At 63.3% G+C, this 57,671-nt stretch carries 50 protein-coding genes and 2 pseudogenes (1 of these 52 only partly in view); 22 read left to right on the top strand and 30 right to left on the bottom strand.

Annotation, left to right across the window (positions count from 1 at the left end; translation table 11 throughout):
- Positions 1-174: the beginning of a class I SAM-dependent methyltransferase gene (locus RE4_RS07390; protein WP_003945692.1), read on the bottom strand. It extends 597 nt beyond the left edge of the window; 174 of the gene's 771 nt are visible here — the first part of the coding sequence; it begins with the start codon at positions 172-174; its stop codon lies beyond the left edge, outside the window.
- Between the two features lie 173 nt (positions 175-347).
- Between RE4_RS07390 and RE4_RS07385 the strand changes: the two genes are divergently transcribed.
- Positions 348-1,562, top strand: a complete 1,215-nt coding sequence (locus tag RE4_RS07385) for a glycosyltransferase family 4 protein (protein ID WP_019747129.1) — start codon at positions 348-350, stop codon at positions 1,560-1,562.
- Here the strand turns inward: RE4_RS07385 and RE4_RS07380 are convergent.
- Positions 1,509-3,248 carry an MmpA family trehalose lipid delivery protein gene (locus RE4_RS07380; RefSeq protein WP_060938339.1) on the bottom strand — a complete coding sequence of 580 codons (1,740 nt, stop codon included), beginning with the start codon at positions 3,246-3,248 and terminating at the stop codon, positions 1,509-1,511. The two genes, RE4_RS07385 and RE4_RS07380, sit on opposite strands and share 54 nt — an antisense overlap.
- A gap of 33 nt (positions 3,249-3,281) precedes the next feature.
- Between RE4_RS07380 and RE4_RS07375 the strand changes: the two genes are divergently transcribed.
- Positions 3,282-4,508, top strand: a complete 1,227-nt coding sequence (locus tag RE4_RS07375) for a lipopolysaccharide biosynthesis protein (protein WP_031331334.1) — start codon at positions 3,282-3,284, stop codon at positions 4,506-4,508.
- Here the strand turns inward: RE4_RS07375 and RE4_RS07370 are convergent.
- The gene (locus RE4_RS07370) at positions 4,489-5,445 is read right to left on the bottom strand and encodes an ABC transporter substrate-binding protein (protein WP_060938338.1); all 957 of its coding nucleotides are present in this window, start codon (positions 5,443-5,445) and stop codon (positions 4,489-4,491) included. The genes RE4_RS07375 and RE4_RS07370 overlap by 20 nt on opposite strands.
- A 169-nt stretch (positions 5,446-5,614) precedes the next feature.
- Entirely contained in the window at positions 5,615-6,748 is a 1,134-nt protein-coding gene (gene pgfA, locus RE4_RS07365; protein WP_019747133.1) for a cell envelope lipid trafficking protein PgfA, read from the bottom strand.
- Between the two features lie 216 nt (positions 6,749-6,964).
- Between pgfA and RE4_RS30625 the strand changes: the two are divergent.
- A pseudogene (locus RE4_RS30625) lies at positions 6,965-8,014 on the top strand (acyltransferase family protein); the annotation flags it as partial.
- Between the two features lie 23 nt (positions 8,015-8,037).
- Here RE4_RS30625 and RE4_RS31800 read toward each other — a convergent pair.
- From RE4_RS31800 to RE4_RS07340, 4 genes are all read right to left on the bottom strand, one after another.
- Positions 8,038-12,372 carry an alpha-(1->3)-arabinofuranosyltransferase gene (locus RE4_RS31800; RefSeq protein WP_060938336.1) on the bottom strand — a complete coding sequence of 1,445 codons (4,335 nt, stop codon included), beginning with the start codon at positions 12,370-12,372 and terminating at the stop codon, positions 8,038-8,040.
- A 43-nt stretch (positions 12,373-12,415) separates the two neighbouring features.
- Positions 12,416-12,589, bottom strand: a complete 174-nt coding sequence (locus RE4_RS30620; RefSeq protein ID WP_003945488.1) for a DUF2613 domain-containing protein — start codon at positions 12,587-12,589, stop codon at positions 12,416-12,418.
- A 129-nt stretch (positions 12,590-12,718) separates the two neighbouring features.
- A complete protein-coding gene (locus RE4_RS07345; RefSeq protein ID WP_060938335.1) occupies positions 12,719-13,807 on the bottom strand; it encodes an isochorismate synthase in 1,089 nt (362 codons plus the stop codon).
- A 45-nt stretch (positions 13,808-13,852) separates the two neighbouring features.
- Positions 13,853-14,320: a universal stress protein gene (locus RE4_RS07340; RefSeq protein WP_003945900.1), complete on the bottom strand. Its 468-nt coding sequence runs from the start codon at positions 14,318-14,320 to the stop codon at positions 13,853-13,855.
- 101 nt (positions 14,321-14,421) lie between these two features.
- Here RE4_RS07340 and RE4_RS07335 point away from each other — a divergent pair, with 101 nt between their 5' ends.
- Positions 14,422-15,600 carry a glycoside hydrolase family 3 N-terminal domain-containing protein gene (locus RE4_RS07335; RefSeq protein WP_019747138.1) on the top strand — a complete coding sequence of 393 codons (1,179 nt, stop codon included), beginning with the start codon at positions 14,422-14,424 and terminating at the stop codon, positions 15,598-15,600.
- Positions 15,601-15,672: 72 nt separating this feature from the next.
- Positions 15,673-16,272 (top strand): TetR/AcrR family transcriptional regulator, encoded by a 600-nt coding sequence (locus RE4_RS07330; protein ID WP_003945885.1) that lies wholly within the window; start codon positions 15,673-15,675, stop codon positions 16,270-16,272.
- 101 nt (positions 16,273-16,373) lie between these two features.
- Here the strand turns inward: RE4_RS07330 and RE4_RS07325 are convergent, their stop codons facing one another.
- Complete coding sequence (locus RE4_RS07325) at positions 16,374-17,237, bottom strand: MaoC/PaaZ C-terminal domain-containing protein (protein WP_060938334.1); 864 nt, start codon at positions 17,235-17,237, stop codon at positions 16,374-16,376.
- Positions 17,237-18,583 carry a 3-oxoacyl-ACP reductase gene (locus tag RE4_RS07320; protein ID WP_003945596.1) on the bottom strand — a complete coding sequence of 449 codons (1,347 nt, stop codon included), beginning with the start codon at positions 18,581-18,583 and terminating at the stop codon, positions 17,237-17,239. The genes RE4_RS07325 and RE4_RS07320 overlap by 1 nt, the downstream gene beginning before the upstream one ends.
- A 130-nt stretch (positions 18,584-18,713) precedes the next feature.
- Between RE4_RS07320 and RE4_RS07315 the strand changes: the two genes are divergently transcribed.
- Positions 18,714-20,069: an acetyl-CoA C-acetyltransferase gene (locus RE4_RS07315; RefSeq protein ID WP_021343064.1), complete on the top strand. Its 1,356-nt coding sequence runs from the start codon at positions 18,714-18,716 to the stop codon at positions 20,067-20,069.
- A gap of 294 nt (positions 20,070-20,363) precedes the next feature.
- Entirely contained in the window at positions 20,364-22,646 is a 2,283-nt protein-coding gene (locus tag RE4_RS07310) for a VanW family protein (RefSeq protein WP_060938368.1), read from the top strand.
- 4 nt (positions 22,647-22,650) lie between these two features.
- Here the strand turns inward: RE4_RS07310 and RE4_RS07305 are convergent, their stop codons facing one another.
- From RE4_RS07305 to RE4_RS07295, 3 genes are all read right to left on the bottom strand, one after another.
- Positions 22,651-23,634 carry an LLM class F420-dependent oxidoreductase gene (locus RE4_RS07305; protein ID WP_030534635.1) on the bottom strand — a complete coding sequence of 328 codons (984 nt, stop codon included), beginning with the start codon at positions 23,632-23,634 and terminating at the stop codon, positions 22,651-22,653.
- Positions 23,635-23,719: 85 nt separating this feature from the next.
- Positions 23,720-24,208, bottom strand: a complete 489-nt coding sequence (locus RE4_RS07300) for a hypothetical protein (RefSeq protein ID WP_019747143.1) — start codon at positions 24,206-24,208, stop codon at positions 23,720-23,722.
- Complete coding sequence (locus RE4_RS07295) at positions 24,205-24,450, bottom strand: helix-turn-helix transcriptional regulator (protein ID WP_019747144.1); 246 nt, start codon at positions 24,448-24,450, stop codon at positions 24,205-24,207. The genes RE4_RS07300 and RE4_RS07295 overlap by 4 nt, the downstream gene beginning before the upstream one ends.
- 65 nt (positions 24,451-24,515) lie before the next feature.
- On the opposite strand from RE4_RS07295, the gene RE4_RS07290 reads away from it, so the two are divergent.
- On the top strand, positions 24,516-25,094 hold the full coding sequence (locus tag RE4_RS07290; RefSeq protein WP_060938333.1) for a nucleotidyltransferase family protein: 579 nt from the start codon (positions 24,516-24,518) through the stop codon (positions 25,092-25,094).
- Here the strand turns inward: RE4_RS07290 and RE4_RS07285 are convergent.
- The gene (locus RE4_RS07285; protein WP_060938332.1) at positions 25,091-27,103 is read right to left on the bottom strand and encodes a YhgE/Pip domain-containing protein; all 2,013 of its coding nucleotides are present in this window, start codon (positions 27,101-27,103) and stop codon (positions 25,091-25,093) included. The genes RE4_RS07290 and RE4_RS07285 overlap by 4 nt on opposite strands.
- Positions 27,104-27,108: 5 nt before the next feature.
- Positions 27,109-27,831, bottom strand: a complete 723-nt coding sequence (locus RE4_RS07280; protein WP_060938331.1) for an ATP-binding cassette domain-containing protein — start codon at positions 27,829-27,831, stop codon at positions 27,109-27,111.
- Between the two features lie 179 nt (positions 27,832-28,010).
- On the opposite strand from RE4_RS07280, the gene RE4_RS07275 reads away from it, so the two are divergent.
- Positions 28,011-28,640 (top strand): hypothetical protein, encoded by a 630-nt coding sequence (locus tag RE4_RS07275; protein WP_223257928.1) that lies wholly within the window; start codon positions 28,011-28,013, stop codon positions 28,638-28,640.
- A gap of 85 nt (positions 28,641-28,725) precedes the next feature.
- On the opposite strand, the gene RE4_RS07270 is transcribed toward RE4_RS07275, so the two are convergent.
- The 4 genes from RE4_RS07270 to RE4_RS07255 form a co-directional block, all read right to left on the bottom strand.
- Positions 28,726-30,561, bottom strand: a complete 1,836-nt coding sequence (locus RE4_RS07270; protein WP_020906438.1) for an acyl-CoA dehydrogenase — start codon at positions 30,559-30,561, stop codon at positions 28,726-28,728.
- Positions 30,562-30,650: 89 nt separating this feature from the next.
- Positions 30,651-31,283 carry a class I SAM-dependent methyltransferase gene (locus RE4_RS07265; protein ID WP_019747150.1) on the bottom strand — a complete coding sequence of 211 codons (633 nt, stop codon included), beginning with the start codon at positions 31,281-31,283 and terminating at the stop codon, positions 30,651-30,653.
- A gap of 21 nt (positions 31,284-31,304) precedes the next feature.
- Positions 31,305-33,788 (bottom strand): FtsX-like permease family protein, encoded by a 2,484-nt coding sequence (locus tag RE4_RS07260; protein ID WP_060938330.1) that lies wholly within the window; start codon positions 33,786-33,788, stop codon positions 31,305-31,307.
- Positions 33,788-34,570: an ABC transporter ATP-binding protein gene (locus RE4_RS07255; RefSeq protein WP_019747152.1), complete on the bottom strand. Its 783-nt coding sequence runs from the start codon at positions 34,568-34,570 to the stop codon at positions 33,788-33,790. The genes RE4_RS07260 and RE4_RS07255 overlap by 1 nt, the downstream gene beginning before the upstream one ends.
- 109 nt (positions 34,571-34,679) lie before the next feature.
- Between RE4_RS07255 and RE4_RS07250 the strand changes: the two genes are divergently transcribed.
- The 4 genes from RE4_RS07250 to murJ all read left to right on the top strand — a co-directional run bounded on the left by RE4_RS07250 (position 34,680) and on the right by murJ (position 39,451).
- Complete coding sequence (locus RE4_RS07250; RefSeq protein ID WP_238077072.1) at positions 34,680-35,918, top strand: sensor histidine kinase; 1,239 nt, start codon at positions 34,680-34,682, stop codon at positions 35,916-35,918.
- Complete coding sequence (locus RE4_RS07245; RefSeq protein ID WP_003945784.1) at positions 35,906-36,547, top strand: response regulator transcription factor; 642 nt, start codon at positions 35,906-35,908, stop codon at positions 36,545-36,547. The genes RE4_RS07250 and RE4_RS07245 overlap by 13 nt, the downstream gene beginning before the upstream one ends.
- Before the next feature lie 161 nt (positions 36,548-36,708).
- Positions 36,709-37,737 carry a beta-ketoacyl-ACP synthase III gene (locus RE4_RS07240; protein ID WP_003945837.1) on the top strand — a complete coding sequence of 343 codons (1,029 nt, stop codon included), beginning with the start codon at positions 36,709-36,711 and terminating at the stop codon, positions 37,735-37,737.
- A 97-nt stretch (positions 37,738-37,834) separates the two neighbouring features.
- On the top strand, positions 37,835-39,451 hold the full coding sequence (murJ, locus tag RE4_RS07235; protein ID WP_238077070.1) for a murein biosynthesis integral membrane protein MurJ: 1,617 nt from the start codon (positions 37,835-37,837) through the stop codon (positions 39,449-39,451).
- Here the strand turns inward: murJ and RE4_RS07230 are convergent.
- From RE4_RS07230 to RE4_RS07220, 3 genes are all read right to left on the bottom strand, one after another.
- Positions 39,437-40,591 carry an alkaline phosphatase family protein gene (locus tag RE4_RS07230; RefSeq protein ID WP_060938329.1) on the bottom strand — a complete coding sequence of 385 codons (1,155 nt, stop codon included), beginning with the start codon at positions 40,589-40,591 and terminating at the stop codon, positions 39,437-39,439. The two genes, murJ and RE4_RS07230, sit on opposite strands and share 15 nt — an antisense overlap.
- Before the next feature lie 135 nt (positions 40,592-40,726).
- A complete protein-coding gene (locus tag RE4_RS07225; RefSeq protein ID WP_019747156.1) occupies positions 40,727-41,500 on the bottom strand; it encodes a VOC family protein in 774 nt (257 codons plus the stop codon).
- A 261-nt stretch (positions 41,501-41,761) separates the two neighbouring features.
- Positions 41,762-42,706 carry an alpha/beta fold hydrolase gene (locus tag RE4_RS07220; RefSeq protein WP_060938328.1) on the bottom strand — a complete coding sequence of 315 codons (945 nt, stop codon included), beginning with the start codon at positions 42,704-42,706 and terminating at the stop codon, positions 41,762-41,764.
- 219 nt (positions 42,707-42,925) lie between these two features.
- Here RE4_RS07220 and RE4_RS31180 point away from each other — a divergent pair, with 219 nt between their 5' ends.
- Positions 42,926-43,063 (top strand): hypothetical protein, encoded by a 138-nt coding sequence (locus tag RE4_RS31180; RefSeq protein ID WP_003945592.1) that lies wholly within the window; start codon positions 42,926-42,928, stop codon positions 43,061-43,063.
- Here RE4_RS31180 and RE4_RS07215 read toward each other — a convergent pair.
- Complete coding sequence (locus tag RE4_RS07215) at positions 43,045-43,806, bottom strand: SDR family NAD(P)-dependent oxidoreductase (RefSeq protein ID WP_060938327.1); 762 nt, start codon at positions 43,804-43,806, stop codon at positions 43,045-43,047. The genes RE4_RS31180 and RE4_RS07215 overlap by 19 nt on opposite strands.
- A gap of 205 nt (positions 43,807-44,011) precedes the next feature.
- Between RE4_RS07215 and RE4_RS30995 the strand changes: the two genes are divergently transcribed.
- Positions 44,012-44,170: a hypothetical protein gene (locus RE4_RS30995; RefSeq protein ID WP_019747160.1), complete on the top strand. Its 159-nt coding sequence runs from the start codon at positions 44,012-44,014 to the stop codon at positions 44,168-44,170.
- 113 nt (positions 44,171-44,283) lie between these two features.
- Here the strand turns inward: RE4_RS30995 and RE4_RS07210 are convergent, their stop codons facing one another.
- The gene (locus RE4_RS07210) at positions 44,284-45,129 is read right to left on the bottom strand and encodes a glycosyltransferase family 92 protein (RefSeq protein WP_060938326.1); all 846 of its coding nucleotides are present in this window, start codon (positions 45,127-45,129) and stop codon (positions 44,284-44,286) included.
- Between the two features lie 107 nt (positions 45,130-45,236).
- Here RE4_RS07210 and RE4_RS07205 point away from each other — a divergent pair, with 107 nt between their 5' ends.
- The 3 genes from RE4_RS07205 to RE4_RS07195 all read left to right on the top strand — a co-directional run bounded on the left by RE4_RS07205 (position 45,237) and on the right by RE4_RS07195 (position 49,045).
- Positions 45,237-46,472, top strand: a complete 1,236-nt coding sequence (locus RE4_RS07205; protein WP_060938325.1) for a cytochrome P450 — start codon at positions 45,237-45,239, stop codon at positions 46,470-46,472.
- On the top strand, positions 46,469-47,032 hold the full coding sequence (locus tag RE4_RS07200) for a TetR/AcrR family transcriptional regulator (protein ID WP_060938324.1): 564 nt from the start codon (positions 46,469-46,471) through the stop codon (positions 47,030-47,032). The genes RE4_RS07205 and RE4_RS07200 overlap by 4 nt, the downstream gene beginning before the upstream one ends.
- 99 nt (positions 47,033-47,131) lie before the next feature.
- Positions 47,132-49,045, top strand: coding sequence for an alkyl/aryl-sulfatase (locus RE4_RS07195; protein ID WP_029254603.1), 1,914 nt, complete (start codon positions 47,132-47,134; stop codon positions 49,043-49,045).
- A gap of 36 nt (positions 49,046-49,081) precedes the next feature.
- Here the strand turns inward: RE4_RS07195 and RE4_RS07190 are convergent, their stop codons facing one another.
- The 3 genes from RE4_RS07190 to RE4_RS07180 are packed head-to-tail and all read right to left on the bottom strand — an operon-like array spanning position 49,082 to position 51,689.
- Positions 49,082-49,702, bottom strand: coding sequence for an L-threonylcarbamoyladenylate synthase (locus RE4_RS07190; RefSeq protein ID WP_029254604.1), 621 nt, complete (start codon positions 49,700-49,702; stop codon positions 49,082-49,084).
- A 26-nt stretch (positions 49,703-49,728) separates the two neighbouring features.
- Positions 49,729-50,154 carry a MerR family transcriptional regulator gene (locus RE4_RS07185; RefSeq protein ID WP_019747166.1) on the bottom strand — a complete coding sequence of 142 codons (426 nt, stop codon included), beginning with the start codon at positions 50,152-50,154 and terminating at the stop codon, positions 49,729-49,731.
- A gap of 35 nt (positions 50,155-50,189) precedes the next feature.
- A complete protein-coding gene (locus RE4_RS07180; RefSeq protein WP_174531761.1) occupies positions 50,190-51,689 on the bottom strand; it encodes a SulP family inorganic anion transporter in 1,500 nt (499 codons plus the stop codon).
- A 297-nt stretch (positions 51,690-51,986) separates the two neighbouring features.
- Between RE4_RS07180 and RE4_RS07175 the strand changes: the two genes are divergently transcribed.
- From RE4_RS07175 to RE4_RS31255, 4 genes are all read left to right on the top strand, one after another.
- Positions 51,987-53,201 (top strand): Ig-like domain-containing protein, encoded by a 1,215-nt coding sequence (locus RE4_RS07175; protein WP_060938322.1) that lies wholly within the window; start codon positions 51,987-51,989, stop codon positions 53,199-53,201.
- A gap of 55 nt (positions 53,202-53,256) precedes the next feature.
- Positions 53,257-54,375 (top strand): Ig-like domain-containing protein, encoded by a 1,119-nt coding sequence (locus tag RE4_RS07170; RefSeq protein ID WP_060938321.1) that lies wholly within the window; start codon positions 53,257-53,259, stop codon positions 54,373-54,375.
- Positions 54,376-54,663: 288 nt separating this feature from the next.
- Positions 54,664-55,032: an Rv1352/Rv1906c domain-containing protein gene (locus tag RE4_RS07165; protein WP_238077067.1), complete on the top strand. Its 369-nt coding sequence runs from the start codon at positions 54,664-54,666 to the stop codon at positions 55,030-55,032.
- Positions 55,033-55,386: 354 nt separating this feature from the next.
- Positions 55,387-55,557 (top strand): hypothetical protein, encoded by a 171-nt coding sequence (locus RE4_RS31255; RefSeq protein WP_020906453.1) that lies wholly within the window; start codon positions 55,387-55,389, stop codon positions 55,555-55,557.
- A gap of 72 nt (positions 55,558-55,629) precedes the next feature.
- On the opposite strand, the pseudogene RE4_RS07160 reads toward RE4_RS31255, so the two are convergent.
- From RE4_RS07160 to RE4_RS31550, 3 genes and pseudogenes are all read right to left on the bottom strand, one after another.
- Positions 55,630-56,373 (bottom strand): annotated as a pseudogene (locus tag RE4_RS07160) (HNH endonuclease family protein); the annotation flags it as partial.
- A 78-nt stretch (positions 56,374-56,451) separates the two neighbouring features.
- Positions 56,452-56,907: a pyridoxamine 5'-phosphate oxidase family protein gene (locus RE4_RS07155; protein WP_081098319.1), complete on the bottom strand. Its 456-nt coding sequence runs from the start codon at positions 56,905-56,907 to the stop codon at positions 56,452-56,454.
- 23 nt (positions 56,908-56,930) lie between these two features.
- Positions 56,931-57,299 (bottom strand): roadblock/LC7 domain-containing protein, encoded by a 369-nt coding sequence (locus RE4_RS31550; protein ID WP_020906454.1) that lies wholly within the window; start codon positions 57,297-57,299, stop codon positions 56,931-56,933.
- Positions 57,300-57,671 lie beyond the last annotated feature (372 nt).

Raw genomic sequence — 57,671 nt, 5'->3', positions numbered from 1 at the left:
TCGTCCGGTGTGACCTTCGTGCAGGTCCGAGATCAATTCGACGGAGTCGCGCGCGAGCGCGCCGTAGAAGATGTCGGGCGCGGACTGCTCGTGGCGGAAGTCGCTGAGCAGGCCGAACGAGCGTTTCAGGGTTGCCCGTCGGCCGAAAATGCGGGTCACTGCGGGCTTGGTCACGGGTAGCAACTTTAGCCACTGGGTCGCACGGTCCACGAACACCGTCAGGAGCGCGGCAATACGGACGCTCGAACAGTTAGGGTGTTCGGCAGGGTTACCGGCCGGTCAGGCGGGGCATCCCGCAGGATCGCCCGAACCGGGGTGGCCACCGACCAACTCAGGGAGTAACGCACGTGCGCGAGGTTCTGTTGCTCTGCTGGCGCGATACCGGGCATCCCCAGGGCGGTGGAAGCGAGCGTTACCTCGAGCAGGTCGGATCCCAGTTGGCCGAGCGCGGTATCAAGGTGACGCTGCGGACGGCGTCGTATCCCGGGGCGCCCGCGTCGGAGGTTCGAGACGGCATCACGATCAGCCGGGCCGGTGGACGTTTCAGCGTGTACCCCCGCGCTCTGGCCGCCATTGCCGCCGGACGTCTGGGTTTCGGATCGCTCAAGGGCATTCGCCCCGACGCGGTGATCGACACCCAGAACGGCATCCCCTTCTTCTCGAAGACCGTGGCGGGTGCGCCGGTCACGCTTCTGGTCCATCACTGCCATCGTGAACAATGGCCGGTGGCAGGCAAGCTCGTCGGCCGGATCGGCTGGTGGGTCGAATCGCGATTGTCACCGCGCACCCATCGACGTAGTCAGTATCTGACGGTGTCGCTTCCTTCGGCCGAAGAATTGGTGGACCTCGGTGTCGAGCGCGAACGAATTGCCGTGGTGCGCAACGGTGCCGATCGGCTCCCCGTCGGCGTCGACGCGGGTGGATCGATCACCAGGGCCGAGCGTCCCACCATCTCGGTTCTCTCACGACTGGTGCCGCACAAGCAGATCGAGGACGCACTCGAGGCCGTCGCAGCCCTGCGTCCGACGCTTCCGGACATCCATCTCGACGTCATCGGTGGTGGTTGGTGGGAGCAGAACCTGCGAGATCGCGCCGCCGAGTTGGGAATCGGTGACGCCGTCTCGTTCTACGGTCACGTCGACGAGGCTCGTAAACATGAACTCCTTGCGCAGTCGTGGATTCACCTCATGCCTTCGCGGAAGGAAGGGTGGGGCCTGGCGGTCATCGAGGCTGCGCAGCACGGTGTTCCGACGATCGGTTACCGCAGTTCCAAGGGCTTGACCGATTCGATCGTCGACGGAGTGACCGGGCTGTTGGTCGGCGGTGAGCACGCCGGCGACGGCGACATCGCTGATCTGACGCAGGCGGCAGGCACCCTGCTCCGCGACCACGAACTCCGCACGGTGCTCGGTGAGAAAGCTCGGGTGTGGTCGGGCGAGTTCTCCTGGGAGCAGACCGGCACCGGAGTGCTCGAGGTGCTGACCGCGCACAAGGACGGTCGGTGGGTCTCAGGACTGGCCGCGCCTCGCGAGTCGAATTCGGTTCTGGTTCAGTCCGACTGAGATCAGCGCGATCACGCCCATCAGTATCCAGGCGAGATGCGCAACTATGACGGCCGTTCGGGCACCGGTCGACGCTTCCTGCGCGGCAACATCTCCCGGTACCCGGTAGAGCTCGAGATCGTTGTCGGCAAAGACCTGTTCCAACCCGTCGAGTGTCGCTGCCGCCTTGCCGAGCTGGCCTGGTGTCTCACGCTCGATCAGTACCCATCCGACTCCGAGATCGGCCAACTGCGTAGGACTCCCGCCGGCAAGCAGCACATCCTCGACCTGGGTGGCACGGGTTCCTTCACCGCCGACAGCACCACCGGCAACCACCAGTTGGCCGGTCTGCAGCACGTCGAGGGGTAGGAAGCGTGGTGCTGGATCGAGTACCGGCGCATCACCGCTGTAGGGGAAGGCGCGGAACATCCCAGCGGGAAGCACTGCAACGTCACCGGTTTCGTCTCGTAGTTGCTCGGCCACCACGGTCCAGGACCCGGGATAGTGCACGGGTTTCAACGCGCCGCCGACACCCCACACCAGATCCGGTAGTGCCACGATCGTCACCACGACGGCGGCGATCGAGAATGTCGGGCGGGGAAGGGAGAACCGATTGCCCGCCCACATCACCGCGGCGGCGGCAGCGAGTGCGTAGAACGGTACGGCCAGCGCGACCCACTTCTGGGCGTCACGCAGTAGACCGGCGCCGGTGAACACCTCGACCGACCATCGGCCGACGTCGAGCCCCCACGGAGTAGCGCCCAGGGTCGGAGCGAGCACCGCGAACAGGGCCAGCGCGCCGAGTCCACTGACAACGGGGTTCCGGCGTCGGCGCCATAGAGCGGGCACACCGGCAAACACCACGACAAGCAGAAGAACTGTTTCGACCAACGCGAAGAGTGTTGTGCGCGTGGATGGTACCGCTGCCGAGTTCCAGATACCGCCGAGCCCGGCGAGGCTGCCGAGCGTCGCGAGTCCGGGTTCTGCTCGGGCGGCAAAGGCGGCGACTCCCGCCGGATCGGAACCGTCGCCTGCTGCTCCGGATACGAAGGTGGCGACCAACCACGGCGAGGCGGCGACGAGGAACAGCCCGAAAGCGCCGCAGACACGCCGCATGGCCGAGGTTCGGCCTCCGGGGGTGGCTACCACCACCAGCGCGGCCGTCAGAGCGAGTAGAGCGCCGGTAGGTGTCAGGCCCGCGAATGCCAGTGACGCGGCCAACGCCCACCAGGACCCGGGCGTGGCTCGGCGAACTCCGATTCCGGCACCCACGATCCACGGCAGTGCGGCATATCCGGTCAGCAGGCTCCAATGTCCTTGCAACAGGCGCTCGGCCACGTAGGGGTTCCAGAGCATCACCGTCGACGCGACCAGTTGTGGACCGAGACCGGCCGTCGGCAGCAGGACGGCGACCATGCGCGCCGCACCCCAACCGGCGAGCCAGAGCGCCACCAGCAGGATGAACTTGACCACCAGTCCGCCGTCGATCACGGTGCTCAACGCTGCGATCAGCGCGTCCTGGGGAACGGCGCGGGCTGCGGCGTCGGTGAGTCCGAGGGCGGAGTCGGTCAGGTACGAGCGCGGCGTGCTGACGGCGTCGCGCAGCAGGAGGTAGCCGGGGCCGAGCAGCGGTCCGAGGATCAACAGTGCCAGCGCCAGGCTGTACGCCGCAGGCAGGTAACGGCGGTATCCGGCTTGCACTGTCATGACGCGCACGATACGTGGTGCATCATTACTGCCATGCCTCGCCAACCACTCGATCGCGCCGCCGCGGCCGGGGTCGGCATGGTTTTGGTGGGATCGATGACGGCCAATGTCGCGTCGTACCTGTTGGCATGGTTGGCCAGCCGATGGTTGGGTCCGGTCGGCTACGGAGAGTTCGCGAGTCTGCTTGCCGCCCAGTTGGTACTTGCAGTTCCGGCTTTGGCGTTGCAGACGGTGGTCGCCCGCGAGGCGGTGCGTGGCAAGAGCACAGATGCGTTGCGGTCGTTGGGGTATCGATGCACCGCGATCGTCGCCGTCCTCGCGGTTGCGCTCGCTCCGGCGATGGCGTGGCTGCTCGACACCGGAATCGTGGCGTCGTTCTCGGCATTGGTGACCGCGCCCATGTTGGTTCTACTGGCAACGGAGCAGGGGTTGTTGCAGGGTCACGGTCGATTCGGCACTCTCAGCGCCGTGCTGGCCGGAGCCGGGGTGATGAAAGTCCTTCCGGCAGTGATCGTTCTGGCTTTCGGTGGCGGGGCAGGCGCGGCATTGGTCGCGGGCGCGGCCGGAACTGCGTTGCTGGTGGCGATAGTTCGAGTGGTCGACCGAACCGTCTCGGTGAGCGAGGACCGTGCGGTGCGTATCGGCGTCGTCTCCGTGCTCGCGGCGTCACAGGTCCAGCTCGCGCTGATCGCGTTGTCTTCGCTGGACCTGCTGATCGTCCGCGTCGTCCTCAGTGAGTACGACGCCGGTGTCTACGCACTCGGCGCCGTCGCGACGAAGGTGGCGTTCTGGCTGCCACAGGCAGTGGGCGTCGTGCTGTACCCGAAGATGGCGAATCCGGCGCACTCGGCGCAAGCGGTTCGCTCGGCGTTGGCGGTGCTCGTCGGTATCGGCGCCGTGTTGGTTCTGGGGGCGGCGGTTGCCGGCCCGCTGGTGCCGATGCTCGTGGGCGACGCGTACGCCGCCGTGGCTCCGATGCTGTGGGCCTTCGCCCTGCACGGTGCAGCGCTGGCGGTACTCCAGGGTGCCTTGCTGTCCGCAATCGCGTCAGAACGCACGCGAGTGGCCCTTCTTGCGTGGGCGGGACTGGTTGTGGAGGCGACGGTCATGCTGGTGTGGGCGAAGACGCCGGGAGAGTTGATCGGCGTCGCCGTGGTGGTTGCGTCGACGACGGCCTTGGCGGTGTCCGTCGCCGCAGTGCGAAGTGCCGACCGCGCCCGGCCGGCACCTCACAGCGACGTCAGTTCTCCAGACGCGTGAACAAATCGTCGAAGTAGTCGAGCGTACGCATCGCGGTGTAGACGGATCCGTAGTTGATGTTCCCGCCCGTGTAGACGACGTTGTTGCCTTGTACTGCGCGGATACGGTTCCACATCGCGCGGTCGTCGGTGACGGGATCCACGCCGGGCGCGGTGGTGACGATCATTCCGTCGGCCGAGTCGAGGGAAGTCACCAGATTTTCGGTGGAGATCTCCTTCTGTCCCTCGACGGGCCACTGGAGCTGGACGCCGAGGTCTTCGGCCACCTGCGTGGAGATGCCCTTTCGGTTGACGCCGTTGACCTTCTGATTCACGTAGTTCAGCAGCACGATCTGCTTGCTCGCCAAACTCCGGGCGTGGCGTTCCTTCAATCCGGCTGCCTTGTCCTCGTACGCTCCGATGACCTGACGGACTTCGGGGTTCTCGGTGCGATCCAGCCAACTTGCCAACTGGTCGATGTTCTCGCGCCACGGACGGGTGAAGTCCATCGGAAGCACAGGAGCCGTCTGGCTCAACTGCTGCAGCGGCCACATGTCGGAGGCCTCACCGATGTCGGTGCAGATGATCAGGTCCGGTTCCAGCGCGAGAATTGCCTCGACGTTGACCGGTGCCTCGAACACCTGCGCCGTGGGATCGGCTGGAACCCACGGCTCGGCGGCGTCGAAGCTGTACGCGATGACCGGCAGGCCCATCGCAACGGCTGGTTCGAGGTCGAGTCGGGAGTCGATGGCGACGACGCGCTTCGGTGCCACCGGAATGTCGTAGGTTCCGAGCGAGGTCGTGACCGTGCGCATCCCGGACGCATCGCCCTCGGTACCGGCGGACCTTGCGCAACCGGCGGCGAACAGCCCGGAGAATGCAGCACTGCCGACAACAAATCTCCGACGTGTCAGATCGCTGACACGGATGTGCGAACCCAGAACTGTTGATGCGGGCATGTGGCTCCTCGTGTTCGGGGTGGTCTGGACTTCCAGAAAACGCTAAGCCCGCGACCACGCGGAGGGAACGACCCGTTGCGCCAATCCGTACGCCGATCCGGCAACAAAGTCCCGAAATGCAGCAGAGCGCCCCTTCCGTGTGGAAGGGGCGCTCTGCTAACTGCCTGAATCAGTCCTTGCGCAGATCCGGACGCGGGATCACCTGAGTGTCGTCCGAGGTCCAGTCGTGCTCACCCGGAGCCGGCTCGGGCGAACCCTGGCCGCTGGGATTTTGGTTCGTTCCGCCGTGTGCGGCGCGGGCCGGAGTTCCGCCCTTGCCGCCGCGAAGGCCGAGGAAGATACCGGCGATCAGCGCGATGACTCCGAGGACACCTGCCACGATCGGGACGGTGCGGCCGAACAGCGAGAGCTTGTCCATGCCGTCACGCGCCTGCTGGACCTGGTACTCGATGGTCGCCTCGTCGAAGGGCAGCGTGACCTTGAGAACCTCGACGTCGACGGCATCCTTGTTGCGGCCGTAGTACTGGTGCAACTGCTCCTGGCCCTTGACGACGACACCGGTCTTGGGCTCGACCCACAGGTCACGGACGTTGGTGTACCAACGCGTCATCGTGATCGGGGTTGCGCCGCCGGGAACGCCCCAGGTGTCAGCGGGAAGGCTCAGCTTGTTGGTGGGGGAGTTGACGACCTTCGACAGGTCGACGGGATCGATCGTCTGCTGGAAGTGGTACACCTTCAGACCGTTGATCTCGGTCTCTTCGACGAAGTCGATGTCCTTCGTGGCGCGAGCGTTCAGGTCGAAGTAGGGGTAGCTCTTCTGTTCCGTGTTGAACGGGAACTTGTACTGCAGACCGTCGCGGGAAACTTCTTCGGCGGGCTGGTCGCTGGACGTCTGGACGGTTCCGACCGGATCGTTGGTCGGCATCGAGCTGACGCGATCGAGCGTGACGCGGTCCAGGGTTGCGGTCAGCAGTCCGGTGTCGCCCTGCTTGTCGGTACGACGGACGGTCTGGCCGGCTTCGACGGTGATGATGTCGGCGTCGGACGGGTCCTGCGTGGTGACGTAGCGCTGAGCGACGATCGGCACGTTGGTGTCGACCTGTGCCTTTCCGCCGAGGAGGGCCGCCGAGTTGAGGACGCTACCGGTGCCTGTGGCGACGGTGGTCACCTCGAGGTCGAGTGGCGTCTTCTCCAGCTTGCCTACCGTGTAGGTAGGAATGAGGATGGCGATGGCCAAAAGGAAGGCACCGAGGCCCACCAGAATGCAAGGAAGTATCCGGCTCGGCCCTGAGCGTTCCGCCATGCTGTGACTCCTAACCCGTTAAGTCTTTCGAGGTTCCCCAACCGGCACAATATGAGCTGCGCAGATCGCATGGGGCCCCCGATGGACACCATGTGTGGCAGAACACTAACAGTCCACCGGCCCGGTTTGTCGCATGAGGGCATGAATTGGCCAGGCATTTTGTTGTGAGTCCCTGGTGGTTTCCCTCAATCGGCCTGGGGTGCACACTTATCCGTGATGATCAGTTCCACGAATTCCTCTCAGACGGTCCCGCCACAGGCTCGGGGCTTCGTTCCGGCTTTGGACGGTATGCGTGGATTGGCCGCGCTCGGCGTCCTCGTCACCCATGTCGCGTTCCAGACCGGTGAAGCGCAGTCCGGTGCGATCGGGCGCGCGTTCGGTCGACTCGATCTCGCCGTAGCGGTGTTCTTCGCCTTGTCCGGATTTCTCCTGTGGCGCCCCCACGCGGCAAAGGCTCGCGGAATCGGGCAGCCGCAGTCGACCGTCCGGTACTGGATCTCCCGCGCGACGCGCATTCTGCCGGCGTACTGGGTGGCAGTGGTCCTGATCCTGCTGTTCCTGCCCGGTGCCGGCGGGGGCTACCAAGTGTGGTTGGCGAATCTCGGGTTGGCGCAGGTCTTCGTGCCGTTGACACTCACCGAGGGCCTCACGCAGATGTGGAGCCTGTCGGTCGAGGTGGCGTTCTATGTTCTGCTGCCGCTTTTCGCGTATCTGATGGTCCGACTACGAGGAAACTCGGTCCGGTTCCGGCTGCCGCTTCTGCTCGGGGTGTCGGTCTTGGCCTTGACGTGGGCATTCATTCCGATTCCGACGCCGGACGCTATCCACCACGACAACTGGTTGCCGGGCTACCTGCCGTGGTTCGGCGCCGGCATGGTGCTGGCCGAGCTGGCAGTGGGCCCGTCGACATGGGTGCATCGCCTCGCGCACCGTCGGGTACTCCTGACCCTCATTGCCTTTATCGCCTTCGTTCTCTCGTGCACTGATCTGGCCGGGCCCGAAGGTCTGGTGCGGCCTGAGCCGTGGCAGTACGCGATCAAGATTGCACTCGGTGCGATCATCAGCTTCTCGTTGATCGCGCCACTGGTTCTGCGCGATCAATCGCAGCATCGGTTCCTGGCCAGTCCTTTGGCGCTGGCAATCGGACGCTGGTCCTACGGCCTGTTCATCTGGCACCTGGCCGTACTGAACGCTGTGTTCCCCGTATTCGGCATAGTTCCGTTCTCTGGCAGCTTCTTCTACGTCCTGGCCCTCACGGTCGTCCTGAGCGTCGCTGTGGCCTCGGCCAGTTACGCCTTGGTGGAGGAACCGGCGCGCGTCGCGGTCACGCGGTGGGAGAAGCGCCGCCACATCGGTGAACCGGCGAAGGGCAACGCGGCCAACCCGGTCACGACCAAGGCCACCAACATCGAGAACTGAATCGCGAACGAGTCGCCCACATAGCCGCCCGGCGCTCGCCACGGTCCGGTCGAGAGCAGCGTGATGCCGATCATCGCGGCCACGCCGGCGGTGCCGACGAGAATGCGTGCGGTCCGAGCCGGGCCGAAGATTCGCAGCGCGGCAAGTCCGAGGATCGAGCACACAACTGCGATCGCCGCTCCCACTCCGCCGCCGATGACGGTGGCCGCCGCGAGCATGCCCACCCATCCTGCCGCGACGCTGCGCCACGGTCGGGGTGGTGTGAGGGGCTTGGGCTCTCGGCGCGTGGGGACAAGAGCCGCGAACAACAGCGGGATCAGCAACACGAGCCCGCCGAAGATGCCGAGGCGGTACCAACGGTCGCTGGGGAAGTCGATGGTGACGGTTCCCGCGGTGCCTGCCGGCACGATCCAGCCCTGCTGCCAACCGTTCACGACCACCGGCGTCAGCTCGGAACCGTCCGGCGCCGTGGCGATCCAACCGATGCTGGTGCTCTCGGGATTGACGATCAGCTGATCGGCGGACGAGCTCGTGACGGTGAGTTCGCGGTGATTCGCCGTCCACGCGGTCGATTCGAGCGGTGTATTCCGTTGCGCGGCTGAAGAACCGACCGCCGTCAGATCGAGATTGTCGACCGAGAACGCGGGGCCTGGTTCGACGACCACTTCAGGCTGTCCCGCCGGCAAAGTCGCCGAAGCGTCCAAACCGCACACACGTGCCTCGACGGGTGCGCCGGTCCGAAGTTGCGTCGCCGTCGCCGTGATCGAGGTGGGGAATTGCTGTCCGGCAACCGAAATGGTCGGGCCGTCGCCACAGGTGACGGTGACGGTGCGGTTGTCGAATGATTCTGCGCCCTGCACTCCGGAACCGGCGATCGGGGTTCCGTCGGCACCGACGACGCCGACCTCGGCGAGGCCGGTGGGCTGCGCCTGGGCGAAGCCGAGCGCCGTCTGATCGAGGACCGGTTCCCAAGCGGTGATGCTCAGGACGATCTTGTCGGTGACGAAGGGGGCGAGGGTAACTCGACTGGTTCGAGGCGTGTCGTCCGAGGGTTCGGGCAGCTCTCGCACCTGCGGCCCGTTGCCGAGATTCACCGCGACACTGGTCGGCAGCGACGGCAGAGTGCCAAGTCCCCGGGTGATGTCCAGGCCGGTGACCAGGGTGGGCTCGGGAAGATTGAGAGTCAGCGTCGGTTTCGGGCCGCCCGGTTCTGTGGTGCTCTGCGGCGCCGACCACGTGGTGCGTGCGTCGCCGTCGGTGGCAGCGAAGGCAGATCCGCGTGTGTCGCCGATGTCGCTCGAACCCGAAGCCGTGATTCGGCCGGGGATGGAAAGCAGATCTTCGAGGGCGTTGCCCTGACGCGCTCGGACAGTCAGTGTCGGTGCAACGACTGTGTTTTCGGGCACCGTGAGCGTGCGCTGGAAGCGGCTCGGCTCTTCGGGTATCGCCATGAATGCATTGCTGCACCGCACGCGGTCCGTCGAGTCGGCGCAGGCGTTGCGGCCGGGGAACTCCTGGCTCAGGTTCCACGCGTTCACGGATGCGCCCGTCGGCGTACTCGGCAGGACCGTGTCGAAACGGATCGGTACGGTCTTCGGCGCGCTGCGATCGGAGAAGTCTTCGACGGAGAGTTCGCTGATGCCGAACTGTGTTCCAGGCGATCCGTTTTCGGTGTGAGTCGCTGTGACGCGTACCCACGGAGTGTTGCCACCCGGAATCGAGACGGTGATGGGCTCACCGGGACGCTCCACCTTCACCGCCGTGCTGCCGTTCGGTGTCGAGACCTCGAGCCATTTGACGGGAGCTCCGATTGCCGCGGCACTGGTGGTCAGATGAAGCAACCCACTGGAAATCGGTGTGTCGAAGTCGATCTGCAACCACTGGCCCAGTGCGCGCTCGATGCCGTTGCTGAACCAGCCGGTGGCCGGATCGCCGTCGACCGTCGACGCGGGACTGCTCGACGGTGAAGTGCCGCCCAGCTGGGTGGCATCTGAGGCGGCGCTGGAAACGGTGATCGAAGCTCCGCTCCAACGGCCTTCCACGAGAGGCGTGTTCGCTACCGGGTAGTCGGGCACCAGATTGTAGGTACGACGAGCGTCGTCAGGGGTGCGCAGGGCGGAACTGTGGTTGTCGACCTGACCGAAATCGGTTTCCCGATCGCGCGGTGTGTCGGTGACGGTGACAGAATCGACGGGCAGTCCCGCAGCTTCGGCGTCGGCGGCGAGAATCATCGGCCCGGTCCCCGGAACCAGCCCGCTTTCGTGAAGTCGCACAGACGATTCCGGCCCACCTTGTACACGCGGAACCTGGTTCAGGTCGACGGAGTACGGGCCACTGACCGCCGGGGTGCCGTCGGGCGGGGTGACCTCGAAGATTTCGATGGCCGGGTAACCGGGACGCAGATCGCTGTCCGCGACCAGCCCTTCGATCGGTTCGGGGCTGTCGTCTTCACCGAAGTGGGCGACTCGCTCGATCCCCGGCGAGCCTTCGACCGCCTGGTGCACGAGTATCGGCCTGGCCGAGCGCGACGTTTCGCCGTCGAGGTCGTTGCGCATCACCAGGTAGTGGATGCCCTGCCCAAGCAAGGTCTGTGCGAGGCCGTCCGACGGACGTCCGTCGGCGATGAGACGTTGCACGGAATCGAGCGCTCGGATTGCGCCGGGAGGGGTCAGCGGGACCGAGTCACGCACCGCCCACGGCGTACTCGCCAAAGCCTGAAGCGGTTCGTCACGCGTCAGACCCCAGACTTGGCTGCCGAAGGGCGCTCCCGGGACGACCAGGGCACGTTCGGCTTCCGATCCGGGGGAGGTGTTGTCCTCGAGCCACTGCGCTGCTTCGTTCCAGTACGAGGGAACGTCCGGATAAGCACCGCGGGGAGCGAGCTTTCCCGTCCAGGCCAAGGCAGTCGAGAGGGTGAGGGCAACGAGGATCAGGCTGGTCAGTGCGACCATCGGTTCGCGCTCGGGATGGGCGAACGCGCGGCGCCATCGGGCGAGTGGAACCGATCCCGGTAGTGGCACTTTGGCCAGCAGGTGTGCGAGTCCGAGCACCAGCGGCAGACGGACCAACGGCTCGAGCTTGTGGACGTTGCGCAGCGGAGCGCCCGCCGAGTCGAGGAACAGGCGTACCGACTCCGACACCGGTGAGCTGAGTTCACCAACGTATCCCGCGGCCAGGCCGGTGATACCGACGAACAGGATGAGCGTCAGCCGGCCGCGAGCAGGCATGGACCGCATGCAGAGCCCGGCGAGGCCGGCGGCGGCAACCAGACCGGTGGCGACAACTGCTGCGGGCTGGGTGACCAGGACGGCGCCGGCAATGCGTTCGGGGGAGACGAACGGGGTCCAACTGTCTGTGCCGCGAAGTATCTCGGCCAGCGACGCCCATTGCGTGGTGACACCGGCGGACTCGATGTAGTCGAGGAACGGTGGGCTGATCTTGCCGAGCAGAAGCAGCGGCACGATCCACCAGAGCGTGCCGAGAGCGACGAACAGCGCCCACCACGCGGTGAACGTCAGCCATGTTCGGTTGGGTTTGTGCGAGAGCCACCAGATGATCGCGACCAGGCAGGCCGCGGCGGTGGCGACGGCATTGATCGAACCCATGAGCGCGACGGCAAGCGCGGATTGTGCGGCTAACCGCCTCAACCCCCGTGAGTGGTTAGGGAGTCCAGGGACTCCTTTTCCACGCACAGGGCCGAAAGCCAAAATCACCGGCAACAACACCCACGGCGCCAGCATCATCGGCAGGGTTTCCGAGGAAATCGAACCGAGCGTGGTCAGCACGCGGGGAGAAAGAACAAAGGCAACCGCTGCGATGACGCGCGAACTACGGCTGCCGATACCGAGAGCCTCGGCAACTCGGATGATGCCCCAGAATCCTGCGATCAGAAGCAGCGCCCACCAGATGCGCTGGGTGATCCACGGCGGAACGTTCGCCAACTCGCCGAGCGCGAAGAACGGCCCGTGCGGAAAGAAATATCCGTAGGCCTGGTTCTGAACCTGGCCGAGCGGGGCCTGACTACTCCACTGATGCGACGCGCGTTCGAGAAAACCGAACGGATTCTGCGTCAGGTCGTACTTGGTGTCAGCGGTGATCAGACCCGGCGATTGCAGAAAAGTGAGAAGAAACGCTACGACGGAGGCGCCGAACAGCCACCGCTTCGACAGGGGCTCTGCCGACGGGGCGGTGTCTACCGAAGACACCGCTGCGTCGGCGGAAGAACGGGAACTCGCGAGGCCTGCGCTCTCAGCGGCTGCCGTACTCAACCTGGTTCAGCACGGAAGAATCTGCGTTTCCGCTGCGGTCGATCTCGGGACGAGTGTTGTCCGACGCGGCGGCCGTGACACCGAAGATGACGCCGGCACCCAGAACGGCACCGATGACAGCGCTGGCCACACCGGGGACAAGGAACTTCGTCATCGCGGATCTCCCAATTGGTCGTTAGTCGGTCGTTCGCGGTCGGACGGACTTACCGGCCCGTACGAACTGCTCGGGTCAAGGTATCACCCGCACTCGAGAATCCGGACGATTACCCTCGTGACGTGCTGGTCAGTCGAGGGTTTCGGTACCGAGCGCGGTCAACAGAGTGCGCAGTTTCGTAGATGTCTCGTCGAGTTCGTCCTGTGGATCCGATTCGGCGACAATTCCACCACCCGCGCTGGCCCAGGCGTTGCGGCCGTCTGCACTGATCTCGGCGCAGCGGATGGCAACCACCCAATCGCCGTCACCGGCCCCGTCGCACCATCCCACGGCGCCGCCGTAGAAACGGCGAGGCTCCTCGGTCTCGCGGATGACTTTCAGTGCCGCGTCGGTGGGTGTTCCGCACAGCGCGGGCGTCGGATGCAGAGCGATGGCGAGGTCGAGCGCAGTGGTGTCGTTTCGCAGCGTGCCGCGGATCGGGCTGGCCAAGTGCCAGACCTCGTGAGTATTGGTCAGTTCGGGAGTTGCCGGCACCGACAGATCACTGCACATCGGTTGCAGGACCTCGCGGATCCACGCCGTCACGAAGGCGTGCTCGGCCAGATTCTTCGTCGAATGCAGAAGGCTTTCGCCTGCCTCGCGGTCTTGATCGGCGTCGGCGGATCGCTTTGTGGTCCCGGCCAACGGGCGACATGTCACGACGCGCCCGCGTCGACTGACCAATACCTCGGGCGTCGCGCCGACCAGGCTGTGGCCCTCGAATTCGGCTCCCGCAGCAGAGAGGTCGACGGCAAAGGTGTTGGCGACGGGATTGAGCGCCGCCATGCGTGCGGCGAGCGCGGTCGGGGAGATCGGGGTCTGCGTGCGAAGTTCCACAGTGCGAGCCGCGACAACCTTGTCGATCTCTCCACTGCGGAGACGTCCGATCAACTTTTCCACTCGACGAAGATGCTCCGACGACGACGGGATCTCCCGGTCAACCCGGGTCGTCGGCAGGGCCTGGGGATCGCGCGGTTGCCACGGCCGCGACGCGATCGTCGCCTCGGCAGGTTCGTACAACGCGGTTGCGGCAGCCGGGTCGAAGGGGAGCGCTCCGACGATCAGCTTTGTCGTACCTGCCGACAGAGCGTGGGTGGCCGCGTCGGAGCTGTCGAAGCTGCGTCGTACGCCGCGGGTGACCACGCTGTGATCGGGGCGCGAGAGAACAAAACCGTCCATGGTGGCTTCGACACTAGTCGGCCACGGATCAGGAATGCGCGAAGGTCACTTCCCTGGAGGGACGATCAACACCGGCCGATGACTGTGACGCAGAACATGATCCGCGACGCTGCTCTGCAGTAGCGACCGCAAACCCGTAGTGCCACGGGTGCCGGTCACGATGATGTCGACGTCCAATTCGTCTGCGGTTTCGCAGATTGCAGACCAGATCGCGGATCGGCACTCGGCGCTTCTGCCTTCGACGGTCAGGCCTGCGGCCTCGGCCAGTGCGACGCCCTCGGCGAGGGTGACTTTGGCGTCGGTGTACGCGATGTCCTCGACGTCGTCGTCGGGAACCCACTCCGGTTGCATCACCCCGGACAGGCCGGACATGCGAGCGGCCTGGCGAACCATCGGCTCCCAGGCAGTGACGAGAACAGCACGATTGGCGGAGAGGAAACGCCCCGCATAGTCGACTGCACGCTTGGCGTTGTCGGAACCGTCGTACGCGATGAGCATCAGACCTTGTGGCATCACGACCTCCTCGTCAGCGGGGGAATCGGTTCTCTTCCAGGCTACCGTCCCGATGTGCCCGTGAGGGAGTGTATGGGTACCGGGTCCGTTACGGTCGAGGTATGCGGATCAAGTTTCTGAAGGCTGCGACGACCATTGCTTTATGCGGAGGGTTGGTTGCGGGATGCTCGGGCGAAAACGGGACCGCCGATCCGGTTTCGAGCGCCCCGACCAGCACCACCTCCGAGATCACGTCGACGCCTGCGGCATCCAGCTCCGCGCCCGTCGCCGCGTCGTGCGGTAGTGACCTTCTGGCTTCACTGTCCCTGCGTCAGAAACTTGCCCAGCTGCTCAACGTCGGCGTCACCGGGACCGATGACGCGTTGTCGATAGTGCAGAACGAGGAGATCGGCGGCATCTTCGTCGGAAGTTGGACCGATCAGTCGATGCTCACCAATCGCGAAGTGCCGCAGGTTGCTTCGGCGTCGAAGTTGCCGTTGATGGTGACGATCGACGAAGAAGGTGGACGAGTTTCCCGCGTCGCGGACATCCTCGGGCCCGATCCGTCGGCCAGAGAAACGGCGCAGACCATGACAGTGGAACAGACGTACCAGATGGCGCTCGAGCGTGGACGCGGGTTGAAGGATCTCGGGATCACCGTCAACTACGCCCCCGACGTCGACGTCAGCAGCCAACCCGACGACTCCGTGATCGGGGACCGCTCGTACTCCGACGACCCCCAGACCGTGGTTGCCTACGCCGGTGCGTACGCGCAGGGTATGCGCGATGCCGGAATCTTCCCGGTGATCAAGCACTTTCCCGGACATGGCAGCGCGTCGGGTGACTCGCACCGGGGTGAGGTGACAACGCCGCCCTTGCAGGATCTGATCGCGTCGGACCTGATTCCCTTCCGGGAGCTGTCGGGAACCGGAGTCGGCGTCATGATGGGTCACCTCGAGGTTCCCGGTCTGACCGAGCCCGGTACCCCTGCCAGCATCAGCCCCGCCGCCGTCGCGTTGCTTCGCGACGGAGTGGGTTACGGCGCAGCGCCGTTCACCGGCCCGGTATTCACCGACGACCTCAGCGGAATGCAGGCGATCACCGACCGATACGATATTGCCGACGCGGTTCAGGCTGCGCTGGTGGCTGGAGTCGATCAGGCATTGTGGCTGACAACCGACGACGTTCCGCGGGTGCTCGACCATCTCGAGCAGGCCGTCGCGTCCGGTGAGCTTCCGCAGGCGCGGGTCGATCAGGCCGTGGTCACAGTTGCCACTGCCAAAGGTGCCGTGACCTGCTGAGTCGAAGTCGGGATTCGACGCACAATCTTACCGTAGAGTAAGATCGACATTTACCCTGTGGTTGGAGGAAGCATGGCCGGCGGTACCAAGCGACTGCCACGCGCAGTGCGTGAGCAGCAGATGCTCGACGCGGCTGTGGACGTGTTCTCCGACAGGGGGTTTCACGAAACTTCGATGGACACCATCGCAGCCAAAGCCGAGATCTCGAAGCCGATGCTGTACCTGTACTACGGCTCGAAGGAAGAGTTGTTCGCGGCGTGCATTCATCGTGAAGGGCTCCGCTTCCTCGAAGCGCTCGCCCCGGCCGGTGCGCCGAACCTGACTCCGCGTGAACAATTGCGCGCCGCTCTCGAGGGCTTCCTCGGGTTCGTGGGCGCAAACCGCAAGTCGTGGATGGTGCTCTACCGTCAGGCCGTCGGGCAGCAGGCTTTTGCGGGAACCGTGCAGTCCAGCCGCGATCGGTTGATCGAGTTGACTGCGCATCTGCTCGAGTCCAGCACCAAGGATCCTGATGCCGCGCACGATTACGGGATCATCGCCATTGCGCTCGTCGGCGCCGGTGAGGCGGTAGCCGACCGGGTCGCGGGTGGGGAAATCGAAGTGGATGCCGCAGCGGATCTACTCGAATCCCTCGCGTGGCGCGGTCTGTCGGGCAAGAAGAAGTCCGAATAGCCCCCAAACCAATCTGAGCGAACGTACCTTTCAGCGCATCCAAGGCGCCGAAAGGTACGTTCGCTCAATTGGGGTGGGTGGGAAACCCGACAAAACTCAGGTCAGCGCAGCGTCGCAGTGACGTGCGGGTAACCCTTCTTCGGGTGACGCAGCGACAGATCCCAGCCGCCGTCGGTGCGATCAGCGTAGGCATTCAGCGTCGCCGGTAGCAGAATCGGCTTGCCGAAACGCACGCTGTAGGTGACCTTGTCCGCGACGGACCCCTCGACGGTCCGCAGAACTGCCGCGGCACTCCACATTCCGTGAGCAATGGTCTTCGGGAAACCGAAAGCCTTGGCGCCCAGAGACGAGACGTGAATCGGATTGCGGTCGCCGGAGACGGCGGCGTACTTGCTGATCGTGGTCTGGTCGACGCGGATGGTGCTCATCGGCATCGGCGGGACCTCGTCGGCCTTGGGCTCCGGACCTGGCTGGCCGGACAGGGAGGTCTTCTGCTGGTTCAGGAAGCTCGAGGTCTGTCGCCAGACCAGTTCCCGTCCCACCCGAATTTCGGTGATCACGTCGATCAGCAGGCCCTTGCGGTGCTCACGCAGGTTCTCGGCATGCACCGAGAGGTCAAGCGGTTCGCTGACGGAGATGGGCCGCAGCGATTCGATGACGTTCTCGGCGTGAACGGAGCCGACGGCGGCGAAGGGGAAGTCCTTCGACACCATCAGCTTCATCACGGTCGGGAAGGCCAAGGTGAAGGGATACGTGATCGGCAGAGTGTCGCCGAATCGCAGTCCGGTCACGCGGCAGTACGCCGCCAGATTGTCGGTGTCGACCTTCAGTCCGGTGAGGGTGAAGGTCTGCTGTGGCACCGAGTGCGAGTTGGACTTGTTCCACGGCAACAATCCCAGTACCGCCCGGGAGTAGATGTCGATGGTCTTCGGCTGCTCGGTGAGCGCGACGGTCTTTGTTGCCATCATGCGCCCAGGAGGCTCTGGCCGCAGACGCGAACGACCTGTCCCGTAACGGCGTTGGAAGCCGGGCTGGCGAAGTATGCGACGGTCTCGGCGACGTCGACGGTCTCGCCGCCCTGCAGGAGCGAGCTCATGCGGCGGCCGGCTTCGCGGGTGGCGAAGGGGATGGCTGCGGTCATGGCGGTCTCGATGAAGCCCGGTGCGACGGCGTTGATGGTGATGTTCTTCTTCGCCAGGACGGGAGCTTCGGCGTGTACGAGGCCGATGACGCCGGCCTTGGAGGTGCCGTAGTTGGTCTGGCCGCGGTTGCCCGCGATGCCGGCGATGGAGGAGACGTCGACGACGCGGCCGCCTTCCTTGAGAGCGCCCTTCTCGACGAGGTGCTCGGTGATCTTCTGCGGTGCAAGAAGATTGACGTTCATGACCATGTTCCAGCGGCCCTCGTCCATGTTGGCGAGGGTCTTGTCGCGGGTGATGCCGGCGTTGTGGACGATGATGTCGGCTCCGCCGTGACGCTCGAGGAGGTGAGCTGCGAGGACCTCGGCTGCGTCGGCCGCCGTGACGTCGAGGGCGAGGGACGTGCCGCCGACCTTGTTTGCGGTCTCGGACAGTGCTTCGCCGGCGGCCGGGATGTCAGCGCAGACCACGTGTGCGCCGTCGCGGGCCAGGACCTCGGCGATGGTGGCGCCGATACCGCGGGCTGCGCCGGTGACGACGGCAACCTTGCCTTCGAGCGGCTTGTCCCAGCTTGCGGGCGCGACGGAATCTTCAGCGCCGACGACGATGACCTGGCCGTCGACGAAGGCGGACTTTGCCGAAAGGAGAAAGCGCAGAGTCGATTCCACGCCGGACAGTCCGGTGGACGCCTTGGGGGAGACGTAGACCAGCTGAGCGGTGGAGCCGCGCTTGATCTCCTTGCCGACGCTGCGGGTGAAGCCTTCGAGCGCGCGCTGCGCGACATGCTCGTCGACGCTCGACGTTTCTTCCGGCGTCGTGCCGAGAACGACGACGCGAGCCGACGGTGCGAGGTTGCGGATCACGGGCTGGAAGAACTCGAACAGCTGCTCGAGCTCGCTGACCTGAGTGATTCCGGTGGCGTCGAACACGAGTCCGCCGAAGCTGCTGTCGTGTGCCTGAGCCGCCGGGTAGTCGGAGAGCAGTACGCGAAGTGGTTCTGCGAGCCGACCCTTGCCGCCGATGAGGACAGGTCCGGCGAGTGCGGGTTCCCCTGCTTTGTAGCGACGCAGGTTCTCGGGCCTGGGCAGGCCGGCCTTCGACGCGATGAATGCGCCGGGGGCGGACGAGAGGAACTGTGAATAGAGGTCGGGAGCTCCCTTGCTGGCTGCCACGGTCCTACCTTCTGTTGTGTTTCGGGTTGTCTCTCACCGGGCAATCGAAAGAATGCGGCGATAGACAAGTAACTTACTACTGAGTAAGAATAGTCTTCAACAGGTAATCGCACCATCCTTGGAGACGCAAGTGACAAGCAAAGCCCGTTCAAACGCAAAGCCCGCCGCACCGCGCACCGCACCGGCCGCAGCCGCTGCGAAGTCCGCAGGTCAGCGCCGTCCGGTTGCGATCGTCGGCGGAAATCGCATTCCGTTCGCACGCTCGGACAAGGCGTACGCACAGGCGTCCAACCAGGACATGTTCACTGCGACGCTCGACGGTCTGGTGAGCCGATTCAATCTGCAGGGCGAGAAGCTCGGCATGGTCGTCGGCGGTGCGGTGCTCAAGCACAGCCGTGATTTCAATCTCATTCGCGAGTCCGTTCTCGGCAGCGCGCTGAGCCCGTACACGTCGGCGTACGACCTTCAGCAGGCGTGTGGCACGGGACTGCAGTCGATCATCGCCGTCGGCGACGCCATTTCGGCCGGCCGCATCGATTCGGGCATTGGCGGCGGCACGGACACCACGTCCGACGCCCCGATCGGCGTCAACGATCAGGCGCGCGAGTTCCTGCTCTCCCTCAACCGCGCGAAGTCCACGGGCGACCGCATCAAGCTGCTCGGCAACGTCCGTGCGGGCATGCTCGGTCTCGAAATTCCGCGCAACGGCGAGCCTCGCACCGGCAAGTCGATGGGTGACCACGCTGCGATCACCGCCAAGGAATTCGGCGTGAAGCGCGAGGACCAGGATGAACTTGCCGCTGCCAGCCACAAGAACATGGCGGCTGCCTACGACCGCGGTTTCTTCGACGACCTCGTCACCCCGTTCCTCGGCCTGACCCGCGACGACAACCTCCGTCCCGGTTCGACCGTCGAGAAGCTGTCGACGCTCAAGCCCGTCTTCGGTACCAAGCTCGGCGACGCGACGATGACGGCAGGCAACTCGACGCCGCTCACCGACGGCGCTTCTGCAGTGCTCCTCTCCACCGACGAGTGGGCCGCCGAGCGCAACCTTCCGGTTCTGGCGCACCTCGTCGATTCCGAAACCGCTGCCGTCGACTACGTCCACGGCAAAGACGGGTTGCTCATGGCTCCCACGTACGCGATTCCGCGTTTGCTGGCCCGCAACGGTCTGACCTTGCAGGACTTCGATTACTACGAGATCCACGAAGCCTTCGCTTCGGTGGTTCTGGCAACCCTGCAGGCCTTCGAGTCCGACGAGTACTGCAAGGAACGCCTCGGCCTCGACGGCGCGTTGGGATCGATCGACCGAAGCAAGCTCAATGTCAACGGATCGTCCTTGGCTGCAGGTCACCCGTTCGCGGCAACCGGCGGACGTATTGTGGCTTCCCTCGCAAAGATGCTCGCGGAGAAGGGCTCGGGCCGCGGCCTGATCTCGATCTGTGCGGCCGGTGGCCAGGGTGTCACGGCGATCATCGAGCGGTAACCGCTCTACAATCTCCCCACGCGACTGAAAACTGCGCTCACCTGCAGTGATCGTCGCGAGGGGATGCGTAATCGGGGATCCGGCCACGAGGGGTGGCCGGATCCCCGAACTCTTTGCAAACTTTTTCGCGCAGGCGTGTAACGCTGCAGAATAGCTACCGATATTCATGACAGCCCCGTGTTGCTGCCTGACCCCCGACCTGGCAGCAGCCCGGGGCTCTCGTATGTCCGGATATCCTGTATTGAGTTGTCGGTGAGCGCCGCAGCGACGGTTGATGCAGCGAGGAGCCAACAGGTGAGTGACGAAGAGGGTCCGTCCGTCGAGAAGACGAACAGCGAGGACTCGTCCCTCCCGGAACAGGAACTCGAGTCGGTCGGGGAACCTCAGTCGGTCGAGGAACCTCAGGCGGTCGAAGAGACCGAGTCGGTCGAGGAACCCAAGACCCCTGAGGAGACCGAGGCGGTTGTCGAGGCTGAATCAGTAGAACCTGAACCAGCCGAAGCACCAAGGCCTGTCGACGAAGAAGCAATCGATTCCACAGAAGCGACAGTCGACGAAGCAGTAGACGAGCCGACAATCGTCGAGCCCACAATCGTCGAACCGGCCATCGACGAATCGGCAAACGAGGTCACCACCGTCATCCCAGTCGTCCCAGCGGAGGACGCACCGCCGACGGAAGTAGTCGACTCGGCTCCGGCGACAGAAACCATCGACGAGCAGACAGAGCAGTTCGAGCCCCCGGCAGTGGTGGTTCCCCCGAAGCCGCCGCGTCCCGAGTTCGTGCAGCAGTACGACACCCAGCAATTCGAACCCATCCAGCAGCAGTACGAGCCTGTTGTCCGCGGACCAGAGGCAGTTGCACCACCAGCACCGCAACAACAGCCAGAAGCGCCCGCTCCGGCTTCTTCCCGTAAGTGGGTCAAACCAGCGATAGCACTCGGCGCCATCTTTGCCGTCGCAGTGATTGCCTACGGAGTGGACATCTTCACGTCGTCGGGGAAGACACCACGCGGCACCCAGGTCGCCGGGGTGGACATCGGTGATCTCACGCCTGCCGACGCAGAGGCCACGCTGCGCGCCGAACTCGGCCCAAGGCTCGTCGAACCGGTAGCGGTACATGCCGGCGGCGTCGATTCCCAGATCGTTCCCGCATCTGCGGGTGTGGACGTCGACTGGTCGGCGACGCTCTCGGGCGTGAACGCTCAGCCGATCAATCCGATCACCCGCATCACGTCGTTCTTCGGCTCCCGCGAGGTGCCCGTGGTGTCGACGGTCGACCAGGGTGCGTTGGATGCCTCGATGTCGCAGCTTGCGGCGAACAGCGATCGTGCGCCCGTCGAAGGCGCAGTCGTGTTCGAGAGTGGGAAGGCGACGGGTGTTTCACCTGCCGCCGGCCAGGCTCTCGAAACGCAGCAGGCGGGCGCAACGTTCGCCGCGGAGTGGTCTGACGGTGGCGTCGTCGATCTTCCGGTCGACGAGGTGCCGGTGACGGTCACTCAGGCCGGTGTCGATCGCGCACTGCAGGAGATTGCCATTCCGGCTGCCTCGGGTGATGTCGTGGTCAACGGCCGTGACGGCAAGGTTGCGACGCTCGGCGTCGACCAGATCGGTGAGGTTCTGACCTTCACCCCTGACGGCTCGGGTGGGCTGACTCCGCAGTACAACACGGATGCTGCGATCAAGATTCTGACTCCGCAGTTGGTATCGACTGAAGTACAACCCAAGGACGCGTCGTTCACCTTCGCCGGTGGTAAGCCGTCGGTTGTGCCGGGTGTTGTCGGTGATCTGATCAACTGGCCGGACACGGTCAAGGAACTTCCGGTTCTGCTGGGCAGCACGGCGTCTCGGGCAACACCCGCCGTGTACGGACCGGTCCCGCCGGCGTTGACCACCGAAGCCGCGGATGCCCTCGGCATCAACGAGGTGATCGGCGAATTCACCACCGGTGGTTTCGAATACGCGTCTGGTGTGAATATCGGCCTGGCCGCATCGGAGATCGACGGGGCCGTGATCAAGCCAGGGGATACGTTCTCGCTCAACGAGTACACGGGTCCGCGCGGTGCGGCTCAGGGATACGTCGAGTCGGGGATCATCAACAATGGTCGCCCGGACAAGGCTGTCGGCGGCGGTATCAGCCAGCTCGCGACGACGCTCTACAACGCGACGTATTTCGCAGGCATGGACGACGTCGCGCACACCGAGCACAGTTACTACATCTCGCGGTACCCCGAGGCGCGTGAGGCGACCATCTTCGATGGAGCGATCGACTTGCAGTTCCGTAATCCGGCGAAGACCGGCGTGATGATCGAGACGATTGCGACGTCGTCGAACATCACCGTTCGGATCTGGGGAACCAAAACCGTCGATGTCGCTTCGACGACCGGCCCGCGTACGTCGCCGACGTCGCCGAACACCGTGACGTTGCCGGAGGGGCCTGGTTGTGTGGCTTCGAGCGGTGCGCCCGGATTCACGGTCAGCGACACCCGCGTGATCACCGACCACGCAAGTGGCGCCGAGATTTCCTCGAACACCCGGACCGTCAAGTACGACCCGGTGCCGATCGTGAAGTGCGAGTAGGGACCTACTTGCCGACGAGTGGGCCGAGGGTGCGGCCCGCGAGGTCGACGATGCCTGGCTCTTCGCCGTTGGTGATCAGGTTGATCACGACGCCGTCGATGCCGTGGTCGAGGATGCGCGTCTGAACCTGCTCGGCGACGTCGTCCGGGCTGCCGACGAAATGGCGCTCGGTGGCCTTGGCGACCACGTCTTGCGGCGCCGTGGTGATGTCGAGGCCACGCTCCGCGAGAAACGTTCGCTGATGCGCGCGAGCCTTGTCGCCGTCCTCGTCGATCATCATGAACGTGAGGAAGCTGGTCTCGAGGGTTGCGGGATCGCGACCGGCTTCGTCGCAGCGTGCCGCAAGTGCTTCCATCTTGCGGGGCAGTTCCGACGGGTCGCAGATGATGTTGAGGTGATCCGCGAAGCGAGCGGCGAGGCCGAACGTCTTCTTCTCACCGCCGCCGCCGAGCAGGATCGGCAGGTCGTCGCGGACGCGAGGCTCGTTGATGGCGTCCTTGACGTGGTACCACTTGCCGTCGAAGGTTGGGCGCTCACCGCGGAGCATCGGCGCGATGATCTGGAGTGCTTCGTCGAGCTTCTGGAAGCGCTCGGTGAACGTTCCGAACTCGTATCCGAACGAATTGTGTTCGAGTTCGAACCAACCGGCGCCGATGCCCAGGATGGCCCGACCGCCGCTCACCACGTCGAGGGTGGTGACGGTCTTGGCGAGCATGGGCGGATTGCGGTAGGTGTTTCCCGTGACCAGTGCAGACAACTGGATGGTCTCGGTGGCCGTCGCCAGCGCGGAGAGCGCGGAGTAGGCCTCGAGCATCGGGGCGTCCGGCGCTCCGATTCCGGGGAGTTGGTAGAAGTGATCCATCACGAATGCAGTGTCGAAGCCTGCGGCTTCGGCTTCGCGGGCCTGCGCTATGACGGTGGGGAAGAGGTCCTTGACCGGACCGCCGTAGCTGAAGTTGGGCATCTGGTATCCGAGGCGAGTGCTCACCGTTTCGACGTTACTCGCGATCGGTTGACCCGGCACGATTTTACCAACTCTATGGATTCCGTTGTGCTGGGCAGACTTCCGGAATTCAGAGAAGTTCTTCGGCCGCTTCGCGTCGCTTGGCGCGCTGCTGGTGAAGCTTGACTGCCGCGATTGCGACGCCGCCACCGACGATTCCGCCGACGAGAGCGCCGACCCACGTGGACGATTCTTCGTACGAATCGAATTTGAGGCGCGCCATGATGCCGACTGCGGCGACGAGGTACAGCGCGATGCTGATCACGACCCGGGGACGGTTGTAGTTGGACAACACGTAGACATCGACGTCGCGTCGAAGTGCATAGACAATCGTGACCACCGAGCCGAACAGCGCGACGATCAGCAGCGCGAGCGAGATCCACGCCCCTGTTCGGCCGGCGACCCAGGGCAGAATCGCCGAGCTGACGAAGACTGCCCAGAAGACACTCTGCAATCCCACCGCCGAGGCTTCGTTCCAGACGTCGCGCTGCCGCTCGTCCTTGTAGAAGTCGTCGTCCAGATCTCCGACGAACCGCATTGCCTTCATCATGGTGCTCATGCCGTCTCCTCTGGAATTTCTGCGGTGAGTGCCGATTCGGGTAAGGGGAAGAGCGCTTCGACGGTGGTCCCCAGTGCCAGTGCCAGGCGAAGTGCCAGGTAGACACTCGGTGCGTAGTCGCCGCGTTCGACGGAGACGATGCTCTGTCTGCTCACCTGACCTGCCGTGGCCAGTTGCGCCTGGGTGAGGCCGGCGAGGCGTCGGTGCTCCCGCACGTTGTTGTCGCCGGCCTTTCCAGTCATGGGAAAAGTAAAGAATACTTGTCACATGATGTCAAGTTTACTTGTCATATGAGAGGCTGACGAGCATGCGTGAACGATTTCTCGAGATCGCCCTGGCCAATCCAGTGGTCGCAACGATCGTGGATCGGGCGCCGAAGCTGGGATTGCCGGAGTGGTACCTGACGGCGGGTGGGCTCTTCCAAACCGTCTGGAATCACATCGACGGCCGTGACCTCGGCGCCGGAATCAAGGACTACGACCTCTTCTATTTCGACGCCGGCGATCTGAGCTACGACGCGGAGGACCGTGTGATTCGTTCGGCGGCAGAACTGTTCGCCGATGTGGATGCCGATGTCGAAGTACGCAACGAAGCCCGCGTGCACCTGTGGTACGAGCAGCATTTCGGGATTCCCGGCGTTCCGTTCACCAGTTGCCGCGACGCTATCGACCACTTCGCTTCCACAACTTGCTGTTTCGGGATCACCAAGTCTGCGGGCGGCACTGTGGACGTGTATGCCCCGCATGGATACGACGATCTTTTCGACATGATCATCCGCCCCAACCCGGTGCTTGCACCGAGAGAGGTTTACGAGGCCAAGGCGGCACGGTGGCGCAGGGAATGGCCTGCGCTGACCGTGGAGCCTTGGCCGGAGACCCTGACCTAGACTTCGATCGGCGGATGCAGCCTGTCCATCGTCCATTGCCGATTTCGGCGTGCAGCAAGTGAACTGGCGCCGAGTGAGGCGACGAGAAGGCCGCCGAGGACGGCGATCGAGACCCACAGTCTCGAGTCGATACCGCCGACGGTGAGTTGGCGTAGCCCGTTCACCGCGTAGGTCATCGGGTCGAAGGGGTGGATGATCTGGAACGGTTTCGCGGTGGTTTCGACGGGATAGATGCCGCCGGCCGAAACCAGTTGCAGCATCAGGAACGCCAGGGTGATGACGCGTCCGACGGAGACTCCGAAGATGGCGTTGAACGCCTGGATCAACGCCATATACGTGGCAGTGATGAGCATCAGGAATCCGACGGTGCCGAGGGCGTGTGTGGGGTGCAGGCCGACGGCGAAGTGCACGACCAGGTACATCACGATCACCTGGCAGATGCCGATGAGCAATGCCGGCCAGTAAGAGGCGAGGACCACTCGCAGCGCGCCGAGTCCGTTTGCGATGGGCCGGTTCTGGAGCGGCTTGAGCAGCATCCAGGTGATGATGCCGCCCACGAACAGCGCGAGGGGCAGGAAGAACGGAGCAAAACCGGTACCGAAGGTGCTTGCCCGGTTCTCGTAGGTCTCCTGTAGTTCGACCGGGCTGGAGAGGGTTTGAGCGGTTGCGGTTCGCTGCTGATCGGTCCAACTGGGAATCTGACCGGCGCCCTCGGTGAGTTTGGTTGCGAGTTCGGCAGACCCGGCACGGAGTTGCTCGGTGCCGTCGGCGAGTTTGGCTGCACCATCGGAGAGTTGGACGCTGCCGTCGGTGAGTTGAACCAGTCCACTGCTGAGGGTTTGAGCGCCGTCGTTGACTTGCTGACCGCCGTCACGCAGCTGCACCAGGCCGTTGCGGAGTTCACCGCCGCCGTTGGCCGCGGCATTCAGCCCGGCTCGGAAGGTGCTCGACGGATCGTCGAGTTGGTAAGCGAGTTGTTGTGCACCGCTCTTGAGTTCGCCCAGTTGGCCCATGGTCGCTTCACCGAAACCCTGAGTGCGCAGCATGTCCTGGGCAGGCGCGAGGGCATTGGCGATCTGTTGGCTGACAGGATCCGGGTTCAGCCGAAGGCTGGCCACCGCCTGCCCGACCAGTTGTGCAACGTCTGCCTGTGTGTTCCCGAGGACGCTCAGTTGGTCGACGACCTGGGTGACGCCACCACTGAGTTGGCTTGCGCCGTCGCCCAGTTGGACGGCTCCGAGATCGAGTTGGCCCAAACCGTCGGTCAGTGCGAGGACGCCGTCCGTGGCGGTATTGATACCGGTCGAGAGTTGCGCTGTACCGCCGGCAAGAGTGGCTGCGCCGTCACGTGCGGTAACCATGTTGTCTGCCAGAGTTTTCGAGCCCGACGCCAATTCGCCGGCTCCGGCGTTGGCAGTGTTCACTCCGGCCGAGAGCTGGAGTGCTCCGTCGGCGGCCTGGTTCAAACCTGCACCGGCATCGGTCAATCCGACCAGGACCGTCTCGACGGACTGCGCGCCGATCTTGTCGCTGACTTGACTGAGAACCTGCTGGGCGGCATTTTGGCCGATGATGGTGCCGAGGTAGTTGTTGACGTCGTTGAAGGTGAACTGCAACTGAGCTTTGTGGGGGTCCTTGGACGTCGGGGAGGCAACGGCCTCGCTGAAATTCTCGGGCAGAGTGAGAGAGAAGTAGTACGTCCCGTCCGAGACTCCCTGTTCGGCTTCCTGCTGTGAGACCAGGTGGAGATCGAGCTCACCGGAATCGAGAAGTGCTTGGCTTACTTCGTCGCCAGCCTTGAGCTCTTGACCCTGCACCATTGCACCGCGGTCGGTGTTGACCAGTGCGACGGGGACCTTGTTGACCTCACCGAACGGATTCCAGAAGGCCCACAGGTACATTGCGCCGTACAGCAGTGGCATCAAGATGATGGTGACGAGTGCGATCCTGGGCATCGCGCCGCGGGAGAACCGCTTGAGTTCGGTTCCGAGAGACATTCCAGCGAGCATCGCGGTTACCTCGCCCCTTCTTGGTCGGGATTGGTGACTTCTTGGAGCAGGGCGACGGCATCGATGGGTGATCCGTCGGGCAGCGGGTTGACGGTCGACGCGATGATGGTCTGGTAGCTCCCCATCTCGACGAGTCGCTCGACGAGGTACGCGCGTTCGGAGTCGCGCCGCACCTGTTCGAGATCGTCGACGACGAGCAGGGCCGGCTTCTTCGTGTTCGCGACGGCGATGCGCAGCAGGGTCGCCTCGAGTTCCCCGAGATCGCTGACGTACCGGCCGAGCGCAGGTAAGGGATGATCGCCGAAGACGGGAGCGCACACCGCTTCGAGTTCGCGGTCTCCGGCACGTCCGATGAGCTTGTACCAGGGCGCATCCCAGCGAATTTGTTCGGTGATCAGATCTCGGACGGTGACGGACTCGGCAAGCTCGTCGATGTCCTCGAACCCGGCGACCCCGGCGATCTCGAAGATCTCGCGGGGACGCGTTCGACCGAAGACGGACAGTGATCCGGAACTGGCTTTCATTCGTCCGCTGAGTGTCAGAAGTAAGGACGTACGTCCTGAACCGGCCGAGCCTTCGAGGATGGTCACACCGCCCGCACGAATCTCGAGATTGACGGGTCCGAACACCGGCCCCCATGGGCCGTCGAGCGCCAAGTCCGTGGCGGTCAATGCCAGGTCAGGGGCGTAATCGAGTTGTGCGTGCTCTGGTGCGACCACGATGATCACCTGTCTGTTGATCTACTCGGCCTTCGAAAGAACCGAGTGCTGGTTCAGTGGACGTTCGTGCTCACCCAATCACATCGGTAGCGGGTGAGCGGTCCCACGAATGGGATGTGTCGGACACGATCGGTAACTTGGAGACCGAACGGTATGTATTCTGTTTGAAACGGACAGGGGGTGTCGAGGTGCCGGTTCGTAGACGCGGTATGTGCGCGTTACTGGTCATGGCCGCCCTGTCAGTTGTCTCCTGTGCCGGTGAGCGCGAGTCGCCCCCGTTCGTGTCGAGCGAGAGGCTTTTCGAGTTCACCGGTCGCAATGTCGGACCCGTGACCGTTCCGCCCTTGCCTTCCGATCGGCACGAGTCCGAAGCAGCGCCATACGGAGCCATCACCCTGTCCGGTGGGTGGAGCGGCGCAGCCAATGTCTCGCTGCCCGGATCCGTCACGTGTTTCGAGCACAACTGGGCGGATTCGCTGCCCGCCGGTCACCGCCAGTGGGCCTACGAGGTGCACACGAGTTCCTTCTACGAGTACGACGGCGGCGGCGAATATCCGGGGCGTGATTTCCAGTTGCAGGTCTACGTGAACGAAAACCCGGAACCAGGTCAGTCCGGGGCGACGATGATGTTCTCGGATCAGAGCGGACAGTTCGTGTCCTTCGGCGGCGGCGTCGACAATTCCATCGAAATAGTCAGTTCTCCGGACCGCAGGCGCGTGGCGCTTTCCCTGGTAGGAACGGCGGCACGGCCCGGCGAACAACCGACGACGTCCGTACTGTCCGCACAGATCAGTTGCCCGACCGTCGAGCGCAGATGACCACAGATTGCATTGACTGCCGAGCATGAAAATGCCGGTCCCGAAACATTCTCGGGACCGGCACTTTTCATGAATCAGGAACGAATCAGAATGCTGCTTCGTCGATCTCCATGATGTCGTTCTCGGTGTTCGCGATGATCTCGCGTGAAGCGGTGAGCTCGGGCAGGACGTTCTTGGTGAAGAAGGACGCGATGGCGACCTTGCCCTCGTAGAAGCCCTTGTCCTTGTCGGAAGCGCCGTTGTCGAGTGCCGCGAGAGCGATCTCGGACTGGCGGAGGAGCTGCCAGCCGATGAGCAGGTCGCCGACGGACATCAGGAAGCGGACGGAACCGAGGCCGACCTTGTACAGCTCGGTGGGCTGCTCCTGAGCTCCCATGAGGAAGCCGGTGAGCGTGGCAGCCATGGCCTGGACGTCTTCGAGTGCGGTGGCGAGCAGTGCGCGCTCCGCCTTCAGGCGACCGTTGCCGGCTTCGCTGTCGATGAAGGTCTTGATCTGTCCGGCAACGTGAGCGAGCGCGACGCCGCGGTCACGAGCGATCTTGCGGAAGAAGAAGTCCTGAGCCTGGATGGCCGTGGTGCCTTCGTACAGCGAGTCGATCTTGGAATCGCGGATGTACTGCTCGATCGGGTAGTCCTGCAGGAAGCCGGAGCCACCGAGGGTCTGCAGGCTGTCCGTCAGGTACTGGTACGCACGCTCGGAGCCGACGCCCTTGACGATCGGGAGCAGCAGGTCGTTGACGCGGAACGCGGTGTCCTTGTCTGCGCCCGAGACGAGCTGGGCGACAACCTCGTCCTGGTGTGCTGCGGTGTAGAGGTACACCGCGCGCAGGCCTTCGGCGTATGCCTTCTGCATTGCCAGGCTGCGACGCACGTCGGGGTGGTGCGTGATGGTCACGCGCGGCGCTGCCTTGTTGGTCATCTGGGTCAGGTCAGCACCCTGAACGCGCTGCTTGGCGTAATCGAGAGCGTTGAGGTAACCGGTGGAGAGGGTGGCGATTGCCTTGGTGCCGACCATCATTCGAGCGTGCTCGATGACGTCGAACATCTGGGCGATGCCGTTGTGGACCTCGCCGACCAGCCAGCCCTGTGCGGGGATGCCGTGGCCACCGAAGGTGACCTCACATGTGGCGGAGACCTTCAGGCCCATCTTGTGCTCGACGTTGGTGACGAAGACGCCGTTACGCTCGCCGAACTCTTCGGTCTCGAAGTTGAAGTGCGTCTTCGGGACGAAGAACAGGCTCAGGCCCTTGGTGCCGGGTCCGGCGCCTTCGGGGCGAGCGAGAACGAGGTGGAAGATGTTCTCGAACAGGTCGTCCGAGTCGGCCGAGGTGATGAAGCGCTTGACGCCCTCGATGTGCCAGGAGCCGTCGTCCTGCTTGATCGCCTTGGTGCGTCCGGCACCGACGTCGGAGCCGGCGTCGGGCTCGGTGAGGACCATCGTGGCGCCCCATCCGCGTTCGACGATGGTTGCTGCCCACTTCTTCTGCTCTTCGGTGCCGTTGTTGAACAGCACGTCCGCGAAGGCGGGTCCGGCCTGGTACATGTGCGCTGCAGGCTGTGCGCCCAGGATCAGCTCACCGATGGCCCACACGACCGAGCGGGGAACCGGCACGCCGCCGACCTCTTCGCTCAGTCCCATGCGGTACCACTCGGCATCCCACAGAGCCTTGAACGACTTCTTGAAGGATTCCGGAAGTGCAACGGTGTGCGTCTCGGGATCGAAGACAGGGGGGTTGCGGTCCGCATCGGCGAAAGATTCGCCAAGCGGTCCCTCGGCCAGGCGTGCGACCTCTGCCAGCATGTTGCGGACAGTGTCGGCATCCAGGTCGCCCCAAGCGCCTTCGCTCAGTGGCTTCTCCAGTCCGAGAACCTCGAAGAGGTTGAACTCCAGGTCCCGAACGTTGCTCTTGTAATGGCCCATGTCTTCTGCTTCTCCCAGTGAGGTGGTGCGGTCCAGCACTCCTAGTACCGCCCGAAGTTTATTACTCGTCGGTAACTTAATACATGTTACTAGCCGTTCTTTGCATTGCCAACACCGGATTTGCGTCCGATGACAAGCGCGTCGACCGCGATTCCCGTTTCGGTGTGTCTGTGCGGATTTCCGGCGATCTCGAACTCGAGCCTTCCTTGGAACTCCTGCATCAATTCTTCTGGTGTGTAAAGGATTTCGGGATCTTTCGGTCCGCCGACGCCGTAGTCGATGTTGCTTCGGTCGTGCCCCAAAATCATGAGGATTCCATCAGGTTTCAGAGAATTTATGGCACGGTTCACAACCAGGGTGCGTTGTGGTGCGGGCAGATGAAGGTAAAGAAGCAGGGCCAAGTCGTATCCCTGCCCGTTCCTTGAGGCGTAATCCGCGACGGTGACGTCGCCGCATCGGTAGTCGAGCCGGTCGAGAACCGATCGAGGTGAGCGGGCCGCGATCGTGCGGGCTTTCTCGATCGCGACGGCCGAGTAGTCGATGCCGGTGACCTCCCAACCGCGGGTCGCGAGCCACAACGCGTTACGGCCCTCGCCGCACGCCAGGTCGAGTGCCTGGCCGTGGGGGAGGGCCGTCGCGTATTCCACCAGCAGTTCGTTGGGAGGAGCGCCCCAGACGAGCTCGGTTTCTTCGTACTTCTTGTCCCAGGCCGCCGCATCCATAGATGACGACGGTAGTGCCACTCAGTGGTTACGCACTCCGTCCATCGGGTTCTTGCGAAGGGCGGCGCGCGTCGGGATCGCGATGGAGACAAATCCCAGAACAGCGGTCACCGCGACGATGGAACCGTAGATCGCCGGTGAAATCGCCGGGATCGGCTGCCCGGACACCGCTACGGCGATACCCATCAGAGGCGGCAGGGCGATCAGTGATCCGACCACGACGGCGATTCCCACCACCATCAACGACTCGATGCGCATCATTGCTCGGACCTGCCTCGTCCGCGAGCCCACCAGTTGAAGGAGCGCGAACTCGCGGGAACGCTCGGCAGTGGCGGCGACCAGGGTGTTCACGACGGCGACTGCGAGATAGCCGAGCAGGACGAGTACGGCGAGGATGCTGACCCAGGACTGCATACGACGCTGATCTTCGCCCGCGGCCCCGAACTGGTCCTGGTTCATCGCGGCGATCGAGGGGAACGAGCGCAACGACTGCTGGACTTCGGCCGACCGTCCGGGTTCGGCAGCAACCAGAACGGTGTCGATCAGAGCGTCGGTGGAGTGCTGACGCAAAGTCTGGATCGGCATGGTCACGTCCCCGAATCCGAGGCCGCGACCATATTTTGCGACGACCATCGGATGCACCAGTGTGCCGTCCCCTAGATAGAGGTCGACGCGCTGACCTACCTTGGCTCCGAGTGTGAAGGCGCCGTCTTCGCTCACGGCAACGGTATCGCCGGTCAGAGCGCTCAGGTCGCCCTCGGTCACCGCGAGATCGAGGGTCGCGTCGGCGCTGGCGGCGTCGATGCCCTGGGCAGCGATCGCGCTGTCGGCTGAGCCGCCTTCCTCACCGCTGGGTACCGGCAGGACTTGACTGCGGACCACTGGGTTTGCCGCACTCACTCCGGGCACCGATGCGATCGAGTCGAGGAGCGAAGGAGCGATGCCGGCCGGCGCGCCGACGATCAGGTCGGCGGTGACGCCCTTGATCGACTGGTTGGTCGCCTCGGCGGCGACGGTGCTCTGGCTGAAGAACTGCACCGAGCCCAGTGCGATTGCGAGAGCCAATGGAACAACCGCCGACGAGAGCCGTCTCGAATTGGATTCGGCGTTGGCGGCAGCGAGAACTTTGGACGCCGACCCACTACGGCGCAGTGGACCGCCGATCACCTTGATGATGCCGCGCACCAACAAGGGGCCGAGCAGCGCGACCGAGAAGATCAACAACAGTGCGCTCGAACCGGCTCCAGCGGCTGCCACGCTGCCGGGCAGGAAAGCGGGGAGGATGCACGCGCTGAGACCGGCGGCACCGAAGATCAGCCCGGTGACGATGCGTCCGCGGCTCAGTTTCGCCGGGCCGCTTTCGGATTCGCGAAGCGCTTCGACGGGGTCGAGCTTCGCCGGTCGTCGTGCCGCGATCGCCGCTGCCGCGCGGGCAGTGAGTACGCAGATCAGGAATGCCGCGATCGCTGGAAGCGGGCTGTACGCCAACGCGAAATCGGTGGGCATGACCCCGGCGTCGGCAAACTGTGCACCCAGGAATCGGGCGAGCAGGTATCCGGGCACCGCGCCGAGAGCCGCCGCAGCCGCCGCGACGAGCAGCACTTCACGTCCGATCATGACGTGGACTTGTCGCGTGGTGGCCCCGATTGCCCGCAGCAGAGCGAACTCTCGGCGTCTGGCGTTGATCGAGAGCGACAGCGTGCTGGAAACTACGAACATACTGACCATCAACGCGAGACCGGCAAACGACGCGCAGAGCACGATCAACTGGGTCCGCGCAGCACCGGCGTCGAGGAATTCGATGCCTCCGCGTGCGGTGCCGGTCGAGACCTCCGCGCCGGTTCCGGCGAGTGCATCGCGGGCGAGAGCGGCAGCATCCACGCCTTCGGGAGCGATCAATCCGACTGCGGTGACAGCGTTCTGGTGCGGCCACAACCGTTCGGCCTCTGCGTCGTCGAGGAAGACGAGTGCCGGACGGTCGGGTGACGGCACCGAAGCCGAATCAGCTGTGCCGACGACGGTGTACTCGTCGGCTATCGCGCCGTGAGCCAGCGTGATTCGCTCGCCGAGAGCGGCGCCCGTAGTCGAGACCACCTCGTCTCGGCTCTGCGGAGCGCGCCCCTCGGTGAGCGAGTACGGCGCCAGTTGTGCTGTGTTCCAAGGATGTGCGTCGAGTACGACGCCCTCGGCGGTGCTGACGGGGACGGAGATGTCGGGAACCACGGTGACATCGAGTGCGTCGAGCTTGCGGACGGTATCGCCGTCGAGGAGAACTCGCTCGGCAAAAGGCTGATCGGCGTCTTCCTTGACCTCGAGCGCCTGTGGTGCACTCACGACGGCGTCGGCACCGGCGTAGAGATGTGGTGAGACTCCGCCTCGCACTCCCGATTCCAGCAGCACACCCAGACCGCAGGTGAGGAGCGCTGCGCAGAATACGGAGACGAACACGGCGACGAAACCGGAGCGATGCGCTTTCAGGTGCGCAAAGGTGTGCGCTTTCATCATCACCAGTCCCCGAGGTGTGTCATGCGCTCGGCGATCTGCTGCGGCGTCGGGCGGTCGATGTGCCCGACCAGTTTCCCGTCGGCGAGGAACAGCACACGATCGGCGTACGACGCGGCCACCGGGTCGTGCGTGACCATGACGATGGTCTGATCGAACTCGGCGGCTGTCCGGCGCAACAACTCCAGAACCTGCTTGGCGCTGCGGGAGTCGAGGGCGCCGGTCGGCTCGTCGGCAAAGAGTGCGTCGGGGTGAGTGACGAGGGCGCGCGCGATGGCGACGCGTTGCTGCTGACCGCCGGACAGCTCGGAGGGTTTGCGCTTGCGGTGCGATCCGAGTCCGACGGATTCGAGGACGAAGGTCAGGTACTGCTTGTCGGCTCGTCGGCCGGCGAGGAGTAGGGGGAGCGTGACGTTCTGCTCGACGTCGAGAGCGCCGAGCAGGTTGTAGGCCTGGAAGACGAAACCGATGTGATCGCGACGGAAGATGCTGCGGGCCTTCGGCTTCAGCTGTGAGATCTCGGTGTCGCCCAGCCACACCGATCCGCTGCTCGGTCGATCGAGCCCTGCGGCGCAGTGCAGGAAAGTGCTCTTGCCCGATCCGGACGGGCCCATCACGGCGGTGAAGGTGCTGCGCGGCAAGGTGAGGCTGATGTTGTCGAGGGCGGTCACGGCGCCGCGGCCGTTGCCGTAGATCTTGCTGACGCCTTCGAGTCGCACGGCGGATGTTCGGGCGGCCGTGGCACCAGGGGCCGGCGGGGCGAGGACCGAGTGTCGATTCTTCATGGGATGAACGCTATGGAGATTCGGCATTCGTCGACATCCAGCAGGGTCCCGAATCAATGGTGTAGCCAGCTGTAGTGGATCGCGGCATCAGGTGCGGCATGCTGGGGCAGTGAAGAAGAGAACCAGGGCTGCGGTGTACGTGCTCGTCGAGGGTGCGGCAGCCGTGGTCTCCCTGTTCTTGCTGATGGTCGGTCTCATTCTGCTGTCGCTCTCGATTCTGATCGTCGGCTGGTTGCTGTTGCCGTCGTACGTGCGGGTGCTCCGGTGGTGGGCGGGTCTGGCCCGCAAGAGAACGGCTGCGTACACCGGACGCCCTGTTCTGCAGCGATACCCACCGATGCCCGGCAATCCGACCTTCGGGGATTGGCGCCGGTTCCTCACCGATCAGTCGACCAGGCGCGACGCGGCCTGGCTGTCGATTCATGGTCTGGGGGCTTTCGTCGCGGCGACGCTGACCATTGCTCTGCCACTCGGTGCACTCAATTCGATTGCCGTCCCGCTGTACTGGCAGCAGATGCCCGCCGGTGAACCCGTCAACAATCCGTACCCCGTGACGTCGTGGTTGGGCGCTGCCGGAATGCCGTTGATCGGCATCCTGTACCTCCTGATCGCGTGGTGGTTGGTCCCCGCGATGGCGAAGTGGATCAGCTGGTCGACCACGACTTTGCTTGCGCCGGACACGCGTTCGGACCTCTCGAAGCGCGTCACCGCCCTGACGGCCAGCCGCGCTGCGGCGCTCGACGCACATTCGGCCGAACTCAAGCGCATCGAGCGGGATCTGCACGACGGCGCGCAGAACCGTCTGGTCGCGGTGGTGATGATGTTGGGGATGGCCGAGCGGTCGTTGCAGAACAATCCGGACCAGGCTCTGCCACAACTGCATCGGGCCCAGGATGCGGCCACCGAGGCGTTGAGCGAACTCCGGACGTTGGTGCACGACATCTACCCGCCGATCCTCGACGAGTTGGGTCTGGAGGGCGCGATCTCCGCGCTCGCCGGGCGCTCCGCCGTGCCCTGCGTACTCGAGATCGACGAACTCCGCCGTGCCCCGGCTGCCGTCGAGGCTGCTGCGTACTTCGTCGTCGCCGAGGCCTTGACCAACGTCGCAAAACACAGCGGAGCGCGCAGTGTCACAGTCACGGCACGGACGGAGGCGTCTGCCGACTCGTTGGGTGAGACGATGCTCATCGACGTGATCGACGATGGTCAGGGCGGCGCGAACGAACGCCCGGGCGGCGGCGTGGCGGGTATCCGACGCCGGGTCGAGGCTTTCGAAGGAACCGCAGTATTGGAGAGCCCGGAGGGTGGACCGACAACGATGAGGGTGGAACTACCGTGCGGATTCTGATTGCCGAGGACGACGCTCTCCTGCGAGAGGGGCTGGCACTGCTGCTCCGCGGAGAGGGCTTCGAGGTGTCTGCCGTCTCCGACGCCGCACAGTTCCTCACGGTGTTCGAGGAGACCGCCCCCGACGCCGCGGTGCTCGACGTCCGGATGCCTCCTACTTTCACCAACGAGGGGCTTCGAGCGGCGATCGAGGTGCGCAAGCTTCGCCCGGGCTTTCCCGTCCTGGTCCTTTCCGCGTACGTCGAGGATCGCTACGCCGGTGAATTGTTGGCAGGAGGCGCCGGCGGGGTCGGGTACCTGCTCAAGGAACGGGTCGGCAAGGTAGCCGAGTTCGTCGACGCATTGAACCGGGTCGTCGACGGCGGAACCGTGATGGATCCCGAGGTCGTATCCCAACTGATGAGCCGTCGACGCGCCGACGATCCGATCAGATCACTGACCCCACGCGAGTCCGAGGTTCTCGGACTGATGGCGGAGGGGCTGGGAAATCAGGAAATCGCCAGGAAACTGGTCGTCAGCGACACTGCTGTGAGCAAGCACATAGGAAATATCTTCGCAAAACTCGGCCTGTCGGCTTCCGAAAGCGGGCATCGTCGTGTTTTGGCAGTTCTAGCTCATTTACGCGCCTGATCGTGGATCTGGACTACATACCTGACCGAAGCGTAATGTGAGCCAGCCTCATGTTGTTGCCGTGATCGAACGGTGACCTGAGAGGCAGGGGCTTATGTCCTGTACGTAACGTGTGATGTCGAATGCGCGTCATCACCAGAAACCAACGAGGAGATCGATCAATGGGTAAGCCGATTGCCAGTGTGGCCGGAGGTCGGCAGTCCGTCCTTCTCGGGCTCGGCGTTCACCGCCCGGAGCGAGTCGTGACCAACGACGAGATCTGCGAGCTGATCGATTCCACCGACGAGTGGATCCAGACGCGATCGGGTATCAAGTCGCGCCGGTTCTCCGGCGAAGGTGAAGGCATCCTCGCGATGTCGATCAGCGCGGCGCGTAAAGCACTGGACGTCAGCGGCATTGCTCCCGAGCAGATCGGCGCCGTGATCATCGCGACGTCGACGTGGGACCTGCAGACTCCTCAGGCTGCGTCCATCGTCGCCCACGAGCTCGGCATCAAGGGTCCGGCTGCATTCGACGTCGCGGCAGGCTGCGCCGGTTTCTGTACCGCCCTTGCCGTGGCCAGCGACCTCGTTCGCGGCGGCACGGTTGATCACGTACTCGTCGTCGGCGTCGAGTTGATGAGCGAGGCCACCGAGCCCACCGATCGCAGCGTTCGCTTCATCTTCGGTGACGGCGCAGGCGCAGTTGTCGTCGGCCCGAGCGATACCGTCGGAATCGGCCCGGTCGAGTGGGGTTCGGACGGCAGCCAGTCCGACGCCATCGTTCAGGAGCCGAGCTGGCTCGACTACACCAAGAACCCGACCGGACCTCGGCCGTGGATCAAGATGGCCGGTACCGCGGTGTTCCGCTGGGCTGCCTTCGAGATGGGCAAGGTCGCCACTCGCACCCTGGAGAAGTCGGGGCTGGGTATCGAGGACATCGACGCTTTTGTGCCGCACCAGGCAAACCAGCGCATCAACGAGGTCATCGCTCGCAGCATGAAGCTGCCCGAGGGCTTCCCCGTCTCCAACGACATCGCCGAGACGGGCAACACGTCCGCGGCCTCGATCCCGCTCGCCATGGAGCAGATGCTGCGCGACGGCCAGTGCAAGCCGGGCGACAAGGCATTGCTTCTCGCCTTCGGTGCGGGTCTGTCCTTCGCCGGCCAGGTTGTCGTCATGCCGCCGTTGGCTGGAGCGGAATCAGCCTGATCTTCTCTCGTGACGAGCGCCTCGAACCCCACGGTTCGGGGCGCTCTTCCGTTTCCGTCCAGATCGTCGTACCTCTGCGATGTGGCACTCTGGCGAGATGGTCGAGAGTATGGGGGAGTCCGAACGTACGGGTGTGACGGGCGGCAGCTTGGCGAAGATGGGCGGGCAAGTGGCGCTCGCCAGCACGGTCAGCCGGATCACCGGCTTCGTCCGCACCCTTGCCCTTGCCGCGGTCCTCGGCATCGCCCTGGTCAGTGATGCGTACAACGCGGCCAACAGCTTCCCGAACATGGTCTATCAGCTCCTCCTCGGCGGGATTCTCGCCAGCGTTCTGCTTCCGTATCTGACACGGCAGCGAAGTCGTGGGCGGACGCTCGAACGAGAGCAGACGCAGCGCGTTCTCACCGTCGGAGCGCTTGCTCTTGCGCTCGTGACGGTAGTGGCGGTGGTGTGCGCGCCGCCTCTGGTCTCGGCCGTGATCGATGATCCGGCTCAACGAGAGTTGACGACGCTCTTCGCGTACTTGCTTCTGCCGGAGATCTTCTTCTACGGCGTCACGGCGATGATGACGGCAGTACTCAGTGTTCGATCAGTGTTCGGCGCGCCGGCCTGGGCGCCGGTGATCAACAACGTCGTCCTTCTGGTGACGGTCGCGGTCTTCCTGTGTATCCCGGGGCCGGTGGCTCTGACTCCCGAGTCGATGACCACCGCGCAGGTTCTGGTGATCGGTATCGGCACTCTGCTCGGGATCGTGGCGCAAACCGCCGTCGTTGCTCGATCGCTGCACCGCAACGGGTTTCGGTGGCGCCTTCGCGTGCGGGTCGTACCGCACACCTGGCGCCCGGTGCGCGTCGGGGCGCCGTTGCTCGGCTGGGTACTTGTGTACGTCGTTGCCGGTCAGATCGGTGTGTGGGTGACGATGAAGGTCACTCTCTCCCGTCACGTCTACTCGATGTACACGCACGCGGATCTGCTGTTTCAAGTGGCGTACGGCATTCTCGGTGTGTCGTTGTTGACGGTGCTGATGCCGCGGATCGCCAGGTCGGTTGCTGCGGGTGACGACGTCGGCGTCGTATCCGATCTCGGCCGGGGAGCCCGGTATTCAGTGGTGGCGCTGATTCCGGTCACGGTGGCGCTCATGGTCTTCGGCCCCTCGTTGACCACCCTGATCTTCTTCGGCCGGGTCGACGGCAGCAGTGCCCGGTTGATCGGGACGGCCGTTGCGGTCAGTGCATTCGGGCTGGTGCCCTTTGCGATGGTCATGCTTCAGCTTCGAGTGTTCTACGCCGACAACAACACCCGAACTCCCGCGGTGATCGCGCTGGTGATGGTGGTAGCCAAGACGGCGCTCGTTCTTCTTGCGTCTCTGTCGGCGAGTGACGAAACGCTGGTCCTGGCCGTCTGTGCGGCGGGCTCGTTCTCCTACGTGTGCGGAGCGGCGCTCGGCCACATCCTGCTTCGAAAGCGATACGGGCTGTTGGGATTCCGTCGCGTGCAGGCTACCGTCGGAAGGATTTCGGCGGCGGCAATTCTGGCAGGTGGTTGTGCGCTCGCTTTGGTGGTGGCGGTTCAGAACCGAGTTCCCGAGCCCAGGCTTGCTGCTGTTATTTCATTGTCGGCGGGTGCGGCCGTCGGAGCAGTCGTCCTGTTGGGCGCATGCAAGGTCGTCGGTGTTCCCGAGATTCGCCGGGCTCGGGCCCTACTGTTGTCCTGAGGACAAGAGCGGTACCAGCAGTTCGTCCGGAGTGAGGGCGCCGTGCTGTCCACGGAGGCCGGACAGTCCCGATTCGACAGATCGACGTACGACGGCCACGTCCCCGGACGCAATGGCGATGACATCACCGATCCGGCCGTGATACTCGGAATGCACTGCAGGCCCGAACAATCCTGCGACTATGCCCTCGGATCTCGTCCCGATCCACATGCGGTCACCCAGTTCGGCGCGCCAGCGGTCCGCAACATCTTGTGCAGCGCCTTCTCGGGTGTGGATGTGACGACATCTAGGTTCACCGGCAAGAGCGAGTACATCTTTGGACAGAGTCGGAGTGTTGTCGAAGTCGATCTTGTTCTCGTCCGACACGTCGACCATTCCGTGGTCTGCCGTCACCAGCAATCTCACGTCCGGACCGAGAGCGGCGGCGAGTTGCTCGACCAGTCGATCGACAAGCATCAGTTGGAAAATCCACGGCTCGGACTCGGGGCCGTAGACGTGGCCGAGTGCATCGATCTCGCTGATGTAGCAGTACGTGAACGTACGGTCGGCAGATTTCGACGCGGCCACGGTGCGAGCGAGGAGGTCTCCGTATGCCTGGATTCCGGCGAACTGGGCGCCGCGCATTCCCGCCCGGGTGAGGCCGCTGCCGTCGAATTTGGACGGAACGACGGTAGTGACGGTGATGCCGGCGGCCGCGGCACGATCGAAGGTCGTGGCCTGCGGCTGCAGGGTCTCCGGGACGATGGAGTCGGTCTGAGATTCCTTCTTGCCCGCGCTGTGCCAACCCAGCCAGTTGAACACCGAATCGGCTTCTTCGACGTAAGACTGGTAACCGGTGATTCCGTGCGCCCCCGAGGGCAGCCCGGTCCCCAACGAGACGATGCTGGTGGCCGTCGTCGTGGGGAATCCTGCCCGTATGGGCGTTCCGATGAGTGAGTTCAGGAATGGTGCGTGTTCGGCGTTGCGGGCGAGCAAGTTCGCGCCCATCCCGTCTACCAGCAGAATTACAGTCTTCTTGCTGGGCTGTAGATCGAGACGGTTCGCTTCGCCGCTCACTCCGAGAGAAGCGAGTACCGACGGCGCAAGCGTCGACAGAGTCGGCTGCGAGTACACATCGAGGAGAGGGGCGGGGGCGGGCATCCCATGAGATTAGGCGTTGGACGCAGAAAACTGCATACCTTCTGGGCGAGTGTTCAAATCCGTGCGGTCAAATCGGGACTTTCCAGATGATCAGCGCGCAGAGACCGCGGGCCGGTGCGGCCTCTGCGCGGAGATTCACTCCATGATCGTGGAGATCTGGAACTTGGCACCGAGTGGATCGGCCACCGACGCGAGACGGCCGAAGGGCGTGTCCTCGGGATCGCGCAAGACGCTGCCGCCGAATTCGACGACCTTGGCGACGGCCGCATCGGTGTCGTCCGCCCCGAAGTACACCTGCCAGAACGACGGCACCTCTGCCGGGAGGAACGAGCTGGCATCCATCAAACCGGCGACGACGGTGTCGCCCTGCTTGGCCTGTGAGTACCGGAACTCGTCGCTGTCGCCGATGGACTCGTAAGTCCAGCCGAACACGTCGGTGTAGAACGGCAGGACCGCGGCGTAGTTCTTGGACAAAGTCTCGTGCCACACCGGGGCTCCGGCCTCGCCGACCAGACCGAAGCCGTGGTGCTGATCTGCCTGCCAGATACCGACGACTGCACCGGCAGGATCGCCCACGATCGCCATGCTGCCCTGGGGACCGACCTGCATCGACGGCATCATGATCATTCCGCCTGCGGCTTCGGCCTTGGACGCCGACGTTGCCGCATCAGTCGAGGAGATGTAGGTGGTCCAGACGTTGCCGTACGGGTTTCCCTCCTGCTGAGGTCCGAGCCCGGCGATGGGCTGCCCGTCTTTGCTGAAGATCGCGTAGCCGCCGTACTGCGGGTCGTCGTTTGTGTCAGTCTGCCAACCGAACACGTTGGTGTAGAAGGATTTGGCGACCTCGGTATCGGAGCTGGTGAGGTCGATCCAACAGGGTGTTCCGTCGAGCGCTGTGCGTGCGGGCATCTGAAACTCTCCTTTACCGAAACGGATACACAAGTACGGGTCGCGCAAATGCTTGGCCGAGGAAGGCGCGAATCTCACGCTACGCGCGTACCCCGACACATTCCCAGGGCTCGAGAGCTTTGGAGTATTTGACCGTTCGCGCTTACCGGTGGGCCGGACCTGCCGACGTAGTCGATCGCCGAATCGTCCTTGATACGCCGAAGTTGATGGGGCACTTGCTCGATCGGCGAGGCCGTTCCGCGGGTGTAGTGCCGGTACGTGTCAGCTCGTGATCAGCCCCGTGCGGTCGAGCCATGCGAGCGCGTGACGTGAAAACTCGTCCGGAATCTCCAACTGAGGGGTGTGACCCGTGTCGCCGAGAATGATGGTGGTCCAGTGTGGATGTGCGGCGGCGGCTGCCCGGGCGGCCTCGACCGGGACAAGCCGATCGCGATCGCCATGTATCAGGAGCGTCGGAGTCGTGATCTCTCGCAGTGTCTTTCGATAGGCGGCCGGACGGGCGAGGGTCATCAGCAGTGACCGTGCTGCCTGCAGGAACTCGGCATCCTGAGTGGGTTCGCCGCGACGAATCGCAGTCAAGGCAGCGCCCGCGTCGAGGACCGCGGGGTCTGCTCGCGTCGGATCGGCAAAACATAATCTGGTCATCTGAGCGGCCAACTGCCGGTCGGACATCTTCCGGCGTCCGAAGCCGAGAACCTGCTCACCGACGTACGGCATCGAGTAGAGCGCGAATTGGGCGGCGACGGTCAGATCGGGAAGTTGGACGGGCAGTGGGAGCGCCGGATCCACCAGCACCAGGCCGGCAACTGATTCGGGATTGGCATGGGTCGAGATTGCCGAGACCATTCCCCCCATCGAATTGCCGAACAGGACGGCAGGTTCACCTACTACTGTCTCGAGAAAGCGATTCAGGAGTGCTGCGTTGGCGTCGACGCCGGTGTGCCGTCCACGGGCAGAGGTGAGTCCGAATCCGGCGAGGTCCAGTGCGTACACACGCGTGCGCGCCGCCAGCGTCGGTGCCACCCGCACCCAGTTCAGGTGCGAGCCGCCCAGTCCGTGAACGAGCACGATGGGCGGCGCTCCGCTGGGACCGCCGAAGTCGATCCAGTGAACATCACCGCCGAGATCGGTGATGTTGCTTGTCCCGCCCCACGGGTGTGTGAGGGTGCTTCCGTCGGCGAGTTCGGCCGAAACAGCGGATTCCATACCTGACAGGATGCACCGAGGCGCGGTTCCAGTCACGCGATCGTCCCGGTTCGGTATCCGAAACTGTGTCCTCGATCACGGATTATCGGGAAGCTCGGGAAACGGGCAAAACGGAATTTGATTGGTGTCAAGCACTTTTCGCGGTTGTGATCGCTTTCCGACGGCCGTGGCGCGCGTCCGGCGGAGATCGGTTCGGGCATACTGAAAACCATGTGGTGGATGGTCGGGCTCATTGTTCTGGCCGCGCTGGTTTTGGCATCCGTTCTGGTCGGTTTCGTTTTCCGCCGCCCGATCGCCGAAGCCAAGTCGGCGGTGCTTGCCTTCGACGACGCCAGCTCTCAGCCCCAGCGCGACTGACCACCGTCGAGCGGAATTGTTGCTCCAGTCAGATACGCGGCATCCGGGCCGACCAGGAAAGCCACCGCGGTGCCGATGTCCGTTTCGCAGTCCCCGATCCTCCGTAGCGGAATCCCGGCAACAAAAGCGGCAGCCTCTTCCGGGCGTGCATCTGCCCAACGCTGTAGCCCGGGCGAGGATGCGTGAGGAGCAACCGCGTTGACTCGGATCCCGTCTACGCCCCATTCGCACGCTGCTGCGCGACTGAGGGCTCGGACGGATTCCTTCACGGCCGCGTATCCGCCGTAGCCGGCGGCGTCCCAACGGACGGCCACGGAACTGACCATGTTGATGATCGCCCCGCCGCCGCGTTCCTTCATGAACGGGTAGCAGGCTTGCATTGTTCGCAGCGTCGCGACGGGACCGGAAGTCAACCCGTCGGCAAGGCGCTCCGGAGTGAGGTCGAGGACGTTGCCGAGCGGGTTGAGGCTGGCGTTGTTGATCAGGATGTCGACGCCGCCGAACAGTTCCACGGTTCGCGCCACGGCAGCGGTGATGGAACCCGCGTCGGCGATATCCACGAGCACCGGTTCGGCATGGCCTCCGCGTTCGGTGATCTCGTTACATGTGACGACGAGTTTCGACTCAGTGCGGCCCGCCACCGCGACGGAAGCACCTTCCTTGGCAAGCGCAAACGCAACACCCTGGCCGACGCCTTGCCCTGCGCCAGTGATCAGGGCCACTTTTCCATCCAACTTGCCCACTGCTGTTCTCCTGCTCGTCATTCAACGGTTCCCGAAGCGTTGTCCGAATCGCGCATTGTTACTCGTGGGTTCCCGCTGGATGAGATGTGAGTTACGTCCCACTCAACGGCACCGCTTCAAATTTCGGCTGTCTTACGTATATTGTGAGCGCCGTTACATACCGGGCGCGCGGACCGCGTACACATTCCATGATGAGGAGCTAGACATGGCATTCACCACTGGCAGCAGCAAGACGGACCTGGCACAGCTCGGCGACTTCCAGAAGATCATTGCAGGCCTGGGCGGCGTTCTCGTCGGCATCGGCGCAGTTGCTGGTCTTCTCGGCGCAATCGGTGGCGCAGGAAGCTCGCAGCCGAAGGCTTGATTGCTTCGCTGAACCGGATTTACGGCCCCCGGCCCGCATTCTGAAGGCATTGCCTTCGTGGATGCGGGCCGGAGGTTTATCTGTACCTGAATACCTGTGTCTTGCAGGCACATTCAATTCTGTGATACGTCAATTGCCGCCGGAACATCCACACCTTCTTCGTGGACTTGGGGTCCGAAATTCGGCAGCGGAGTGAAGTCGAGTGCCGCCTCCGAACCGCGGTAATGGCGGAAGTAGAAGAGGGATCGGTCGGGCCGCACCAGGCTGTCCGGTTCGCTTGTCTTCCATCCCCAGTGGACGTCCGCTCGCAGAATCTCCGACAGCCTCACGATGTTCTTGCAGCCGTGGCTCTGTAGCCCAAGGCATTTCAATTCCTCGACGTCTCGCAGTTGCCCGTCGCGCGTCCACCTGGATTCGTAAACCAGAGCATCGAGAACGACGCGGTGCGAACCCGCTTGAGTAACTCCGGCAAGTAGAACCTCCCAGTCCAGTCCTGGTGCGTGCTCGAGGTATTCGTCGGCGTCGACGAATGCTGCCCATGCGACGGTGTCGCGGTATCGACTCACGTAATCGACGTACGCCTCTACCTGACCGTGCACGATCCGACCGTCCGCGTCGCGCGGTTGCCAGTCGACGATCGTCACCGGAAGGTCGTGCAGTTCTTTGCGGAATGCGACCTGAACTTCACTGTCCGACATCGATCGGGTGAAGGCGCCGTAAGAGTTGCCTCTCTTGTCCTCGCTGCGGCCGTGCCAACGGTTGAGGCTGAATGCGCTTGTCTTGCGGGTGGACCCGACGGAACCGGTGTTGTCGTAGAGAACAACCTCCCAGCCTTGCTCGATGTGGTGCAGGCACCAGTCTCTGATGAAGGGGAGATGTTCGCGGGGGAGCAGGACCGCAACCACGGCGCGGCGTCCGGTGTCAGAGCTGTTCGGGTGGTTCTTCGGATCCGTGATCACCCGACACACGATAGTGCTCTGCGTGGAAGCGGGTTACTCGATATTGATCGCAGAAATATTGGTCGTCAAACATTGACACATCTATCAATTTGTCTCATAGTCGAGTCATGACAACATCTGTGTCACATTCTCCACGGTTTGTTCCTTCCACCGGGGAGTCCTGGCGTTCGCCCTGGGTCATGTACGACGCATTGCGAGAGAACGACCCGGTGCACAACGTGGTGCCGGAAGCCTCGCCGCAGGACGACTACTGGGTGCTCACCCGTCACGAAGACGTCTACAACGCCGCTCGTGATTACGAGACGTACTCGTCGGCAAAGGGATTGACCACCGTCTATGGTGAGCTCGAGCAGATCGGGATGCAGGACAATCCGCCGTTCGTGATGCAGGACCCGCCCGTGCAGTCGGAGTTCCGGCGCATGGTGTCGAAGGGATTCACTCCGCGTCAGGTATCGGCGGTCGAGCCGATGGTCCGCGAATTCGTCGTCGAGCGTATCGAAGCGTTGAAAGCGCGTGGCAGTGGCGATATCGTCGTCGAGCTCTTCAAACCGTTGCCGTCGATGGTTGTCGCACACTATCTGGGTGTGCCGGAATCGGACCGTGACCAGTTCGACGGCTGGACCGAAGCCATTGTCGCTGCCAATTCGGCAGGTGGTGTGGCCGCGGCAGCGACGACGGCACAGGCCGCCACCGGTGAGCTGATGATGTACTTCGCGTCGCTGATCGACCGCCGCAAGGTCGAACCGGGTGACGACACGATTTCGCACCTACTCGCCGCTGGACTCGGTGAAGACGGCGACATGTCCGGCCTGCTGTCGATTCTGGGCTTCGCCTTCACCATGGTGGCCGGTGGAAACGACACCACGACAGGAATGCTGGGTGGTTCGGTGGCGATGCTGACCGAACGCCTCGACCAGCGTCAGATCCTGCTGGACGATCCCGCATTGATCACCGACGCGGTCGACGAGTTGCTTCGACTCACCTCGCCGGTCCAAGGACTGGCACGCACCACGACGCGAGATGTGGCCTTGGGTGGCAAAGTGATTCCGGCAGGACGTAAGGTTCTGCTGATGTACGGTGCGGCCAATCGTGATCCCGAAAAGTACGGACCCGACGCGGCGGAGTTGGACGTCTTGCGTCGACCGCAGAAGATTCTCACCTTCAGTCATGGCGCCCACCACTGTCTGGGGGCGTCGGCAGCTCGGATGCAGGCTCGAGTTGCGTTGGAAGAGTTACTCTCCCGGATTCCAGATTTCCATATCGACATCGACGCGATGCAATACGCGCCGGGCAACTACGTGCGCCGTCCACTCACAGCGCCGATGTCGGTGACCCGGCCGTGAGCAACGACTGGCTCGGTGAGGGGCGCGCCTTGGCGGCAGCCGAGAAGATCCTCGACAGTGCGGCGCAACTGTTCGTCGAGAAAGGTGTCAACGCCGTCGGTATGGCGGAGATAGCCTCTGCTGCAGGATGTTCCCGGGCCACCCTGTATCGGTACTTCGAGAATCGGCAGGCCCTTCACATTGCATTCGTTCACCGCGAAGCGCGCAGGCTGGGAACTGCGATCGCGGAATCGGTAGCGACCATCGATGATCCGAGCGAGCGTCTCGAAACGGCGATGCTCACCGCAGTCTCCGCGGTGCGCAGCACTCCGACGTTGGCTGCATGGTTCACTCCGGGTGATGCGAGTCTTGCAGGTGAACTTGCCAATTCATCCGACGTCATCAACGGACTGGGCGTCGCGATGCTCGGTGAAAACGGAGCAGGCACAGCGTCACGAGCCCGCTGGATCGTGCGAGTGATCCTCTCGCTGCTCATGGTGCCGGGTGCGGACGAGAACGACGAGCGGACGTTGGTGCGTGAGTTCGTTGCTGCGCTGTTGAACGCTGGACGAACCACGTGATCATCCCTTCCGGGTGATGCGCGAGGACTACGTGGCGATCGAGGATGAACCGGTATCCAGACACAGGACACCGCGAGTTCCCGAGGAGCGTAAGAGAAGATGACTACACCATCCGAACTCGACCCCAAGCCCGCTACCGAAGCGACTCGCCTTGCGAACGCCCAGGTCCTCCGTGATCTTCCGTTCGATGACACATTCGACTTCGAACTGATTTCTCGCGGTCTGGTGGCGCCGCTCATCGACGGCGGGTTGGTCAAGGGTGACAAAGGACAGTTCATCTTCTCCTACGACGCCTATGGGTTCGCCGACGGCGAAGCGCCGGACACCGTCAACCCGAGTCTCTGGCGCCAAGCCACTTTGATGGGAAAGGGCGGCGGGCTCTTCAAGCTTGCCGATCGCCTCTACCAGGTGATCGGCCAGGACTTGTCGAACACGACGATCATCGAGGGCGATACCGGGTTGATCATCGGTGACACCCTGATGTCCGCGGAAACAGCCGCTCTTGCGCTGGAGTTGTACTACCAGCACCGCCCCAAGGTCCCGGTCAAGGCGATCATCTTCACACACTCCCACGGCGATCACTTCGGCGGAGTCAAAGGATTTGTCACCGACGAAGAGATCGAGTCCGGTGCCGTAAAAGTCTATGCACCAGACAGTTTCACGGAGGAGGCGATCTCCGAGAACGTGCTCGCCGGAACGGCGATGACGCGTCGCGGAATGTACATGTACGGATCATTCCTGCGTCCAGGCCCGCAGGGGCAGGTTTCCGGTGGTCTCGGACTGTCCACGTCGCACGGCACGTCGACGTTCGCGGTGCCGACCGACGTCATCACCGAACCGGTACACGAAGAAGTCATCGACGGTGTGCGCGTGACGTTCATGCTCGCGCCGGGCACCGAAGCGCCGTCCGAAATGTTGTTCTATCTACCCGATTTCAAGGCGCTCGGGTCAGCGGAGGACGTCACGCACACGATGCACAACCTGTACACGTTGCGCGGCGCCAAAACTCGCGACGCCAAGGCCTGGTCGCACTACGTTCGTCTGGCGATGGAACTTTTCCCCGACGTCGAAATCATTTTTGCGCAGCATCATTGGCCCACGTGGGGCAACGACAAGATCTTGAAGCTGATGTCGGATCAGGCAGACCTGTACAAGTATCTGCACGATCAGACGTTGCGTCTTGCCAACAAGGGACTGACACCGGTGGAGATTGCCGACCAGATCGAGGTACCCGACGCCATCGGAAAGCAGTGGTACAACCGCGGGTACTACGGCTCGCTCAGTCACAACGTCAAAGCGATCTACACCTTCTATCTCGGTTGGTTCGACGGCGTTCCCGCTCACCTCAATCCTCATCCGCCGGTGGAGAACGGCAAGCGCTACGTCGAAGCCGTCGGCGGACCCGATGCGCTTCTGACCAAGGGCAAGCAGGCGTTCGACGACGGCGACTATCGCTGGGCAGCGGAGCTGGTGAACCATCTGGTGTTCGCCGATCCGAGTAACCAGAAAGCGCGAGAGTTGTTGGCGGACACGTACGAACAACTCGGCTACCAAGCCGAGAACGGTACGTGGCGCAACTTCTACCTGGTCGGAGCGATGGAATTGCGGCATCCGCTGGCACCGATGCCGTCCAACAACCCCACCGGCCCGGCCGTTGTCGCCGTGATGCCTCTCGAGCAGATGCTGGACTTCTGGGCAGTTCGCCTCGACGGTCCCAAAGCTGCCGACGTCGACCTGTCGTTGCGATTCGTGTTGTCGGACACTGCGGACAACGTCCTGGTCACAGTGCGCAACGGCGTGCTGAATTACGACACGGACAAGGCAGATGCTTCGGCGGCGCTGACTCTGACCTTGACCCGTGCCGTGTTCAACGAGGTGTATCTGGGAACGACTTCGCTCACCGAATCCATCAAGGCCGGAACGGCAAAAGCTGTGGGAGATCAGTCTGAACTGGAGACGTTCATCTCGCTGCTGGAGGACTTCGATCTGTGGTTCGACATCGTGACGCCGTGACACGTTGCCATCCGTGATGTGGCACGGGCGGGGGGATCATTCGAAACGGGAAGGATCTCCCGCGCCGATGCGCACGATCTCGGGGGCACCGGACGAATAGTCGACCACCGTGGTGGGCTCGGTTCCGCAGTCACCCGAGTCGATGACGGCGTCGAGTTGGTGGTCGAGTTCTTCCTTGATCTGCCAGCCGTCCGTCATCGGCTCCTCGGCGCCGGGCAGGAGAAGGGTGCTGGAGAGGATCGGTTCACCCAACTCTTGCAAGAGCGCCCGCACTACCGGGTGGCTGGGGATACGCACTCCGACGGTCTTCTTCTTGGCGTGTGCCAGTCGACGCGGAACTTCCTTCGTGGCGGGAAGGATGAACGTGTACTGCCCAGGCGTAGCGGCTTTCACCGCGCGGAACGCCGAGTTGGTGACGTGGACGAAGTGCCCGAGCTGCGCGAAGTCGGCACAGACCAGCGTGAAGTGGTGATCCGACCGCAGGTGACGGATCTCGCGGATCCGATCGGTGCCCGAGTGATTGTCCATTCGGGCACCCAGGGCGTAGCAGGAGTCGGTGGGGTAGGCGATGACCGCGTCGTTGCGCAGCATTTCGACGATCTGGCTGATCGCGCGCGGCTGCGGGTTTTCCGGGTGAACGTCGAAATATCGGGCCATCAACCCAGCTTAGTTCAGCTTGCAGATCACGAATGCCGTTCACCGTTCAGACTGTGGTCGGCGAGCAATCCCGTCAGCTCTTCGGCGTAGGCGAGTTGCTTACGTAAGTGTGTGCAGCTTTCTTCCGCCCGGGTATGGCAGGCGGTGACGAATTCGGTTGCGGCGGTTCGTGTTGACGCGTCCGAAGCTTCGTCGCCGAGCACTGCCAGGGAATTGAGGAGTTGTTTCATTTCTTCGAGACTGAATCCGAGCGGCTTCATTCGTCGGATTACCAGTAGCCGTTGGACGTCCGCCTCGGTGTACAAGCGGAATCCTCCGGCGGTCCGCTCCGATGGAGTGACCAGACCGACCTCGTCGTAATGACGGATCGTCTTGATCGACAGTTCGGTGCGTTCGGCAACCTGCCCGATCTGCATGTTCTGTCCCTGGACCGCATGTTCCGGCTCAGACATCACTCCTACTTTCGTCGCGCTGGGCTTCCATACTCTCAGTGACCGTCACCCAGGCGTCCGGACAGGCGCAGATGGCGCTCGGCCGATGCGTCGTCGAGCCCCACGATCTCGACATTCTTGCCTCTGGCCGCGTACTTGGTGGTGATCGCGTCCAGTGTCGCCACGGTCGACGCATCCCAGACATGCGACTCGGACAGATCGATGACAATGTTCTTCGGGTCGTCGACATAGTCGAACTGGTAGATCAGATCGTTGCTGGATGCGAAGAACAGCTCGCCTCGAACCGCATAGACACGGGTGTCCTCGTCCGGATGAGCGACGTCGATCACTTCGGTGAGATGCGCGACGCGGCGGGCGAAGATGACCATCGCGGTGATCACTCCGACGATCACGCCGTAGGCAAGATTGTGGGTCGCGACGGTGACCGCCACGGTGACCAGCATGACCACTGTCTCGCCGATCGGCATGCGGCGCAGGGTCTTCGGATTGATGCTGTGCCAGTCGAAAGTGCCGACCGAGACCATGATCATGACGGCTACCAATGCGGCCATGGGAATCAACGCCACGACATCGCCGAGGCCGACCACGAGTATCAGCAAGAACACGCCCGCCAGGAAGGTCGAGATTCGAGTGCGAGCGCCGGAGACCTTGACGTTGATCATGGTCTGGCCGATCATCGCGCACCCTCCCATGCCTCCGAAGAAGCCGGTGACGATGTTCGCGACGCCTTGGCCCCACCCTTCTCGGGTCTTGTTCGAGTGAGTATCCGTGACGTCGTCGACGAGCTTGGCCGTCATCAACGATTCGAGGAGGCCGACGAGCGCCATGGCCAATGCATACGGAGCAATGATCGACAGTGTGTGCATGTCCAGAGGGACGTCGGGGAACAGTAGCGTCGGCAGGCTCGACGGAAGCTCGCCCTCGTCGCCGACATTGGGGACGTTGAACGCGAAAACGACTGTGGCGGTGGTCAGTAGCACGATCGCCACCAGTGGAGCCGGGACCGCGCTGGTCAGTTTCGGCAGGAATACGAGTATCAGGAGGGCGACGGCCAGAAGTGGGTAGACGAGCCACGGAACATCGATCAGGTGGGGGAGTTGGGCAATGAAGATCAAGATGGCCAGTGCATTGACGAATCCCACCATGACGCTGCGCGGGATGAAGCGCATCAGCTTGGCGACGCCGAGGAGGCTCAACACGATCTGGAGCAGGCCGGCCAGAAGGACTGTCGCAATCAGGTAGTCGATTCCGTACTCGCGCGTCAGTGGAGCGACGACCAGTGCGACGGCGCCGGTAGCTGCGGAGATCATTGCGGGTCGTCCGCCGACGACGGCGATGGTCACTGCCATCGTGAACGACGCGAACAGTCCTACCCGCGGATCGACGCCGGCGATGATCGAGAACGAGATCGCCTCGGGAATCAGTGCCAACGCCACGACCAGTCCGGCCAAAACTTCCGTTTTGAGACGGCGAGGTGACCGGAGCGCGGCCCGAACCGAATTGTCGTTGGTGGATGAAGCGATGGTTACTGCCATGAGATTCCGTCCTGACGAGGTTCTCATACTCTACCCTCCCGTAAGGGTAGAGTATGAACGGAGTTCTCACTACGGCGCGGATTTCTGTCGAATTATGTTTTCCCGCAGTGAATCTCGAATCGCGAGATTGATCGAGAGGGGCAAGGCTCGCGGTGGCGGTCAGATGTGACGACCAGTAACCCTTACCAAGTATTTACCTACTGTGTGGTTTTTGTTTATTGAAAACGGGTCAACTCGGGCGCTGGCTCCGTTACAGTTCGGCGGCAAACGTCAATCAGGTTGTTCCGAGAGGACATCATGTCAAAACGCCTACTGAATGCTGCGCTCCTTACCGGCCTCCTTGCCGGTGGAACCGCTGTGGCCGTGATTCCGGCGACCGCGGCGCCCGTTGCAGAAACCACGTCGACAACGTTTCAGGTCACGTGCCGCGCAGTTCCGAGTGCGTTCTCCGGTCCTTCGTCAGACGGAAAGCCTGCTACGGTGCGAGTTTCGGCTCCTTCGGTCGTGGCGCCAGGTCAAGTCTTCGACATCGACGTGGATCCGGGTAGCGTTCAGATCCCGAACGATGTGAGCGGCGCCAGTGTCAAGAAGATCTCGCGTCTGAAGATCGATCTGCCGATTCCGACCAACGCGGAGTTCGTTTCGGCGACGGTCACCGATCCGGGCAATGTTGTTGCCGGGAAACCTGCTTCGGTGATTCGTGTCAACGAAGACGGCACTCCCGCAGCGGACGGTCCGATACTCCGGTTGTCCGGCGCAAACGAAGCGATCGGCAACAGTCCGTCATCGTCGCCGGGTGCGCACGGCGGGCTTGCGATCAATGCTCAGTCCGGAGCCGAGACCAACATCGTCTTTCCGAAGATCAGAATCACCGTAAAGGCCGGGCCGTCCGGCGCAGTCGAAACCAATGTCCGGACTTCGGGTGCTGCAGGTACTTTCGGCGGGCCGGAGTCGTTTTTGACCTTCCTCCCTCAGGTAAGTCACTGGCTCGCGGGAACCATCTGGGCGCCCACATCCTGTTCTCCTCGCGACGGTGAGACGGGTCCCCTCAACGCCGGTGCCGGCGCATTGGCATCCACGAAAATCGACGGAGACCTCGGACCTGTTGATCCCGAGCCTGGAGCAGACATCGTGACGACGCTCGAAGGACCGACGACGGCCGCCACCGGTACCAAGGTGTCTTTTGCTTCTCACGTCGATCCGGAAAACGCAACGGGAACAGTACAGTTCATGGTCGACGGCAAGCCCGTCGGTGACCCGCGGCCGGTGGTTCGCGGTATTGCCCGCCTGGATCTGACCTTCGGTAAGGCGGGTATCAAGTCCGTGACTGCAGTCTTCACAGCTACCGGCGACGAGGCGAAGTACACGTCGGCGGCACACATGCTCACGGTGACCGGTGATTCAACAGGCCCGGTCGATCCCGACCCGACCGATCCGGGCACTCCGGGTGGTCTCGGCAGCCTCGAGTCCGTTCTGCCGCAGCTGCCAACAGGTTCGCTCGGTGGCAAGTGATCACGGTCCTACTTCACCGAACACTCGATGACCGAGTCTTTTTGAAAGGCAACATATGAACTCCCGTTCTCTGGCTGTTTGCGCAGTCGTACCAGCTGTCGCGGCCGGACTCCTCGCTGTGTCCGCTCCGGTAGCAGCGGCTTCCGATACCGTGACGCGAACAGTTTCCTTCGAACACAAGTGCCGGGTCGACGGCGCCACCGATTGGGATTCGTCGTTCTCCGACAACCTGGAGGTCACGGCGCCCACGTCCGTGCGTCCCGGCGAACAGTTCACAGTGAAACTGCATCCGGGCACCATGCGTAGTTCGGATTCGGACACCGGTCGTATCAAGTACGACATCGCACTACCGCAAGGGGCAACCCTGGTTTCGTACTCCCTCGTCGGTGATTCGTCGTCCAACTTGACCGGCGAGACTGCGGTGCTGCTCCGGGTGGGCGCAGACGGAAACGCGAACTCGGCGGGTGAGTACCTGCGAATTACCGGTACCGGCAACAAGACAGTCAACGACGGTCCGAGCGCGAACGACAACAAGCCAAAGGAAGGGCTGCAAGTCAAGGCCAACACGGACTTTCGTTTGCCGGCAGTCGAATTGAAACTCGAAGCTCGGTCCGACGAGGGAAGCGCGACGACGCACCTGCGCGCCGGGGCGACGAGCCCGAGTATCAAGATCAAAGACACGAGCATGAGTTTCGGTGAGTCCCGGTGGGTCAATGCCGCTGGGTATTGTGTTGCTTCGGGCGAGGGACGCAGCGCCCTCTCGACTACCGAGGTATTCGCGACCAACCAGACCGAGACGACGGTCGCTGTCGCACTGGAGGCACTGACGGGCGAAGACGTCAAGATTGCGGCGAGTATCGACCCGAACCCGGGTGAGGGCACGGTCGAGTTCTTCGACGGCGAGACGAAGATCGGTAGCGCCACAGTCGATTCCAATGGCCATGCAGAACTGGTCTGGCCGTTCCGCGACCAGGGCGAGCATCGTATCACCGCAAAGTTCTTGGGTACCAAGAAGTTCAGTTCTTCGGAATCTGCAGACAAGACCGTGACCGTCACCGTGCCCGGCGTCATCGTCGTCGAGCCGGTGGATCCGACGGAACCGGAAACTCCTGGTGGAACCGGAAGCCTCGGGGACATCTTCTCGAAGCTGCCGACGGGCTCACTCGGAGGCTGAGTCACCCAAACGGCAGGGGAGCGTCGACGTTTCGGCTCGAATACGGTTGTGTGATCGAATACTGGAATGACAGGTTCGAATCATGCCGAGAGCCGCAACGCCGGCGTTCCCTATTTTTCTCAATGGGAGTCTCCGTCACGGAAATCGGGCCAGAACCACAAAAGGTAGCTCACCAAAACTCGTGCCCTTTTACTACCGTTAGTTGAAGAACTGCGCGAACCGCGGGTTCTTACATCAACAAGCCTTCGAACTCGCCGCTGCGGTTCAGGTATGAACAAGGTAGGGAAAATGCGCAAGGTTAGTTTGCTCGCGTCCGCTGCAGCAGTAGCTGTCGGTGTGGCAATGATCGGGACGTCTGCGGCCTCAGCAGCGCCGGGAACGATTCCCGGTCATGGGCTGTTCGACGTGCCGTGGGAGGTGTTACCGGGAACCTACACGACGTCTGGGCCCGTATCAGCTGATATGCCGTGCATATACGGTCGGGCAAAAGTCGACGGCGACGGTGAATTGAATGTCCTCGAGTTCGAAAGCACCCTCGAACCGGCGACAGTCACCATTCTCTTGACGGATTCTCGCTTCACCACCGCGTATTGCGCTGATTGGAAGAGAGTGTCGTCAGTCGGATCGTTGGATCTCGGACCGCTTTTCGGGTCCTAGACGTCTCCGCTCTATGTCGAGATGGACCTCTGGAGGTGACCACGGCCCTCTGCCATCTCGATTGAACGCTCGGCTCGCGGATGCGCTCGTTCGTCTCGAGTTTTCGACCACTCGTCGCATGAGTCCATGACCAGGGACTTTAGCCCTCAGTAATTACCTACCAATCGGTATATTCTGCGAAGGTACGGACTTCGTGAACCGATGTGAGTTGGCTCCGGGGGACGTGCCGGCCTCGCAGGACCGCCCGCAAAGTCAGCCCGGTGAGGCCACCAGAGTTCGCGCATTTCGACAGATTGCCGCTGGGTCCGTCCGCTACGAGGGGAGCGGACGGACCTGACAGCACGAGAGAGTGCCATGCCTGAACGTGGTCAAAGCAGAGTGGACGCGGGGATCATTGCCGTCGTCGCAGTCATAACCGGTGTGTTCGTCGCACTGACCGGCCACGGTCTGGTTGCAGCGCTGGCCACCGTGTTGGGCCTCGCGCTCGGGATGGCGATTGTGCGGTATCTGATCAAAGGTCGCTGATCAGAGTCCTCTGATCAAATGTCGCTGATCGGAGCCCTCTGATCAAATGTCGCTGATCACCGCAAGAGTTCAGCAGGTCGCGAGAATGTCTGCGATGGTGTCGTGTTCGGCTTGGGTAACCCACAAACCGTATGCCGCTTTCACTTCCACTTGAGCAGTCACGTACTGGCAGCGGTATGCCTTGTTGGGCGGCAGCCACGACGCCGCGTCGGAATCCGACTTTTTCTGGTTGGTGGGCCCGTCGACAGCGCGTAGGTTTCGAGGGTCGTTGGCCAGATTGGTTCGCGTTTGCGTGTCGAGCTGCTGCGCGCCCTTCTGCCAGGCGTCCGAGAGTGCGACAACATGGTCGATCTGGACTGCAGAAGACGTGTCCTGGCCGCGGGTGAAGGCGATGGTCTTGTTCGTGTACGGGTCACGGAGCGTACCGGTTTGGACCGAGCAGCTTTTGGAGCCGTCTTTGAATGTCAGGTCGGTGAGGTCACGCCGCAGGATGTCGTTTCGGGTATCGCAGCCGTTGTGGCCGAACTCGACGGTGACGTCGTCGGTCCAGGCGGTACCGAACAGTGCACGGTCGTATCCGGTCTTGGGTGCGCGTCCCTTGATGGGGATCTGTGCCAGCAGTTCAATTGCGGCGGACGAGGGAGCCGAAGTTCCGGCCGTAACCGTCGTCGTGACGCCGGATCCGATTCCCGAACCGAGAGAAGATGTTTCGGGTGCGTCGGCGTTGGAACTGGCGCAACCTCCCAGCACGATCACGGCAGCAATGCCGATGGTGACGCCGGTGATGCCGCGCCTGTGATGTGCCGTGCGTGCCATGTGTGAGAGTCCATTTCTGCGAGAGATGAACTACAAGTATGTCATTCACGACATTTCGGGCTGAACCGGCACTGTCTGTCAGTCCGGTCGAAGTAGCCATCGCGTCACCGGAACCGACACGAGAACTCGCGGACCTTCACGAGTTTCGTCTGCGGCATCCCAGCCGTCGTACTTCTCGCCGAAAAGTTTCAGGAGATCGCCGAACTCGCCGACGTTGTGATGAATTGTCCCGAACCCCTGTGCGACCCACGGGTCGTGAGAGGATCCGTCGACTGCCAACGAGACCCGAGGATCGTCCAGCAGGTTCCGGACCTTCCGATTCTGCTCGGCGCTCGGTATCCAGAATGTGTTCTGACGCAGTAAGAACCAGACCGGAGTCGTGTGCGGCGAGCCGTCGCTTCGAAGGGTGGTCAACCACACGCAAGGAGTATCCGCGATAGTCACTGTCTCAGTATCGGTGCCGGCGCGACGTTCACCAATCGACGGTGCGGAACGAACAATGCCCGGTCCTCGCCGTTGGCGAGGACCGGGCATTGTTCGGGAAGGGAGTGGAAGCGTCAGATCTCGATCTTGGGTGTCTGTTCGCCCAGCTTGTGGCGGGCCAGTGCCAGGTTCGCACGCGCGCGATCCAAAACCAGGTACACGAACAGCGTTGACAGTCCGGGCGTCTCGAGGACACGAATGAGGTGGTACTGGTTACTCAGGGTGATCAGAATGTCTTCGAGAGTGTCGGTAATCCCCAAGTTACTCATCGTGCGGAGCTTTGCTCGCACAACCTCGGAGTTTCCGGCGCCGGCGTACTCGAGGCTGAATGACGGGTTGCCGCTCATGCCGAGAACCATCCCGCTGTCGGCGTCGACTACGGCTGCACCGCTGGCACCGTCGATGCGCATCAATTCGCCGAGGATCTTGTCGATGTTGCTCATTGCTTCTCCTTGGTAGGGCAGAGTCGCGCGGGGCGACTCCAGGTGATGCTTCGGTGATGAAGTCATCGGTACATTTCGAGGTGGAATCGTTGGTTGCGGTGTCGGGAGTGGGCTGGGCGGCAACTGTTCAGCTTGTGAGATTTGTGGGCTCGTTCCGTTCGGTGCAGATGAGCGGCCATTCGACGACTCGAATTCGTCGATGCGGTCTGCGGGCAGCCAGCCGTCCCCGGGGGGTGCGCTGAGCGGCCATCTCGTATCCGTCTCGAAGTCCGGCACCGGCGTCTGAAGTTGCGGATACACCGGCGCGGTAAGCGGCCGCTTGTACGGAACCGGCTGACCGCCCGCGTCGGAGACGTTCGCGAACCAGGCGGC

Origin of the sequence: Rhodococcus erythropolis NBRC 15567 (assembly GCF_001552595.1) — a bacterium.
GTDB classification, from domain to species: domain Bacteria; phylum Actinomycetota; class Actinomycetes; order Mycobacteriales; family Mycobacteriaceae; genus Rhodococcus_F; species Rhodococcus_F erythropolis.
This window is presented reverse-complemented; position numbering and strand designations above follow the sequence as displayed.

Bases quoted from the DNA above. Each gene is read 5' to 3' on its own strand.
- RE4_RS07370 (WP_060938338.1), bottom strand. From the start codon at position 5,445: ATGCCCGCATCAACAGTTCTGGGTTCGCACATCCGTGTCAGCGATCTG.
- RE4_RS31255 (WP_020906453.1), top strand. From the start codon at position 55,387: ATGCCTGAACGTGGTCAAAGCAGAGTGGACGCGGGGATCATTGCCGTC.
- RE4_RS07265 (WP_019747150.1), bottom strand. From the start codon at position 31,283: ATGGATGCGGCGGCCTGGGACAAGAAGTACGAAGAAACCGAGCTCGTC.
- RE4_RS07300 (WP_019747143.1), bottom strand. From the start codon at position 24,208: ATGAGCACCATGATGAAGGCAATGCGGTTCGTCGGAGATCTGGACGAC.
- RE4_RS07220 (WP_060938328.1), bottom strand. From the start codon at position 42,706: ATGGAATCCGCTGTTTCGGCCGAACTCGCCGACGGAAGCACCCTCACA.
- RE4_RS07165 (WP_238077067.1), top strand. From the start codon at position 54,664: ATGCGCAAGGTTAGTTTGCTCGCGTCCGCTGCAGCAGTAGCTGTCGGT.
- RE4_RS07155 (WP_081098319.1), bottom strand. From the start codon at position 56,907: ATGCCCGGTCCTCGCCAACGGCGAGGACCGGGCATTGTTCGTTCCGCA.
- RE4_RS07225 (WP_019747156.1), bottom strand. From the start codon at position 41,500: ATGCCCGCACGCACAGCGCTCGACGGAACACCCTGTTGGATCGACCTC.
- RE4_RS07195 (WP_029254603.1), top strand. From the start codon at position 47,132: ATGACTACACCATCCGAACTCGACCCCAAGCCCGCTACCGAAGCGACT.
- RE4_RS07345 (WP_060938335.1), bottom strand. From the start codon at position 13,807: ATGGACGGTTTTGTTCTCTCGCGCCCCGATCACAGCGTGGTCACCCGC.
- RE4_RS07185 (WP_019747166.1), bottom strand. From the start codon at position 50,154: ATGTCTGAGCCGGAACATGCGGTCCAGGGACAGAACATGCAGATCGGG.
- RE4_RS07175 (WP_060938322.1), top strand. From the start codon at position 51,987: ATGTCAAAACGCCTACTGAATGCTGCGCTCCTTACCGGCCTCCTTGCC.
- RE4_RS07205 (WP_060938325.1), top strand. From the start codon at position 45,237: ATGACAACATCTGTGTCACATTCTCCACGGTTTGTTCCTTCCACCGGG.
- RE4_RS07240 (WP_003945837.1), top strand. From the start codon at position 36,709: ATGGGTAAGCCGATTGCCAGTGTGGCCGGAGGTCGGCAGTCCGTCCTT.
- RE4_RS07230 (WP_060938329.1), bottom strand. From the start codon at position 40,591: ATGCCCGCCCCCGCCCCTCTCCTCGATGTGTACTCGCAGCCGACTCTG.
- RE4_RS07190 (WP_029254604.1), bottom strand. From the start codon at position 49,702: ATGGCCCGATATTTCGACGTTCACCCGGAAAACCCGCAGCCGCGCGCG.
- RE4_RS07180 (WP_174531761.1), bottom strand. From the start codon at position 51,689: ATGGCAGTAACCATCGCTTCATCCACCAACGACAATTCGGTTCGGGCC.
- RE4_RS30620 (WP_003945488.1), bottom strand. From the start codon at position 12,589: ATGACGAAGTTCCTTGTCCCCGGTGTGGCCAGCGCTGTCATCGGTGCC.
- RE4_RS07380 (WP_060938339.1), bottom strand. From the start codon at position 3,248: ATGACAGTGCAAGCCGGATACCGCCGTTACCTGCCTGCGGCGTACAGC.
- RE4_RS07325 (WP_060938334.1), bottom strand. From the start codon at position 17,237: ATGGCAACAAAGACCGTCGCGCTCACCGAGCAGCCGAAGACCATCGAC.
- RE4_RS07290 (WP_060938333.1), top strand. From the start codon at position 24,516: ATGCGTGAACGATTTCTCGAGATCGCCCTGGCCAATCCAGTGGTCGCA.
- murJ (WP_238077070.1), top strand. From the start codon at position 37,835: ATGGTCGAGAGTATGGGGGAGTCCGAACGTACGGGTGTGACGGGCGGC.
- RE4_RS07170 (WP_060938321.1), top strand. From the start codon at position 53,257: ATGAACTCCCGTTCTCTGGCTGTTTGCGCAGTCGTACCAGCTGTCGCG.
- RE4_RS07285 (WP_060938332.1), bottom strand. From the start codon at position 27,103: ATGCTCGCTGGAATGTCTCTCGGAACCGAACTCAAGCGGTTCTCCCGC.
- RE4_RS07335 (WP_019747138.1), top strand. From the start codon at position 14,422: ATGCGGATCAAGTTTCTGAAGGCTGCGACGACCATTGCTTTATGCGGA.
- RE4_RS31550 (WP_020906454.1), bottom strand. From the start codon at position 57,299: ATGAGCAACATCGACAAGATCCTCGGCGAATTGATGCGCATCGACGGT.
- RE4_RS07270 (WP_020906438.1), bottom strand. From the start codon at position 30,561: ATGGGCCATTACAAGAGCAACGTTCGGGACCTGGAGTTCAACCTCTTC.
- RE4_RS31180 (WP_003945592.1), top strand. From the start codon at position 42,926: ATGGTCGGGCTCATTGTTCTGGCCGCGCTGGTTTTGGCATCCGTTCTG.
- RE4_RS07255 (WP_019747152.1), bottom strand. From the start codon at position 34,570: ATGAAGAATCGACACTCGGTCCTCGCCCCGCCGGCCCCTGGTGCCACG.
- pgfA (WP_019747133.1), bottom strand. From the start codon at position 6,748: ATGGCGGAACGCTCAGGGCCGAGCCGGATACTTCCTTGCATTCTGGTG.
- RE4_RS30995 (WP_019747160.1), top strand. From the start codon at position 44,012: ATGGCATTCACCACTGGCAGCAGCAAGACGGACCTGGCACAGCTCGGC.
- RE4_RS07375 (WP_031331334.1), top strand. From the start codon at position 3,282: ATGCCTCGCCAACCACTCGATCGCGCCGCCGCGGCCGGGGTCGGCATG.
- RE4_RS07340 (WP_003945900.1), bottom strand. From the start codon at position 14,320: ATGCCACAAGGTCTGATGCTCATCGCGTACGACGGTTCCGACAACGCC.
- RE4_RS07295 (WP_019747144.1), bottom strand. From the start codon at position 24,450: ATGACTGGAAAGGCCGGCGACAACAACGTGCGGGAGCACCGACGCCTC.
- RE4_RS07260 (WP_060938330.1), bottom strand. From the start codon at position 33,788: ATGATGAAAGCGCACACCTTTGCGCACCTGAAAGCGCATCGCTCCGGT.
- RE4_RS07330 (WP_003945885.1), top strand. From the start codon at position 15,673: ATGGCCGGCGGTACCAAGCGACTGCCACGCGCAGTGCGTGAGCAGCAG.